Raw genomic sequence first — 55,520 nt, forward strand, 5'->3', positions numbered from 1 at the left:
AACATCATCGCCCACCCGCAAGGATTAACACGGGAACGCCAAAAATCGTCCAAAACACGCCGAAGACAATGAAATAAACACGACTGTAGTACTAGCCTTCACCGCGCCGCGGCTCGCCCCCTGGCGGTATCAGCTGCGCCGCCTCAGCGTCGGCCTGCGGCACATCCGCTGATCGAGGCCATGATCTGGCGAAAACTCTTAGGCGGATCGGCCGCGCCGCCCGCTATCCAGTGGTCAACCATCGGTCGATCCTAACGAGTCATCCTCACCGACATGCATGATTCCGACCCGGTGACCACGATCGGGATATCGTCGTTGCATGCGCGAACTCCAGTCACAGATCATCGCGGAACTCTCCGTGAAGCCCACCATCGACGCGACAGAGGAGATCGAGGCGCGCGTCGGCTTCCTTCGCGACTACCTCGTCACCACCGGAGCGGCAGGATTCCTGCTCGCGATCAGCGGCGGGCAGGACTCCTCCCTCGCGGGTCGATTGTGCCAACTCGCTGTCGACAAACTTGCGAGCGAGGGCGTCGCCGCCCAGTTCATCGCCGTGCGCATGCCCTACCTGGTGCAGCAGGACGAAGCGGATGCCCAACTCGCGCTCAGCTTCATCCGGCCACAGCGCGTGGTCACTTTCAATATCGCACGCGGGGTCGACGGCGTGCAGGCCGAGTATGCGGATGCCGTCGGCGACGACATGATCGACTTCACCAAGGGCAACGTGAAGGCTCGCACGCGCATGGTCGGGCAGTACGCCATTGCCGGACAACGCCGACTGCTCGTTGTGGGAACGGACCACGCCGCCGAGGCGGTCACCGGATTCTTCACCAAGTACGGCGACGGCGGCGTCGACATCGTGCCGCTGACCGGGCTCTCCAAGCGGCAGGGTCGCGCGCTTCTCGAGGCACTCGACGCTCCGGAGCGCCTCTACCTAAAGGCGCCGACCGCCGACCTGCTCGACGACACCCCCGGCCAGACCGACGAAGCGAACCTCGGTCTCAGCTACTCCGACATCGACGACTTCCTTGAAGGCAAGGATGTCGCCACCGAGGTCGCTGAGGCCATCGAGGCGCGCTACCTCAGTACGGAACACAAACGTCGCGTGCCGGCATCGCCCTTCGACACCTGGTGGCGCGGCTAGGGATGGATGCGTGCGCCGAACTCGCCACCGTGGTCGAACGACTCGGCGGCGAGACGTCACATCCGCGGACTGGGCGCGTCAGTATGTCTGCGACTGACCGCTCCGGCTACGCGGGGCCAGCCAGCCCGATCAGGTGCCCCTCGGGATCGGTGAAGTGACCAACCACCAGGTGACCGGCAGGGTTCCTCTCAGGTCCCATCACTCGGGTGCCGCCGAGACTCTCTGCTTTCTGCAGGGCGGCCTCCACGTCGGGCACGCCCACGTAGAAGATCGCGTAACCTGCGTAGCCCTTGCCGCCGCCGATGCCACCGGGGATCCCGCCCTCACCGGCAGCACCGATGAAGCCGTAGTTGCCTGCCTCGGAGACCGCGGGTGCAACTGGCGAGTCCGTGTCGAACTCCCACCCGAAGAGTTCACCGAAATAACTGCGGAGTTTCGCGGGGTCCTGTCCCGTGATCTCGAAATGTACGACTGGCTGCGGCATTGTCGGCTCCCCTCGGATCGCCTGGCCACCGCCGAATGCAATGGGCGGCAAACCCAATGTAAACACCGTACACATTAACCGACCTGGCCGCGACCCTCTCGGTCAGATCAGATCTCAGGCGCCTCGGCGAAGACGCTGGTCGTAGGCGGAGTGGCAATGACAGCCAGAAGCTTCGTCGGCTTTCCGTCGCCTGCGCGCCAGGCCGTGTAGGCGTCGTGATGCGCTGCGGACTCCCAAGTCTCCAACACGATAAGGTGCGCCGCATCCGCCTGGTCGATGAGCACCTCGATGCTGATGGCACCGGCGAATTCGCGAGTCTCGATGAGCGTGTCGTGAACGCCCTGGTACGACTCCTCCAGCGACTCGGATTTGAGTTGGGCATCGAGCAGAACCTTGATCATAGGGAATTCCTTTCGTGGATGTCCTCTTCAATCTAACGCGCCGGTTTCGTCAGGCCTGATCGGTAGGTGTCGCCTCCGCCGTCGGCAGCAAGTCGGCATGGTCCCGTGCGTACCTCCGAGCATGCCGGATCTGCCTGAAGGAGAGGGGGAAAAAAATCACGAGCACGGCCACGAAAAGAACAAGCGTCGATGCACTCAACACGATGAGAAATGCCGAACTATCGCCTGAAACCAAGCTGCGTACCCCTTGTATGCCGATGGCGATGTAGATCAGCAAGAGATAGCCCATTTGGAATGGCATGGTGATTGAGATCAGCACCGAGTATTTCGCCGCCGCGACCTGCTCATCGTCATCCAGTTCCAGCTGCTTGCCCCTGATCACCACCTTGGCGATCTTCCTCAGCCGGCCGAGATCGCTGCTCACGGTTGCGCGAAGCTGTCGGTTCATCGGCAGGCTGACAAGAACGCAGGCGATAGCGGCAGCAGTGAAGGCAAACTGAACGGCAAAGGACAGGCCGATACGTGGATCCCCTATAAGTCCAGCAAGCAGGGTGAAAACGACCATCCCGACCACGAGAATAGCCGCGAAGGTGATCACCACAATTCGGATCCTTCGCAGGATGTCTTTCCGACTGATCGGGGCCCACAGTTGCTCGACAGCGGGGTGCGTCTCCTCCCGTCGCAGGAGCCATCGGCCGACCAGTAATGCGACTGCGGTGAGGACCACGCCACCGCCGACAAAGACGATCGGCAGCCAGACATCCGCTTCCACGAGGATTGCGTAGACCACGATGGCCACGGCCGCGAGCACCTCGAGGCCGATCACGATCCCGAGCCACCAGGCGAAGTACTTGCGACTCTCCGGGGACTTCCTCACGTTCCAGTAAGCCGTAATCGATCCGAGGATCAGTGGGCCGTAGACGAAGACGGTGAGCGACGCGACGGCCAACAGGAATAGCGCCGAATCCGGTGAACCCTCACCGACCAACAGAAAGGCTCCACCGATCACGAGTCCGTCGGCGAGGAGCACTGCCAGAACAAGGGCAAGGACTTTCATGGTCGCGCTCCTTTCGGGTCGGGTCGCGACAACTACGAAGTCGTCACAGTCAACCGCCGAAATGCAGTTCTGAGTAGGCCTTGACTTTCATGAATAGCGAGGAGTCGTCGGCATCCGTGGGTTAGACCGTCGTGATACCGAAAGCCTTGGCCAGCTTGTCGATCTTCTCCGCGCGACCGAGCCGCGGCAGGTCGCTGCCGTCACGAACCTCGCGGTTGCGAGCCTCGAAGTCACGGAGGAAGTCCCTCGCCCAGGTCACGTCGGACTGGGTGGGGCTGATCACCTCGTTGATCACCGGGAGCTGGTCCACGTCGAGGCAGAGCTTCCCGGTAAGGCCGAGCGCGACCGACATCGCCGACTGCTCGCGCAGCACGGGATGATTGCTGCCGACAGTCGGCCCGTCGATTGGGCCTGGGAGGTTGCCGATGCGACTGGCGATCACCAGCCGGGAGCGCGGATACGCCATCGCCAGATCATCCGCGCTGGCACCGGTGTCGCGGCGGTAGTCACCGCTCCCGAAGGCCAGCCGGAAGGCTCCGCGGGCGCGGGCGATCGACGGACTCTCCTCGATGCCGAGCGCGGACTCGACGAGTGCGAGCACCGGGGTGCCACCGCCCAGACGGTCGAAGGTCTCCGTCACCTGGTCGGCAGACTCGGTCTTCGCGAGCATCACACCGAGCAGTCCAGGCACTCCCTTGAGAGCATCGACGTCGTTCGCCCAGAACTCCGTCGAGCGGTCGTTGATCCGTACCCAGGCGGTGCCGCTCTGCAACCATCCGGTGACATCGGCCAGTGCCGTCGGCTTGAGCTTCGGGTCGACGGCGTCCTCGATGTCGAGCACGATCTGGTCGGCGCGCGAGTTCCAGGCCGAATCGAAGGTGTCGCGCTTCGTCGCGGATACCAGCAGCCACGAACGCGAGATCTCCGCGGCGATCGAGAGGCCTCCGACACGGCGGGACGGATGCTGCTGCTCGGGTAACTCGTTCACGATCGCGACATCCTTCACTGGTTCATTGTCAGAACCCAGTGAAGCACGCACGCGGCTGGCTGGTGGAATTCGCGAGTCCGGATGCAGCACCTTCGGGCGGGATGGTTTCATCCCGCCCGAAGGTGCACCTAGAGCTGCCCCTAGGTTGCACTGCCGGGGTTGCCGCTGGCCACGATCGCGCCGTTGATGCCCTGGGGGAAGAATCCGCCCTTGTCGATCTGCACCGGAGTCAGGTAGACGACATTGAGCACACGCTCAGCCGTCCGTCCGAAGGCGAGGCTGTTCGCATCGGTCGGCACGAGGTTGGCCGAGCCGTTGAGGGTCAGGCCCTGGTCGTCATCCGTCGGCCCGTCGAGACTGTCTCTGGCATCCGAGATCTTCGTCGCCGGCGTCTGGAGCCCCTTCGCGTACAGGGTGGTCCTGATGATGCCCGCGTGATACGCCTCGACCGCGAGGATGCCCGCGGCCGCGCCCAGATAGGTCTTGTTGTAGATCAACGGAGCGGCGCCCTTGTAGGCGGTGACCCCCACATCCTCGAAGATGAAGGCCCCGAGCAGGAAGTTCTCCTCGTTGGCGAACGGATCGAAGGTCTGGCCGGCGGTGATGAGCCCCGCGGCCATCGCTGCGGCGGTGAAGCTGCTCTGAAGATCGATCTGCGGGCGTGAGACCTTGGCCCCGCCCAGGGCTGTGCGAAGGAAGGCCACGTGCGCCTTCTCATCGGCGGCTATCTCTTTGGCGATCTGCTTCAATGACGCCGTCTTGAAAGGCACCGCGTGGCCGCCGACGACACCTCCCTGAGGGTCGATGCCGTCGATCATGGTGCTGGGAAGGCCGACGCCGGTAACTGCGCGAAGGTAGAACTCGGCCTCGAGGTACTCCAGGTTGAGGGCGAAGTTCAGGATGGCAGAGTCGGAGATCGCCTCGTCCGACGGCGAGATAGCGGCCTTCGCCGTGCCCGCGAACGCCGGGGCACCGGCGGCCACGGCGGCGAAACCCACGCCCAGACCGGACGCACCGGCGGCCATCAGGAACCGTCTCCGGTCCACCGGGTTTTCTGCACTTCGGGTGATGGCTTTACTGATGAAGCGTTTGTCAAACATCATCGTTCCTTTGGGTAGATGTTGCGTCTCGGCGCATCCAGTTGATGACAGTGCCCAGCTCACCGTCATCCGCGCCCGTGGGCCAGTGACCCCCGTTAAGGGGACACCGTAGTCGCGCTAGCTGGGCATCTCCAGGCACTCAGGTAATTGGGAGTGAGAATTCACTACCGGTTCTACCGGCGTTAATGACAGCGGTCGATGTGGTTCGCAGGTCGCGCCGTCGCTCCATTTCCCATCCACCTCCCGGGCATATTCCTTCTCAATGACCGGCGCTTTCGGGTGAGCATCCTCTCCTCCACAGGCTCGTTCGGTAGAGGTCTATCCACAGGAAATGCTGGTCAAAGCCGCTTTACGGACCTCGAATGTCGGTGGTCAATGAGAGTCTGTTCCTATGAACTTCCCGACCGCGACGCTTCCCAATCGGCCTCAGGTGCGTATTCCTGATGTCGTCGGTGATGGGTCGTCGCCCGGGTCGCTGTCGGATTCGCAGTTGCGGGAGGCCCTCGAGCGCGCCTTCGAGCGACGGCATCAGGTGGATGCGGAGTTGGCGACGCTGGCAGGTGAAGTCGTTCACCGATCCCGGCCCTCACTCGGCGCAGAGGGGTTGGCAGTTCGCAGCGGCAACGGCACGGCGGCAGTGTTCGTCGCAGATGTGGGATTGATCACGCGCGCTGAAGCGCGGCGACTCTGTGACGTGGGTTCAGCGGCGACGGAGCGTGTCAGCCTCACGGGTGAACGGCTGCCCGCCGAGTTCCCGGCCGTCGCCGAGGCGATGGGTGTGTTGCCTGTCGATTCGGCAAATTTCATCGTGGCCGCACTGGAACAAGCGGCACCGCGGGCCGATGTGCGTCAGCTGCGAGTGGCGGAGCAGCGCCTGGTTGAATTCGCCCTCTGTAATCCCGCAGACGAGGTGCGGAAGGTCGCGCTCCGATGGCAGGACGCTTTAGACGAAGACGGTGTGGAACCGCGGGAGGATGAGCTCGTCGAACGCCGCACCCTGCTACGCACCACTCTGGCCAACGGGATGCGACGCTACCGCCTCGAGCTCGACCCCCTGAGTGCCGCGTATGTGGACGCCGCAATCGACGCCCGGGTCGGTGCGGTATTGCGTGCGCCACGATTCGTATCGACCGACGGACGCGACGACGGCACCGACCTGCCCGACCCGCGCGCACTCCCGCAGATCGCCGCCGACGCGATCGTTCAACTGGCGCGCCACTCCAACAGTTGCCCTCACGACGCTGTGCCCACCCCGGCCGCGACGATCGTGGTGCGGATGACGCTGCAGTCGTTGCTTTCCGGGCTGGGAGAAGCGCACATCGACGGAATCGATCAAGCCATCTCCGCAACGACCGCCCGGCGACTGGCGGCGGATGCGAACATCATCCCGATGGTTCTCGGAGGTTATGGTGAAGTGCTCGATATGGGGCGATCCCGGCGGCTGTTCACCCACGCACAGCGACTCGCCTTCGCCGAACGCGACGGCGGATGCGCCTGGGCCAACTGCCACCGCCCACCCAGTCACACCGAGGCGCACCACATTCGATGGTGGCACCATGGCGGCGAAACCAACCTCGATAACGGCGTACTGCTCTGCTCGATGCATCACCATCGCGTCCATCGCGACGGATGGCGCGTGCAGGTCGACGACAATGTGCCGTGGTTCATTCCGCCGCCGCACCTCGACAGGCAGCAGACGCCCCGACGCGGAGGACGACCACCCGACCTTGAGCGGCTTGCCGGCTGATGGGGAAGCAGGAGAACATTCATGAACAGGCGCCCGAAGTGAAGTTCCCCGCCGCCGAGGTCGAGGTGACCGAGAGCGTGCTTCGACGATTATTGGCGACGCAGCATCCGGACCTTGCGCGAGCTCCATGTGCCGTCGCCCGCCGATGTGCCACCGAACCCGGTTCGAGGCGTGCCGCTCGATTCGAGGTACCAGGCGGTCGAAGAGCGGATCGACGGTGAGCTGGTGCCGTATGCGGAGGAGGTACGAGAACTATGGCGAGCCGCGATCGCGACCGCCCCATGGACTGGCCCGGCGCTCTGGCTGCGCGGGGACCTGCATCCAGCCAACATTCTGGTGCGTGACGGGCGGCTCGCCGGCGTGATCGACTTCGGCGACATGACCGGCGGCGATCCGGCTACCGACCTCGCCACCGCCTGGCTCACCTTCGACGCCGAAGGTCGCGCCGCCTTCATCGCCGCGCTCGACTACGACGATGACACCTGGGCACGGGCTCGAGGCTGGGCCGTCTCGCTCAGCACCGCGATGATCGTCGGCTCAGCCCCTGCGTCCCTCATGCACCGGGTCGGGGTCGGCGGCATCGAGCAGGCGCTGCTCGATCGATGACCGTGCCTAGGCAGCACGAAGCCGATAGCCAGCGAGAACAATGCTCAGCTATCGTCGAGTATCCGCCACGAACTAGGGAACGCCATGAGGTCCATGAATCCGATACCGGGCAATCCGTGGCCGCACGATATGGTCCTCTCCATCGACACGCCCCACATGCTCACCCAGCTGCTGTTCATCCGCAGCGTCTGGCAGCTAGAGATCGCCGACGTACCCGCGCTCGACAGCGAGCCGGATCCGGGCAAGTCGGCACGTCCCGCCGACTTCGATCCCGCGAAGGTCACCGACCTGTGGATGCGGGAGTGGCAACGAGGGTGGGCGCAGTACGAAAGCCTCACCACCGGCATCAGCACCCCGGATGCCGCGACCCAGCACCTCCTCGACACCTCAACCGATGCGGAACTGTGGGCCGCGTTCTCGCCGATACCTCCCGACGTCTGGGGTGAAGGGATCGACTGGGATGCCAATGGCCGGTGGGACGGCAGCCTTCCGCCGGACCATACCGTACCCCTCGCCCAGACGCCGGAACGTGTGTGCCTGCCGGAGTTGATCCACGCCTGGAAGAGCGGCGTCACGGCGATCATCGAGCTGCCGTATGCGGGATACTTTGCCGACCGCATCACCCGTCGTCACCCGGTCGTCTCCGCCGTGACACGCCGCACCCCCGCGCTGTACCGTCGGGCGCTCGAAGCAGCCAGTCAGCAGACCGATCGATGAGTGCTGCCGAAGTGAGTGCTGCCGACGAACTGCTGAGCGGGCCACGCGGTCGACGACTGTGCCTGCGCGTCGCGACATCCGTCAATGGGCAGGTGTGGACCGCCATGCGTTACGCCGCGAAGCAACCAGCAGACGATAACTTGCTGAGCGCCCTGGTGAGAGTGCTGAGGGACATCGACCCGACATCGATTGCGACGACCGACGAAAAGGCGCTGCTCCTGCCGCTCGCCGAATCCGTCGACGCCGCGAGGTACTGGCAGGAACCGGACGAAGAAGACCGCCTCCTAACGAACCCGACGATCGTCGAGGCCCTGCGAACGATCGCCCAAGCGTTGGCGAGCGCACCGAGCGCCACCTGGTGGTCAAGTCCCGTCGCGCTGACGCAACAGCGACACGTCACTTGGCTCGACGAGGGCTATGACGTTTCGCTGTCGCTGGTCGACGCGGCGGGCAAATTGGAGAGGTGGAAGGCGACGACGCAACTCAATGAACGAAAGGCCCGCCTGAGAGCGCTTTCGGTACCCATAAGCGGAGATTGGACATCGAGCCCCACGTGGCTGCTGCCGACCACGACCCGCGAGGCCTACCCGGCCACGGCGCAGTGGGGCTGATGCTGGTGGAAGACCGTTTCAATTGGGCGAGCGCGCGTGTCATAGCCCTCACAGCGGAACCCGGCTGCCGCATCTACGAGATCACCGGACCGGAAGCGTGGTCGGAACTGGTCAGGCGATATCCGCTGAACGTAACCCGCTTTTGATCGCCGGCGCGGCCACGGAATGGCAGCGCGACGAACCCCACTGGTCCATGCGCTGGCCTACCGTAGATACGCACTGACAATCAGGTCGCCGCGGATCTCGCCCAGCCGATCCAGCAGGCGGTCAATCAACGCGATCGAGACGCCGGATGCCACGAGGTCGTAAGGCCCGAGGGGTTGCAGCTTGCCGCAGCGGATGCGCACCACCTCCCAGCCGGCCGCGCGCAGCATCCGGTCTTTGCGCAGGTCGGTCTGCTCACGTTGGCCGACATGCTCCAGTCCGTCACGACCGGTGGTGTCGTACTCGATCGCGACGCGGAGCTCGGGCATTACGATGTCGGGCCAGACCTCGATGTGGGTGAAGAAGGGGCGGGCAACCTTCACCGCATTGCATCCGAAGTCCAGGGCGAGGCGATCGGTGAGCCGTTGGCGCAGGCTTCCTTCGGCCGCGGATGCTGGAGCCGGCGCCCACGGACTGAGGAAGGCGTCGCCGACCTGGAACCTGTCGGCCGCAGCCCCACCGTGAGAGCAGACGCGGCAACGACGACCACCCAGCATCTGCTCGATTCGGGCCTCGTAGCCACCATGACCCGCCGGGCAGACCCAGGAGTAGCGCCGGGTGACCCCGGTTTCGACGGACAGGGCCGTGTGCTGCCGCGGCGCAACGATCGCGAGCAACTCCCCGCGGGTGACCGGCGCACCGTCCAGCCGCCGGCAGAGGTAGCAGCGGTCGTCGTCGGGATCGAACTCGATGCGGTCGACGTCACGCGAGTGGCCGCAGAGGTAGGACTCGACGGCGGCTTCAGATTCAGTGCCGGCTTCGGCCCCAACTTCAGAAGACCGGGCACGAACCACCGGAGCACGACGACGCACCGCGAGCACCGCGCACTCCGGACACCAGGTCGAACGACGGCGCGAACCGCCGGGGCGCTGGCGCTGCTCCCCCGGCGTGGCCACGAATTGATGCCCCGCGTCGCACTGCCAGAGCAGGTAGACCTCGGCAGCCGGCGGTACCTGGGTCAGCGTGATCCCGGCGTTGAGGTCGGGATGGTATTGGCGCACCAGTACCGGATAGCGCTCCCAGTCAGCCCGGAACCGCCCGATCGGATAGGGCACCGGGTCGCCCTTCGACCACTGGCGCCGCGCCCACCACAGTTCGACGTTCTCCGGCACGCGCGTCCCTCCCTGCGAGGAATCACTCCTCCCTCAGAGGAAGCACATTCCTCCTTCACAGAAAGCTACGGGCGGCTACCGACGCCCGCTCAACCGGCCGGCTGAACCGCCGATGCGGTCGGCAGCACGACTCCCTTGCCCGCGCACGCCTTCACGCCGGCGTCGGCAATGAAGAGCGCGCCCTTCTGCCCGGGAGGGTAGACGCGAAAGCCGTCAGCATCCCGTGGCTGACAGTCCGCCATTGAGTAGTCGAGAGCCTGTGCGATCAACAGCGGAACGGATGCCGCACCTCCCGCCGCGAGGGTTACCGTGTCATGCGGATACTGGCCGCTGCGATCCTGCTTGGCCGGGACCCCGATCTGCGTGCCATTGCCGCCGCCCACGAACGAGACACCCGGCCACCCCTGCAGGATGCAGGACTTCGCACTGGTGTTCGTCAGCACGAGACGCACGCCGATGCTGCCGGCAGCACCGCCCGACCCTTCGCCGAGCGTGCCGGTGAGTTCCGAGGTGGAGCAACTGCCAGTGCCAGAGCTGCTGTCCTGGGGAGAGTCTGCCGTGGGCGATGACGACGGCGTTGTCGACGGAGACGGAGACGGAGATACCGTGACGGTGGACGTCTTCGTGCCGGCGGGATCCGGCTCGCCCGACGAGAAGCCCGCGAGGGCGATGGTGAGGGCCGCAGCCGCTGTAAGCTCGACGATCGATCGTGAGGAGACCATCGATCCAAGGTTGCACACGACGCGGGGATCACACCGCATGCCTTCAGCGGCATGTATTACTCTAAGGCGACCGAGACCGATTTCCCTGAGTTCAGCGAGTCGCGTGCGGCGAGGGAAACGGCAAGCGCGGCGATGGCGGAATGGGTCGGAGAGACCTCGGGCTCCGCTCCGCGGCGCACACATTCCAGAAAATATTCCGCCTGGCGCGCGTAGGGGTTGCTTGCACCCACAGAGCGAGTCTCGACCCCGTCCGGGGTGATGAGTCGGTAGCTGTCACCAGCGGCCTGGGAAGCGTCTAGCGCCCCCGCGTAACGGTGGTCGGCGATTCCGCGGCTGCCGAGAAGTTCGAGCGAGGATGAGAAGGAGAAACCCGGCGCCATGCCCATGAATCCGAGCACCTGGCCCGACGCGCCGCCCTCGTAGTCGACGGCAACCTCCACCGGTCCATCTGCCCGTGCGCGCCTGGCAGAGACGGAGACTGGTCGCCCGAGAAACAGGTTCAGCTGGTCGAAGTCGTGGATGCTGAAGTCGACGAGCACTCCACCCGACTTCGACTCGTCATGCCACCAGGTCGAGGGTCGCGGCGCCGGACTGATGCGCTCGGCGCGCACGACGAGAAGTTCGCCGAGTACGCCGGAATCCGACACCGACCGAAGGGCGCGATAACCGTCGAAGAACCGCACGACGTGGGCCACCATCAGCACCCCCGCACTCTGCGCTGCGACGTCACGGATGGCCAGCGCATCGGCGACGGTGAGCGCGATCGGCTTCTCCAGCAGCACGTTCTTGCCTGCCAGAAGGGATCGTATGGCGATGTCGGCATGTGTCGGAGTCGGGGTGCAGACCGAGACGACGTCGACATCCGGATCCCGCAGCACAACGTCGAGGTCGGTCACCGACTGCGCACGCGGCGCGCCTTCGAGGGGGTCGCCACCATGCGGCGAGCAGATGTACTTGACGGCGTCGCCGAAACCGATCTCGCTCCAGGCCCTGGCGTGGGCACGCGCCATCCCGCCTCGCCCGATGATAGCTATGGTCACCATGGTCACCCCTCGTCGTTCATGCTGAACTGGTATCTCGCCGGGATCGGTTCGTCGGGGACGATCTCGCTCCAGAGTGCCGCCATAGCATTCTCTCCTTCCCGAAGGTCCGCCACCTCGAGCCCTTCGCGGAGGATCGTCGCGGCCCGGTCGGTCTGTCCGGCTGCAGCGGAGGCCTGCGCTTCGAGAAGCCTGATGCGTCCGCTCCGCTCCGTCGCCCGAGCGTTCTCGATCAGCCTCAGCGCACCCTCAGCATCGCCGACACTGATCGCGGTCGTGGCCGCTTCGACGAGCAGGAAGGCGTTGCCGGGTTCGAGCTCGCAGGCTAGTGGGAAGTTGTCGCGCTCATCCACCCCGAGCAGGGCGAGACCTCGGTACGCGATAGCGTTCGGCACGTGCCCGATGGACTGCGAATAGAGTGCGCGCGCCCCATCGAGATCACCGCCCGCGTGCGCCATCACCGCACGATGCATGAGGGTATGTACCCCATCTGGCTCCGCCGCGAGCAGTGCGGCCCAGTCTGCACCGCGCACGAAGGTGATAGCCCCAGCGAATCCGCGATGCTCCAGAAGGTCCAGCCACGGGCGCTGCCCGGCGGTCATCGACGTGGGCGCGAAGGGCGTGCCGGTCTCGTCGATCCAGGGCAGACCGTGACGCCGACGACGGACCGCCTCCAGGGCTCCCCAGCCTGTGCCGGCCAGAACGGAACGCTGTGGGGCCAGGTCTGCGAATGCCTGGGCTGATTCCAGAACGTCTTCGGGAATGAGAGCAGCGACACGCTCCGATGCGTGCCCCACCACCGCGTCCCAGTCATTGCCATGAGCGATCTCGACATTCATCCGCGAATTGCCGTAGGCCTCGACCCACGACCACTCCGCTCCAGCCGGTAGTTCGAGGTGCTGGAACTGCGTCTGCGCGAGGCCGGCCTGGATCTCGGCGTACTGCGCGCCATTCGGCGTCAACCAGCGCTGCCAGCTGTCGCCTCCGGTGCCCTGCCCCCAGACGAAGAGTTTGCGACCGCGAAGGCGGGGCGTCGACACCATCGCTAGTCCGTCGCCGTCCCGGTCGGCGTTGACGATCCAGCGACGGCTCCGCGGCGGGATGTCGAAGAAGAAGTCCCGCGCACGCAAACTAGCAGCAGGCCAGGTGCAGTCAACTCCGCCATCGTCGGTAGGCGAGACCCGCGAGATTCCGCCGTCGTAGTTGCTGCCGAAGGCCCAGCCGGCGGGAACGACCACCCGGCTGTCCGCCGTCTGGGGCACCGCAGCGTTGGTCCACCAGTACATCGGCACGGAGAAGTCGTTCGGGTTTCGCAGTCGCACAGCCACGAGCAGTACATCCGAGTCGTCGGGCAGCCAGGCGTCGATCTGGAAGACGACCTCGCGTAGCCGGTCGAACTCCCACATCCGTAGTGCCTCGCTGCCGTCCGGTCGCTGCACGAGTGCGGAGTGCAGCGGCGCGCAGGTCGTCGGCGAATGCCCACGGGTGCCGATGTTCCATTCGATGCCGCCGGCGAACCAGGCATTGCGCAGCGCGAGATTCGCGAACTGGATCGTGTCAGGCGAATGCAGCAGCTGCTTGCCATGCTTCTTGTCGAAGAGTTCCCACAGCCGTCCGCCGAGCTCGGGCAGGAAGACGGCGCGCACCCTGTCGTTTTCGAGAACGACGGTGGTCAGCTCGCGATCGGAGCAATTTCGTTCGTAAGCGCTCTGCTCGGTGTAGGGGTACAGGTTCGCGGGATTGCCGAACTGCGAACCGTCGATGATCTCTTGCGGGATGTCGCCGCTCGAGATCCGATAGGGATTCTCGAGGGGCACACCCACCATCGGCAACGGGTTCTCTGCACCGAGGTCGGGCATGCTGAACGATCGCGACCCGACCCGAATCGTCATAGCGGAACCGCCGACTGCAGCCGCGCGACGTCGTCGCGAAGACGCGAGAAGAGTTGAGCGTCGACATCGACACCCGCGTGTTCGAGACCGAGCACTGCGGCACCGACCACGCCGTCCGTGACCGGGATCAACTCGGCTCCACCCGCCGCCATCTCGAGCGGCTCGGCGAAAATCGCGGGCGCGACCCGCATGCCCGCTGCCAGCACACTGCCCCCCAGTACCACCGGGCCGTCGACATCGGGAGCCCGGGTGGCCGCGAGCAGATCGGCGAGGGCGGTGGCAGACGCCGTCAGGATGCCGCGGGCGACCGGATCCTCCAGCGCGTCGAAGGCGAGCGGCGCGAACCGGGCGAGGTCGACCGGCCGCAGCGCGTAGGTCGCGTCCATGAGGCTGACCAGCGAATTCGGACGGCCGCGGACAGAGCCAGAGGTGGTCTCGATGTTCACGGAAGCCAGCAGGGGAAGAGTCAACGCAGTGTCGGGTCCGAGGCCGTCCAGCGCGGCAACGACGGCCCGCACCACCTGATGACCGATCCAGTATCCGGAGCCGCCGTCGCCGAGCAGCCAGCCGGTTCCTCCGCGCGCGAAGTCGAGTCGCCCCTCGGTGACACGTCCGGCTACCGCGCCGGTGCCCGCGATAATCGCGTAGCCCTCGTGCCCGAAAGTGCCGGAGAAGTAGGTGCCGAGCAGGTCGGGCTCGATCACCGGCTCGCCCTCGAATCCGAGCGCACCGAACCGCTCGGCGAGGCGTTCGAGAAGCAGCGGTGAGACTGCGCCGGCGAGTGCGATGAGAGCCGTCGATCCCTGTCCTGTGGCCGAACCGTCGGAGGTCACTGCCCGCTCTGCGGCCTTCGCGAGCTCGGCGACCGCACCCTCGACTCCCGCGGCGGTGGGGTTGCCGCTGCCAGCGCGACCGTAGCCCAGGCATCGCCCCGACAGGTCGAGGACGACGGCCCGGGTGGAGGTACCCCCAGCATCAATCGCGAGAATCTTGCGCATCGTTATCATTCCGAAATGGTCTTGCCTGTCGGACACTGTACTGTAAGAATAATTTTCGCAGCACTCCAAAGAAGGAGAAACAGATTCTTACCATGGCGTCAACCCGAGTCGCGATGTCAGATGGGCATGCTTCCGCGGTAGCGAACCGCATCCAATCTCGACTTCCCGAGATGTCGGACGTCATGGCGAAGATCGCTGAGTACCTTCTGGAGCATCCGCAGGCCCCCCTCAAGCTCTCCATCGGTCAGCTCGCCGAGCAGGCCGGAACGTCCGCGGCGACCGTCACCCGGTTCTGCCGCATGATCGGTTTCGCCGGCTACGCGCCCTTTCGCGTCAGCATCGCGACCGATTTCGGGCGCAGCACCGCCCGCGACTCGTGGAAGACGGATATCGGGCGCGCATTCGGCCCCGACGACTCGCCTGCCGACGTGCTCAGTACCCTGATCAACGCCCACTCGCGCACCCTGCGCGAGACCGCGGCCGCCATCGACCTGCCGGCCATGAAACTCATTTCCCAGCGGATCGCGCAGAGCACACACGTAGACATCTACGGTGTCGGCGGCAGCGCGATGCTCGCCGACGAGATGCAGGCTCGGCTGTACCGCATCGGCATCAACACCCACATGTGGGCCGAGGTGCACACCGGACTCACCAGCGCAGCCATCCAGAACACGAGCTGCGTCGCCATCGGTATCTCCAACACCGGGCGTACAGAAGAGACCATCCAGATGCTGACCGAAGCCGGCCGGGCAGGTGCCCTGACAGTGGCGATCAGTAACGATCCGACCTCGCCGTTGGCCGAGGCCGCCGACTTGCGGATCATCACCTCCGTCTACGAACAGTTTTTGCAGCCCGACGACCTCTCGGCGAAACACGGGCAGCTGCTCGTGCTCGACCTGCTCTACCTGTTGATCGCGCAGGAGAATTTCGACCGCTCGACCGACAGCCTCGCCGCATCCGCACTCGCCGTCTCGACGCATCGCAGGCCTCGACGGGCGACGGTCGGCAGCAAACAGAGCCGTGAACCCCAACCGGCAACCGAAAGCATCTAAACCATCCGAAAACAATTGGGAGAAGCAGTGTCAGACACCCTCACACAGTCCGATTTGGTCCGAGATTTCACCGGCGAGGTGAGATCGCGCCTCGACCAGCTCGCCGCGAGCGCCGAGGCCGGCGACTTCGACGCGGCCATCGACATCCTGGTGACCGCGATCGAACGCGGCGGCGTGATCCAGGCTTTCGGCACCGGGCATTCAGAGGCTTTCGCGATGGAGATCGCCGGCCGCGCGGGCGGCCTCATCCCCACCAACAAGATCGCGCTACGCGACGTCGTACTTCGCGGCGACCTTGACGTCGATTCGCTCAGCGGGGCCTCGCTCGAGCGGAACCCGGATATCGCCGAGCAGCTCTACGACATCTCCAACGTCGGTCCTCACGACGCTTTCGTGATCGCCTCGAACTCCGGCGTCAACGGCTCGATCGTGGGGCTCGCCCTGCTGGCCAAAGCCAAGGGGCATCCGGTGATCGCCGTCACCAGCTTCGAGCACACCATGGGCGTCGAGCCGAAGCATTCGAGCGGAAAGCGCCTGAAAGAGGTCGCGGATGTCGCGCTCGACAACCGTGCTCCGTTCGGTGACGCGACCCTCGAACTCTCGGGCGGTGTGACGGTCGGCGCCGTCTCCTCGATCACTGCGGCGTACATCGCCCAGGTACTCACCATCGGCACCGCCCAGCGCATCGCGGCGACCGGAACGACTCCTCCCCTGTACATTTCGGCGAATATCCCGGGAGGCGACGAGCACAACAGGGTGCTCGAGGATTTGTACCTCAACAGAATTCGGCGCGACGCCTGACCGCCGATTGATTGCAATACGCACGAAATACGAAAGAAATACGAAACCAGATTGAGTAGCTAAGCCGGTCACATTCAACAATGGAAGGCAGTACAGAATGACTATCAAAGAACACCCGCTTCAGCGGCGAGACTTCCTCCGTGGCGCGCTCCTCACGGCGGTGCTGATTCCCGCCGGCGGAATGCTTGCGTCCTGCGTGGGCGGAGGCGGCTCGTCCACCTCCCCCGGCGGAACGGTCACCAAGACGAACCCCTTCGGCATGGCGGACAAGTCCACCGTCGACGCCGTCATCTTCAAGGGCGGATACGGCATCGACTATGCCGACTTCGCCGCGAAGGTGGAGGAGAAGCTGCAGAAGGGCTCGACCGTCAAGGTCACCGCGCAGACCAACATCGCCCAGACCCTCCAGCCGCGATTCGTCGGAGGCAACCCGCCCGATGTCATCGATAACAGCGGCGCAGGCCTGATCGGCATCAACACCATCCGTGGCCAGCTCGAAGACCTCACCTCGGTGGTCGAGGCCAAGAACTACGAGGGCACCGTCATCAAAGACACCCTCTACGCGGGTGTGATCGAGCCGGGTACCTTCGACGGCAAATTCGTGCAGCTCAACTACGTGCTGACCGTCTACGCGCTCTGGTATTCAGCCTCGCTGTTCGAGGCGAACGGCTGGACAGTGCCGAAGACCTGGGACGAGATGCTGGTTCTCGGCGCGAAGGCCAAGGCCCAGGGCAAGTACCTGTTCGGCTGGGGCAAGGAAGCCGCCACCTACTACCAGACCATGGCGATCGCCTCCGCGATCAAGGAGGGTGGCGACGAGGTTCGCCTGGCTCTTGAGAACCTCAAAGACGGATGCTGGTCACTGCCCGCGGTGCAGGCAGTCTTCACCGGCATGAAGAAGGTCATCGACGCCGGATACATGCAGCCCGGTGGCGCCGGCACGCAGTTCACCGCGGCGCAGTCGCAGTGGAGCAACGATGAGAAGTTCATCCTCTACCCCTCGGGTGGCTGGATCGAGAACGAGATGAAGAAGGCGACAAAGGACGGCTTCAAGATGACCGGCGCTCCGGAGCCGACAGTCACGAGCAGCTCGAAGCTTCCCTACACCGCACTGCACTCGACGGCCGGCGAGGGATACATCGTGCCGTCGCAGGGCAAGAACGTGGCGGGTGGCAAGGAGTTCCTGCGCGCGATGCTCTCGCACGACGCGGCGGTCAACTTCGCGAAGACCACCTTCTCGTCCACCATCGTCAAGGGAACCATTCCGAGCGACGGCTTCGGCTCGACGGCACTCGTGTCGCAGGTGAAGCTGCTGGAGGGCGCCGGATCGGATGTCTTCTCGTGGAACTTCGTCGACCTCTACGGACTGAACCCCGACCAGCTGGTGGTCTGGAACACGTTCCTGCAGGGTGCCTCGGATGTCGCAACGCTCACCAAGGGTCTGCAGGACATCACCGACAAGACCCGCAACGACAGTTCAGTGAAGAAGGTCACGGTCAAATGACCGCTATCGTTCCACCAACCACCACACCGGGCGGCGGTAAATCCACCGCCGCCCGGCGGTGGACCCGTCGCGACCTGACCTTCGACAAGGTCAGTTTCATGGCCGTATTCCTCGTCGTTCCGGTGGTGGGGTATGTGATCTTCGTGGTGTGGCCTTTCCTCCAGGCCTTCTACTACTCGCTGACGGACTGGTCGGGTTTCACACCCGGCATGAACTTCATCGGCGTGGCCAACTACGTCAGATTGTTCACGGACAACATCTTCATGAAAGCGGTCGGCAACAACCTACTGCTGCTGATTGTGCTACCGATCATCACCCTCGTGCTGAGCCTGGCGCTCGCCACGCTGGTGACTGTCGGCGGGCCGAGCAACGGGCCGATCAGAGGCCTGCGCAACTCCAGCGTCTATCGCGTGATCTCGTTCTTCCCCTACGTGATTCCGGCCATCGTGATCGGCATCATCTGGAACCAGGTCTACGACCCGAGCCACGGCATCCTGAACGGACTGCTGACGGGAGCCGGACTCGAGCAATTCCAGTCATTCGCCTGGCTCGGCGAGCAGCGAACTGCGATGATCGCCACCATCTTCGTGATCGCCTGGGGGCTCGTCGGGTTCTACATGGTGCTCTTCGTTGCAGCCATCAAAGGCATCCCGGCCGAGATCTTCGAAGCGGCCAGGATTGACGGAGCCGGGCGGTTCCGCACCGCGGTGACCATCACCGTGCCGATGATCCGCGACAACATCCAGACCGCCTACATCTACATGGGCATTCTGGCGCTCGACGCCTTCGTCTACATGGCCGCGCTGAACCCCGGTGGTGGCCCCAATAACTCGACCCTCGTAATGGCGCAACAGCTCTTCACGACGGCGTTCACCAAGGGCCAGTTCGGACTCGCCTGTGCAATGGGTGTGGTGCTTGCCGTCATCACGCTGCTGTTCTCGGGACTCGTTTTTCTCGTGAACAGGCTGACCGGTGGAGATAATGACGTGGCCGAATGACGAACATCAAAGCGCAGACGCTTCCCCGCACGGTGGCTCCGCTGCTCCGTCGCAAGGCGAAGTCCACCACGGGCGACAAGGTAGTCGGCACCATCTCGCACACGGTGCTGACCATCTGGTCGCTGATCATCGTGCTGCCGTTGCTCTGGTCGATTATGTCGTCGTTCAAGACGAGCAAGGAAATCCTCGGGTCGCCGTTCACCCTCCCGTCGCACGTGAACTTCGACAACTATGTCGCCGCGTTCACCACCGCCGGCATCGGTAGCTTCCTCCTGAATACGGTTGTTGTCGTCTTCGGCGCTCTGGTCGTCACCATGCTGTTCGGCTCGATGTGTGCCTATGTGCTCGCGCGGTTCCAGTTCCCTGGCAGCCGCGGCATCTACTATCTGATGCTGGCCGGTCTTACCTTCCCGATCTTCCTGGCGATAGTTCCGCTGTTCTTCGTGCTGAAGAGCATCGGGCTGCTCAATACGCTGCCGGGGCTCATCCTCACCTATGCGGCGTTTGCGCTACCGTTCACCGTTTTCTTCATGTTCTCCTTCTTCAAGGCGCTGCCGAACTCGATCGCCGAAGCGGCGGCACTGGATGGTGCGGGCGAATGGCGCACCTTCTTTCAGGTGATGCTGCCGATGGCGCGGCCGGGGCTGGCGACGGTTGCCATTCTCAACTTCGTCGGGTTATGGAACCAGTTCCTCTTACCCGTGGCGTTGAACTCGGACGTCAAGAACTATGTGCTGACCCAGGGCATGGCGGCCTTTGCCTCCCAGGCCGGATACTCCGTCGACTTCGGCCAACTGTTCGCCGGCGTCGTCATGACGGTCATCCCGGTGCTCATCGTCTACCTGATCTTCCAGCGCCAGCTGCAGGGTTCGGTGTCGCAGGGCACGAACAAGTAGGCGGCTTCCGCCGTCGGGAGCATCATGGCCGACCAGCTCGAGATCCTGCGGTTCGAAACACCTGATGCCTTCCGCGACTGGTTGTGTGACAAACAGGATGCGACGCCGGGCCTCTGGGTGACGATTGCCAAGAAGGGCTCGGCGCAGGTCAACCTGACCTACGCCGAGGCTCTGGATGTCGCCCTCGAGTTCGGCTGGATCGACGGCCAGGCCCGGCGACTCGACGACGACGCCTATCTCCAGCGCTTCACGCCCAGGCGTGCGCAGAGTCCGTGGTCGCTGCGCAACTGCCGCGCAGCCGAGGTGATGATCTCTGAGGGACGGATGAAACCGCGGGGCCTCGCCGAGGTGGAGCGGGCGAAAGCCGATGGCCGCTGGGATCGGGCCTACGAAGGTTCGAGTAGGGCGGAACCGCATCCGGACTTCCTCGCAGCGCTGGAGAAGAACCCTGCCGCCAGCGAGTTCTACCAGACGCTGAACAGCCAGAATCGTTTCGCCATCTACTACCGACTCCAGGCGGTGAAGCGGGAAGAGACCAGGGCGCGCAAGATCGACAGCTTCGTAGAGAAACTGGCGCGCGGAGAGAAGTTCTACGACTGACGGTGTCGAGGGAACAACCCGGCGTTCAGCGATCGGGCGAGCACGGCGCTAACCTCCCGACGACAGAGTCGGAGTGCAGACTGTCGTTCATCAACAATGGCTGGCGACCGGATTTCTGGTCGTATCGACCGTGGTCGTCATCCTCGGCTTCGTGTTGCTCACGGCCCCGCGACTGCTGTTCCCTCGACGACCGATGGCGGCCTGACACCGACTGTTCACTTGCACTCGCCTTATCCGATGCCTTAGCTGGATGTCATGGCCACTTCACCCGACGGATACGCCGCCGACTTCCTGCCGATCGACGTCGCACTGCCGTCGCCCGCCACCGCACAGGTCGTGCGCGAGCTGACGTACACGCACTTCACCGTGCTGCTCGACCCTGAGCGTCGCTTCGCCGTCTCGACGGGGGTGAACATCGACGGGTCAATGCCCCGCGAGATCGATCGCACCGATGACTGGCATCTCGACCCACGTGTGCCAGCGACGGAACAGGCGGCCGAAGACGTCTATCGATCGAACGACCTCGACCGCGGGCACCTCGTGCGGCGGCGCGACCCGGTCTGGGGGGACAAGGCGATCGCGGCGAAGGCCAACGAAGAGACCTTCGTCTACACGAACGCGGCGCCACAGGTCGGGGACTTCAACCAGGGAAAGGAACTCTGGTCAGGCCTCGAAGACTTCGTGCTCGCCTACGCCCGCGCCTACAGGCAGCGCATCAGCGTCTTCACCGCACCGGTACTCACCCTGGACGATCCGCCGTATCGCGGCATCCTGATCCCTCGCCAGTTTTGGAAGATCGCGGCCTGGACCACGGATGACGGCAGCGTTCTCGCCGCCAGCGGTTACCTTCTCGACCAGACGCCCCAGCTTAACGACATCGACCTCGCCGAGGCCCGCGCCCGTGCTGCGGGGGCCGGAGACCCGCCGCCGCTCGGCCCCTACCGCACCTACCAGGTGCCTGTCTCGGATGTCGCAGAACTCACCGGCCTCAAACTCGGCCAGCTGGTCGCCGCCGACAGGTTCGCGACCGCCGCCGTTCCCCACGGCACCACGGATGGCGACCACCCCGGTTGGATCCGTCTCAAGGGGCGCGAAGACATCGTGCTATAGCTCTTTGCTGGACAGGTTAATGGCGAAAGTCGCCAAATGGCCCTTGCCAGCTGCGCGTAGGGGCCATTTGGCGACTTTCTCGACTTTGCGATAGCGCGACTTTGCGATAGCGCGGCTTTGCGACGACGCGACGCTAGAGCTTCACGGCCGGTTCTTCGGCGGTGACGGGCTCAGCAGACTCTTCAGCCTCAACGAACCCATCCGTCTTCTTCGGCTTGGCGACGCGCGGGCCACGACCCTCGACATAGACGGACGGCTCCAGGCCCGGGTGGCGGCGGCCCTGCACGACGATGAGGAGGATGCCGAGGATGATCGCCACGAACGACGCCCAGACGTTGGCGGGGATTCCGAGGAAACCATCGCTGGTCGGGTCGATGCGGATCGCCTCGAGCCAGCTGCGGCCCAGGCCATACCAGATGAGGTAGACGCCGAAGACGCGACCCCACTGGAGCCTGAATCGGCGGGCGATCAGCAGCACCAGCGCGACGCCGATCAGGTTCCAGATGATCTCGTAGAGGAAGAGCGGGTGGAACAGTGTGCCATCGGGAAGCCCGGCGGGGAACTTGGCGTTGGTCGACTCGATCTGTAGTCCCCAGGGCAGCGTGGTCGGCAGGCCGAAGAGCTCGTGGTTGAACCAGTTACCGAGACGGCCGAGCGCCTGCGCCACGAGCATGGCCGGAGCGAGGGCATCCGCGAAACTCCAGAAACGGATGCCGGCGAAGCGACATCCGATGAACGCGCCGAGCGCACCACCCAGCAGCGACCCGTAGAGGGCGTTGCCGCCGTCCCAGATGGCGAAGATGTTCCAGAAGTTCGAGCCGGGGTAGAAGTAGTCGCCGACGTGCGTGAACACGTGATAGAAACGCGCCCCGATGATGCCGATCGGCACGGCCCACAGGATGATGTCGATCACGATGCCGGACTCTGCCCCGCGATTGCTCAGCCGACGCTGCGTGATGATCACAGCAGCGACAATGCCGACCAGGATGCAGATCGCGTAGGTGTGGATGACCAGCGGACCAATGTTGAACTGCTGCAGAATCGGGTCAGGGCTGGGGATGCTCGCATTCACAATGCTCGTGTTCAGAATGCCTGCGTTCAGAATGCCCGTGGGAAAGCTCACCGAATCGTCCTTACGTTTGTCTAGCCGTACCGTACTCAGGCTGGCTGGGAGTTACCGTCCGGCGCTGCTATTGGTGCGATGCCGAGCGCACTCTTGATGCGGTCCTCTGCATCGTCGTTCGCCTGGGTTGCCGCCACGTTCGCCTCGGTCACCGCTCGCAAAACCTCTTCGCGCTGGATCTTGACGCCCTTCGGCGCGTCGATGCCGATGCGGATGCCGTCGCCGCGCACATCGAGGATGGTGACGACGATATCGTCACCGATGACGATTCGCTCCCCCGCCTTGCGTGTCAGCACCAGCATCAGATCAGCCTATCGAACCACTTTCCACCCAGCCGACCTGAATGCCCAGTTCGTGCACTGTTTTCGGAGTTGTCGTCGAATCGCTGCCGATGACGGCGATCGCGTCGACGTGCACGGCGGCCTGCACTGCTGTCACCCAGCGCGCGGTGTCTTCCGGCTTTCGGCCGGCATCCACAGCAACCCAGACCTGGTCGGCCTGCAGGAAATGCAGGGCGAAGACCGAGTCGTCGTCGAGACCTGCGCGTGGGATTCCGAGCGCCACGAAAACGCTGTGATCCTCGCGCACCCCCGCCGCGCGCGCGGCGAGCGCGCCACGACGGTTGGTGAGGCGGAAGAGACCATCGTCAGTGACAGCGCCGACGACGCTGAGCGAGCGGGTTCCGGCGGCCGCGGACATGTCGCGGGCGACCTCCAGCGGATCGTTGCCGAGGCCGATCACCACCACCAGGTCGCCGGCTCCGGCCAACGGCGCCTGGCGGAACACCGTCGGCCCGTCGAGCACCGGCACGATCTGCGCGGTGTTGTAGGTGAGGTCGGCCATGATCGCGTCGAAATCGACGGAGTTGGTTGAGAGCTTCGGGATCGCGTCCACCAGGTGCGCGCGAGCCTCCTCGTCCTCGGTGTCGGCCAGCAGTTGCGCGATGCCGGCGCGGGCGGGGAGGTCGAAGCTGTGGGCGTCGCGAGCCGTGCCATCCGGAACGTCCACCTCCACCTCGTAGCGGCGCTGGGCGAAGAAGCCCTGGATGCCACCGCTCGTCACGGCCTTCACCGCCACGACTTTGGCGTGCGGGCCGTGCTCGGCGAGGATTCTGGCGTTCAGTTCGTCAAGGGACGGACCCTCAAGCTGAAATCGATTCGGCGACACGCACCACTCCCACCGTCTCGATGTTCACGTTGGCCGAGGTGACCTCCTGGTAGGAGAGCACGGGGAGTCCGCCGGCCTGGCCAGACAGGGACGGCGCAGAGACGAGGCGACGGATGGCCGGCCTCAACCCCGGCGCACACACCAGCACCGCGGACTGCCCGGTGGCCTCCACGCGCGAAACCGCATCGCGCACCGAGGTCAGCACAGCCTCGAGGGTCTGCTGGTCCATGAGGATCTGCGTGCCATGCTCCGACGGTCGCAGCCCTTCGAGCATGGACTGCTCGAGCATCGGGTCGATCATGATCACGCGCAGCATCTGCTCATCGACGTACTGCGAGGTGAGGGCAGGGCCGAGCGCCAGGCGGGCAGATTCGATGAGGACCTCCGGGTCTTGGGATGCCTTAGCGCGCAGCGACAGCGCCTCGTAGATGCGCGGAAGGTCGTTGATCGGAATCTGCTCGATGAGCAGGCCCTGCAGTACGCGCTGCACCTCGGCGAGAGTGAGCAGGTTCGGCACGAGTTCATCGACGGCGGAAGGGTTGACCTCTTTGACGCCCTCGGTGAGCACGCGCACGTCCTCACGGGTCAGCAGTCGGGCTGCATTGCTCGTGATGATCGACGAAAGGTGAGTGACGACAACCGAGACACGATCGATCACCGTGGCGCCGGTCATCTCGGCGCTGTGGCGCATCTCGCTCGGAACCCATTTGCCGGAGAGCCCGAAGACCGGCTCGATGGTCACGGCACCCGGTAGCGAGTCGAGCGCGTCGCCGAGCGCGAGAACCTTGCCTGCTGGGGCCACACCGCGACCGGCCTCGACACCGGCGATGCGGATGACATAGGTGGACGGCGGGAGCTCGACGCTGTCCCTCGTGCGAACCGGCGGAACCACGATGCCGAGCTCCATCGCGATCTTGCGGCGGAGCGCACGCACCCTCGCGAGTAGATCGTCGGAAGCGTCGGAGACGATGTCCACCAGGTCTGGCGCGAGCATGATCTCGAGAGCGTGCACGCGCATCTGCTCCATGAGGTTCTCGGTGGTGAGAGTCTTCGAGTCGTCGGGGCCGGCGATTGCGGCATCCGCTGCACGTTTGCTGGCCGCGACATCCCTCGCCTTGATGCGCTGGGCGACCACGATGAGGCCGAGGCCGACAGCGATGAACGGAATGATCGGCATGCCGGGGATGAACGCCATCAGGATCGCCGCGCAGCCCGCGATGATCAGCGCGTAGCGGGACTGGGTGAGCTGGGCGGATGCCGTCGTGCCCATGTCGGCCTCGGCGTTCGACCTGGTCACGATCATGCCGGTGGAGACCGCCATCAGCAGTGCAGGGATCTGGCTGACCAGGCCGTCGCCGATGGTGAGCAGCGTGTACTTGCTCACTGCGTCACCGATGGAGAGACCGTTCTGGATCATGCCGATGGCGATACCACCGACCACGTTGATCAGGATGATGACGATGCCGGCGATCGCGTCGCCCTTGACGAACTTGGATGCACCGTCCATCGCGCCGTAGAAGTCCGCCTCGGCTGAGACCTCCGCGCGTCGCTCGCGAGCCTGGGTATCGGTGATGAGTCCGGCGTTGAGGTCGGCGTCGATCGCCATCTGCTTGCCGGGCATGGCGTCGAGGGTGAAGCGGGCACCGACCTCGGCCACGCGCTCGGCACCCTTGGTGACGACGACGAACTGGATGACCACGAGGATCAGGAAGATGACGGCGCCGATGATGATCGACCCGCCGACAGCCACGTGCCCGAAGGCGGCGATCACGTCACCGGCGTACCCCTGGCCGAGCACCAGACGGGTCGAGGCGACGTTGAGACCGAGGCGAAAGAGCGTCGCGACGAGCAGCAGCGACGGAAAGACGGAGAAGTCGAGCGGCTTCTTGACGAACATGGTGGTGAGCAGCACCACCAGCGCGAGCAGGATGTTGATGATGATCAGCACGTCGAGCACGAAGGCCGGCACCGGCACCACGAGCAGCAGCACGATGCCAACCACACCCACCGGAACGGCGAGCTTCGAGAAATTACGGTTCTTCATCTCAGATACCTCCGTGGGCGGGAACGAGTGACGTCATGGTGTGGGTGCCCTGTGCAGAGCCCCTCTTCTTCAGTGCGAGGACGAAAGCGAGTACGCGGGCGACCGCGTTGTAGTGCTCGGTCGGGATCTCCTGGCCGATGTCGCATCCCGCGTGCAGCGCACGCGTGAGCGGGATGTCTTTGACGATCGGCACGTGATCGGTCTCCGCCTGTTCGCGGATGCGGGCGGCGATGATTCCCGCGCCCTTAGCGACCACACGCGGCGCGGACTTGCCAGGCTCGTACTTGAGCGCGATGGCGAAGTGGGTGGGGTTCACGAGCACGACGTCGGCGTCGACGATCGCCGCCATCATGCGGTTGCGGCTCATCGCGAGCTGGCGCGACCGGCGCTGCGATCTGATCAGCGGGTCGCCCTCTGAGCTCTTGTTCTCGTCCTTGACCTCTTTTTTGGTCATTCGGGTCTTCTTGCGGTTGCGGCGCATGATCACGAACATGTCGATGGCGGCCAGAACAAGGCCGGCAGCGACCGCGGACTGCAGTAGTGCTCCCGCACCATCGGTCGCCGCCGTGATGAGTTCTGAGGCGGGGAGGCCGCCAGCCGCCATGAGCACCGGCATCAGGCCCTGGATCACGATGAGCAGCACGCCAGCCACGACGGCAGTCTTGAGCAGCGCTTTCACGCCCTGCCAGAGCGCCTCCATGCCGAAGGTACGCTTCACGCCCGCGAGCAGGTTGAACTGCTCGAACTTGCCGGTGAATTTCTTGAAGTGGATGCCGCCCTGCAGCGCCGCGCCACCGAGCACCGCGATCACGGTGACGATGAGCATCGGCAGGATGATGCCGCCGATCGACATCAGTCCCTCGCCGAGGGCCTGCACAGCGAGAGCCGGATCAGGGTTCTTGGCGAGATCGTTGATGCGGAACATCTGGCCTGACACTGCGTCCGAACCGGCAGAGACGGTGATCGGGATCATGACTGCGGCGGCCCCAACGCCGAGCCAGGCCGTGACGTCCTGCGAGCGGGAGAGCTGGCCCTCGGAGCGCACCTCCTTCATGCGTTTCTCGGTGGCCTGTTCGGTCTTTTCTCCGGAGTCTTCAGCCATTACTTCACCCCCACCAGAAAGCCGACAGCGTTGCCGGTGACCGACTCCACAATGCGCGGCATGGCCACGAAGAGCAGGGAGCCGAGGATGAGCGTGATCAGGATCTTGATCGGGAAGCCGAGGGCGAAAGCGTTGAGAGCCGGCGCGACGCGGGTGATGAGCCCGAGGCCGGCATCCGCCAGAAAGAGCACCACGATCAGCGGGCCGGCGATCTGCAGCGACGCCAGCATCATCTGTCCGACGCCATCGGTGAGCGCCTTGGCGGGAACGGCGAGGTCCATCCCGCCGGCGAGAGGGAGGGCAGTGAAGGTGCGGGCGAGTCCGCCGATGATGAGCTGGTAGCCGCCGCTGGCGAAAAGCAGGGCGATCGCTGTCATGTGGAAGAGCCTGGCGAACTGCGCTCCGTTGATCATCGACTGCGGGTCGAAGGCCTGGGCGAGCTGGAACCCGCCGAACAGGTCGATCAGGTTGCCGGCGGACTGGATGGCGGAGAACACCAGCATCACCAGGAAGCCGAGCAGTGCGCCGACCACCAGTTCGGAGACGAGCGAGACGAAGAAACCCCCGGTGTCGGGCGAGACATACCCCTTGGTCACCTGAGGGGACACAGCGAGCGCGAGGCCGAACCCGAGCATCGCCTTGATGCGCAGCGGGAAGGAGTTGTGCGAGAACGGCGGCGCGATCACCAGGAAGGCGATCATGCGCACGGAGGCGAGCATCATGGCCTCAAGCCATTCGAAGTTGAGGGTGATCCCCACGTCAGCCGCCGTTCAATAGCGACGGGATCTTCTCGAACATGGCCTGGGTGAAGGAGACCATTTCGGAGATCATCCAGTGACCGGAGACCAGCAGCGCGAGGGCCACCGCGATGGCCTTCGGCACGAATGACAGCGTCACCTCCTGGATCTGCGTGATCGACTGCAGCAGGGAGATGGCGAAGCCGACGACAAGCGCGGTGATGAGAACCGGCGCAGCGAGCTTGGCGGCGATCAGCAGACCCTGCAGGCCGATGTCGAGAACGGCGTTGGGATCCATCAGCCCCCCTTGTAACTGGTTATCAGCGTGGTGATGATCAGCCCCCAGCCGTCGACGAGCACGAACAGCAGGATCTTGAACGGCAGCGAAATCATCACCGGGGGGAGCATCATCATGCCCATGGACATCAGGGCGGAGGAGACGACGAGGTCGATCACCAGGAACGGTATGAAGATCACGAAGCCGATGATGAACGCCGCGCGGAGTTCCGAGATCATGAACGCCGGGATCAGCGTCAGTAGCGAGACCGACTCTGGATCCTTCGGGTTGGCCTGCCCTGCAGCCCGAGTCATCAGGGCCAGATCCTCTTCGCGCACGTGGGCGAGCATGAAGTGCCTGAGCGGTTCGGAGCCTGCGGCGAGGGCATCCGTGAAATTCATATTCCCGTTGAGGTATGGCTGCACGGCGTGGGTGTTGATGTCACCGAGTACCGGCGCCATGATGAACAGCGACAGGAAGAGCGCGAGGCCGGCGATCACCTGGTTCGGCGGGATCGACTGCAGTCCGAGGGCGTTGCGGGCCATAGCCAGCACGACGAAGATCTTGGTGAACGAGGTCATCATCAGCAGCAGTGCCGGTGCGACCGAGAGCAGTGTGATACCGACCAGGGTGACGATGGATGATGAGGGCGCGCCATCCGGACCGTTGATGTTCACCGACAGCCCGCCGGTACCGTCCGGCGAGATCGGGTCGGTGGGAGGGGTCGGATCGACCGGCGCGGCATGACCGGCGGTCGCCGACATCAGGGCGAGCGCGATGGCGGTCACCAGTACCAGCAGCGCGATGACGGTGATGCGGGCGACTCTCCCCGACGTCCAGGTGCGCATCGCGAGCTTCATCGGCCGTTCCGCAGTGCCGCAGCCGCCCGCTTCCAGGTGGCGGCGGAGAGGATGGAGCCGTCGAAGGCACCGCTGCGCGGCTGCCCGGTCTTCGGGTCGAAACTGGTGAAGGAGGCGGGAGCTTTCGTGGAGGCCATGACCGCGCCGAACGCGGTCGCCGAATCCGGCTTCGCGATGGACGGTTTCGCGGCCACAGGTTTCGCGGCGACAAGCTTTGCGGCGATCGGTACCTCGACCACTTCTTCGACCGGCAGCTCGCTCGTGTTGAGCACGGTCACCGAGTGCTCGGTCACACCGAGCAGGAAGCGCTGGCCGTCGACGTCCACGACGACGACCGAGGCCTTCTGCGCGATTCCCTGACGCGAGACGACCTTGACGAGTTTCGTCGCGCGGGTCGATTTCGCGCCTTTGGTGATGCGTCGCTGCAGTACCCAGAGCAGCCCGACCACGGCGGCCAGGGAGAGGATTACGCGCAGCGCGACGAAGACAGAGTCCACTTAGCCGATACCCTCGGCCACATCGAGGATCTTGGTGATCCGCACCGCGTAGTCCTGGTCGATGACGACGATCTCGCCGTGGGCGATGAGGCGGCCGTTGAGCAGCACGTCGGCTGGCGCACCGGCCGAGCGGTCGAGTTCGATGACCGCACCGGGTTCGAGTCCGAGAACGTCGCGCACCGACATCCGGGTACGGCCGATCTCGACGGTCAGCGCCATTTCTACGTTGTTGATGCGACCGAGTTTGCCGAGCATCGATTCCTCCGTGATGGGGCTTGCGCCGGTGACGACGCCGTTCTGGCGAACGCGGATGGCGAACCAGCCGGCGGGAATGCCCGCGGCCGACAGAGTGAACACCTCGGTGTCGTCGTCGTCGAATAGTGCGGTGGCGTCGTCGTTTCTCACGTCTCCGAGCACCCCGGTGCCGAGCTCGAGCGCGGCGGCTTCGAGAGCCGGACGCAGCACGTCGACGAGGGAGACGAGTGCAGAGTCGGTGCCGGATGCCGCGGCGAGCGCATCCGAATCGACGAGTACGACGGCCAGGTCGGCCGACACCTCCCCGACGAAGGAGGCGACGACCGCGGTGCTGGCGACGACGGTGCTGCCGTCGAAAGGGCCGGCGGTGAGCTCGGCCGTGCTCGGCAGCAGGGCGGCCATGGCATGGGCTGCGGCGGTACGCGGATCAAGAACGGTGCTCTTCTTCACGATTTCTCCTCGGTGGTGACGATGACGCAGGCGAGACGGGAGCCGTTGGAACCAACGGCGGCGCGGGCCAGAGGCTGGCCGTCGACCGTCACGTCGAGCGGACGATTCTGGGGGTGCGGAATGTGCAGCACGTCTCCGACGGCGAGACCGAGTATCTTGCTGGGCTTCACGTAGGCAGGGGCGAGCTGCAGCGAGACTTCGACCGGCACCCAGCCGATCTGGGCGGTCACGAGCTGCTTGGCGTTGGTGATCGTGCTGGTGGGGTTGGATTCGCCCAGCTGCGGCAGAATCACCTCGGCCGGCAGGGCGAGTGTCGCGGTGGTGGTGCTGTCGCCGACGCGGATGCCGAACGACGACACGATCATTAGGTCGGATGTGGCTGCGGCCTGGGCGAACTGCGAGTTGTACTGGATCGCATCCACGCTGATCGTCTTCACCAGCAGCGCGCCGAGCGAGTAGCGGAGATCTTCGAGCGCGTCATCGAACAGGCGGCGAACGAGGGCCTGCTCGATCTGGGTGAACTTGCGCTCCGGCGTGACCTGGGCGTGATTGCTGCCCAGCATGTAGGAGACCCAGGTCAGTGCCGCGGAGGTGGGGAACTGGATGACGGCCTTGGACGATATCCCTTCGAGGCTGCAGAGCACCATCGCCGTGGTCGCCGGCAGGCTCGCCGCGTACTCGTCATAGGTCATCATGACGACCTGATCGCAGGTCACCTGGGAGACGACACGCACCTTCGCGGTGAGCTGTGTTCCCCACTGCCTGGCGAAAGTCTCGAAGGCCAACTCGAGCACCCGGGAGTGCTCACGGGCCAGCGTCGTTGGACGGCGGAAGTCATAGGGCTCTGCCGGGGCGCCCTGCCTTGCGGGCACGCCGATAGTAATTTGTTCCTGGACCGTCACGCAGCAAACTATCGGCTGAGGGCGCTCGCAGGTAAGAGAAATGGTGCGATCTTGTTGGCGGTGGTCGTCTTATCCGTGATCTCGCCCTTGATCACATCGGGGATGAGAGCTCGCACCGACTCCGGCGCGTTGGAGAGCACGACGATGTCGACCCGGCGATTCTGGGCGAGAGCCTCCTGGGATGTGCCGTCGGCGAGTGGCCTGGATGATCCGTAGCCGACAGCCCCGATGCGCTCGGGTGCGATCCCACCGACCTCGACCATCCGACGCAGCACCTGCACCGCGCGACCGGACGACAGCTCCCAGTTGGTCGGATAGGGGCTCTGCGGCTGGCGAAGGTCGGCGTGCCCCTCGACTGAGATCCCGTAGGTGGTGCCCGCGAGAATGGGCGCCACGGTGTCGAGCACACTCGTGGCCACACCGACGAGAGCCGTACTGTTCGGCGTGAAGAAGGTCTGGCTGTCGACGAGTCGGATGGTGAGTCCTCTCTCGTCGAGCTGGAACTGCACGGTACCAGCGAGCCCGTGGGCCGACAGCGCCGTGCTGATCTTCTCCTGCAGCGCCCTGAGGTTCTCCACCTCTGTGACCGCGGCCTGGCCATCGGCGAAACTCTGCGACTTGGCATCCGCTTTATCCGGTGGGACCACGGTGCCCTGCGCGGTATCGACCTTGCCGATATTGGTGACGCCGAAACCGGTCGCGAGTGAGTTGCGCAGTTCCTCGAACTTGTTCTGGTCGACGGTGGACATCGCGAAAAGCACGATGAACATGCACATGAGCACGGTGACCATGTCCATATAGGAGGCCATCCAGCGTTCGTCCGGACCGTGCTCCTCCTCTTCCTCGTGGCGGCGGCGACCGCGGCGGGCACTCATCAGGCCGCTTTCGGCAGCTTCGGAAGAGCGTTGTCCGGAACCATCGCGCGCAGGCGTTCCCCGAGCAGTCGGGGCTGGCTTCCCGCCTGCACAGCGAGCACGCCTTCCATGATCAGCGTCATCCGCTGGTTCTCCAGGTCGGCGAGGCGGCGAAGGCGCGAACCGATCGGCAGCCAGAGGAAGTTGGCAGAGAGCAGACCCCAGAGAGTGGCGACGAAGGCGGAGGCGATGAGCGGTCCGAGCTTGTCGGGGGTGGAGAGGTTCTCGAGCACGTGGGTGAGTGAGACGACGGTGCCGATGATGCCCACCGTCGGGGCGAAGCCGCCGAGAGTGGAGAAGAATTTGCCGGCGATACGGTCGGAGCCGGTGCGCGTGGCGATCTCATCCTCGAGCAGCACCCGGAGTTCTTCGCCATCGGTGCCGTCGGCGATGTTCTGCAGGGCATTCTTGAGGAACGGGTCGTCGACGGCCTCCGCCTCCTGCTCGAGAGAGAGCAGGCCTTCGCGCCGTGCCTTCTCGGCGAGCGCCACGACCTGGTCGATGGTCTCGTGCGGTTTGGCGATCTTGCCGGTGAAGGCCCGCGGCAGCGCCTTCACCGCCAGGAACATGTCCTTGAGCGTGCCGCTGGCGATGCCGACGGCGATCGTCGCTCCGAAGACCAGCACCATCGGTGCCGGCAGGAGAATGGCCGAGACGTTGGAGCCTTCGAGCGTGAGCATCGCCAGGAGCGCCCCGAAGGCGACGACGATTCCGATTATGGTTGCGGGATCCATCAGATCTTCCTCGGGCGAAGCGGCACGGCATGGTCGTCGAGGTCTTCGACGAGGCCGAGCGAGCGCGGTCCTGGCAGGTGGCCGTTCGCCGACAGTTCGTGGGTGAGTGCGATGACCGTCGCCCGGTAACGGGAGATGCGGTCGATCACCTCTGCCATCGACTCGGTGACGATGTACTTGGCACCGTCAACCATCACAAGAGTGGTGTCGGGGTTCGAATGTATGCGCTCAATCAAATCGGGATTGATCGCAAACTGGCTGTCGTTCAGCCGCGTGACAACGATCATGAGCGCATCCCTGCTTGTGTGTAGTGGGCCCTTCCTGGGCCCTTACCCACCACTATCGGTCGACGGCGCGCTTGCGTTAGATGCGGAGCGGCATCCGCAGTCCTGTTGGCCATCCGGATGCCGCAGACGCGAAAGAGCCTGCCGAGACCCCGGATGGGATCTCGGCAGGCTCGATCAGCGAGGGTTAGCTCAATCGGCGCGAACTGCTAGCGCTTGAGGTTAGTGAGCTCCTGCAGCACCTCATCGGAGGTGGTGATGATGCGGGCGTTCGCCTGGAAGCCGCGCTGCGCGACGATCAGGTTGGTGAACTCCTGCGAGAGGTCGACGTTCGACATCTCGAGCGCGCCGGCGACGAGCGAGCCGACACTTCCGCTGCCGGGAGCACCGACTTCGGCGTTACCGGAGTTGAGCGTGGCCTTGTAGGACGAGGAGCCTGCCTTCTCGAGGCCGCCGGGGTTGACGAAGGTCGCCAGCACGATGCGCCCGATGGCCTGGGATGCGCCATTGCTGAACTGGCCGATGAGCGTGCCGTCGCTCGACAGGGTATAGGTCTCGAGCGATCCCGCGGCTCGGCCGTTGGCAGTCGCGGCGACGGTGGTGAGCTTGGCGAATCCTGTTACCTTCGTCATGTCTACGGCGATGCCGCCGATGGCGAGAGTTCCGCCCGTGGTGAGCGCGCCGTTGGTGAAGGCCAGTGAGGTGTTGGCGGTCGCGCCGTTCGCATCGACGCCCGCGACATCCCATCCGGTCGCGGTGCGCGTGTAGGTGAGTGTGACAGCGCGTGCCGTACCCGAACCGTCGAAAGCCTGCACGTCGCGCACGAGTGCTGTGCCAACCGCGGCGTCGTCGGGAAGGTTGCCGGCCACCGTCGACGAGGTGGTGGCGACGGCGGGTACGACGGCCCCACGCGGCAGCACGATGTTGCCGGTTGCTCCGCCGTCGTTGACGACACCGTTGATTGCACCCCAACCCTGCACCAGCGAACCATCTGGTGCGACCAGCTGGCCCGCGTCGTCGAAGTCGAAGGAGCCGGCGCGCGTGTAGAGCGTCTGGTTGCCCGACTTGGTGACGAAGAATCCGTCACCGGAGATCATCAGGTCGGTCGGTCGGCCGGTCGCCTGGGTCGAACCCTGGGCGAAGTTGGTCGAGATGCCGGCCACGAGCACGCCGAGACCGACCTGGGCCGGGTTGGTACCGCCAACGCCGGCCTGTGCACCGCTTGCGCCCTTCGTCAGTTGCGAGAGCGTGTCCTGAAACTGGACGGCGGATGCCTTGAACGCCGTGGTGTTGACGTTGGCGATGTTGTTACCGGTGACGTCGAGCATGGTCTGGTGCGAGCGGAGTCCGGAGATTCCGGAGTACAGGGAACGAAGCATTGTCTACTGCCTTTCGGTTGGTGTGCGTGAAGTTCAGGGGTTGGTGGTGGTGATGCCGGAGATGAGGTCGAGCGCCACGTCGACGCCCCCGACGGTGACCTTGGGTACTGGGCCGGCGAAGGAGACGCTCGTCGCGGTGCCGGAGACGGGCTTGCCGTCCTTGTCGAGATAGCTGACCTGTTTGCCGACGATGCCGGCGGCCGCGATCCGCATCTGGAGTGAGAAGTCTTCCGTGCTCGTGGTCGAGAGCTCGGTCATCTTCTCCATCATCGCCAGCTGGGTGGTCTGCGAGATCATCTGGTTGGTATCCATCGGCGACGAGGGGTCCTGGTTGCGCAACTGCGTGACGAGCAGCTGCATGAAGACAGCGGAGTCCATGGTCTGTTTCGGAACCCGCGCGGTCTGTGTGGTGTAGAGGCTGGCATTGGTTGCCGTGTCTACGGGTGCGACTGTCATCGGTGGTACTCCTTCTCTCAGACCAGCACGTCGAGGGTTGTCGAGTGCGCGTCCCGCATCCGGCCGGATGCGGGCGTGACCTCGGTCTCGGCGGCGGTGGTGACGGATGTTTCTTGCAGTTCGGCGACGCGGCGCTCGCGGCCGGAGCCGTCGAAGCTGCTGTCGGTCGGCTGGTTCTGCGACGACAGGTCGAGGTTGGCACTCAGCCCCTGCCCGGCGAGATCCTTACGCAGGTCGGGAAGGATCGAGCGAATGGCGTCCCGCCCGATGTCACTCGGGGCGAAGAGTTCCACCCGCATTCCCTCGGCGCCGACGTGGGCGCGCACCGTGACCGGCCCGAGGTTGTCCGGCGTGACGCTCACGGTGACGACGTGTTCTCCCGGTCCGGCGGCGGCGAGGCTGAAGATCGGTTTCGACAGCTGCGCGGCGAAATGCTGTGGCACCATCGGTGCGGTCGGCGCAACCGTGACCAGAGCTGCGGATGCCGCGGCCGGCGTCACCGAGACGATCACGGGTGTCGGCGAGGGCGCGTCCTGTGCGGCGACCGCCGTCATCACGACAGGTGCGACCTCTGGCTTGGCGGATTTCACGGCGACGGCCGGAAGCGTCTCCAGCGGAACCGGTGTCGTCGTGGCTGCAGGGGTCGGCGCGCCCGCGGTAATCACAGTCGGCAGGGCAGGAACCGCGGCGACCGGAGTTGCGGGTGCGCCCGGTGCAGCGGTTGCGGCTGTGGGCTTGGCTTCAGCCTTCGTGCCGGATCGCGGTGCCTGCACGGGTGGCGCGACAAGTTCGGCGGAAGCGGAAGCGGAAGCGGAAGCGGAGACGGTTGTCGTCGCAGTTGCGGCCACGGCACCGGTGACGGCGGCTGCTACAGCCGGTGTCGCCGTTCCTTCCGCGGGGGTCGTAGTGGTTGCCGCCGCTGGTGCCGGCATAGGCAGCGCGGTCGGAGTGACGGTCGCCGCGACTGCCACGAGGGGTGCGGAATCGTCCGAAGCATCGCCATCGCTCGCCGGGGCGGTCTCGGGCTTGGCTGCATCCGTAGGCTTCCCGGGGAGCTGTGCAACCAGCTGCGAGAGCCCGTCGGTGGCAGGCTGTTCGGCAGCCTGGCCTTTGACCGCGGTTGCCGACGGTGCGGGTCCTGGTGCAGGTGCGAGTGCGGCCGCCGGCGCGGGTGAGAACAGGGCAACCTGTGCGTCCAGCATCGCCGCGCCGAAGCCGGCCGCTGCTTGCTGGCCGGTCGCCGAACCGGTCGGTGGCTTCGCTGGAGCGGTGCCGGTGAAGAGTCCGATGAGGGTCACTGGGTTCCGCCTTCCGCCGTGCGGTGCCATCCGGTCGACGCGATCTCGTCCAGCATCGCCTGCTCCGCCCTGAGTTCGCCGCCGACGACCGTCTCGATGTGGCGGTCTTCGAGCTTCTCCAGGCCGATCGAGCGCGCCCGTGCCGCAGTGAACTCGGCCGAGGCCTGGTCCCGTAGTTCGCGGTGCTCGCAGTCGAGTGCTTCGAGCTCGGCGAGCATGCTGCGGGAGGATGCCCGCGCCGCTGCCACCGCATAGAGCACGCTGGTGTCGGTCACGTCGTTCGTGACGCTGCCGAGAGCGGTTCGCGCCTGACGCTGGCGAGCACTGCTCTCGTTCAGTCGAGCATTGGCCGCCGAAAGGTCGCTTGCCGCCTGGTCTTTCTGGATCTGACGCAGGCGCAGTAGGCCGGCGAGAGGGAACATGCGTGGCATTAGACACCTCCGAGAGTGGCAGTGAGTCTGCTGAGTCGATCCCAGGCTTCTGGGACGGTGGTCTGCTCATCCATCCGCTGTTGCAGGAAGGCGTTGATCTCCGTCTCATGTTTCACAGCAGCATCGACCAGGGGGTTGGCGCCGATCTGGTAGGCCCCGACATCGAGAAGATCCTGTGCCCCCTTGCGTGCGGCGAGGGTGCGGCGCAGGACGCTGGCTACCTGCATCCGCTCCGGCGCATTCACGCGCGACGCGACGCGCGAGATCGAACCGAGCACGTCGATCGAGGGGAAGTGACCGGCGACGGCGAGTTTGCGATCGAGCACGACGTGGCCGTCGAGGAAGGAGCGGGCCGCATCCGCGATCGGTTCGTTGTGATCGTCACCGTCGACCAGCACCGTATATATGCCGGTAACGGAACCTGTTTCGCCTGTTCCCGCACGCTCGAGCAGCTGGGCGAGCAGGGAGAAAGTCGACGGCGGGTAGCCGCGGGTGGCCGGCGGTTCGCCGACGGAGAGCCCGATCTCGCGCTGCGCCATCGCCACGCGGGTGAGCGAGTCCATCATGAGCATGACGTCGGAACCCTGGTCGCGGAACGACTCGGCGATGCGGGTGGCGACAAAAGCGGCGCGCAGGCGCATCATGGCTGGCTCGTCCGAGGTGGAGACGACCACGATCGAGCGAGCGAGACCCGCTTCGCCGAGGTCGTCCTCGAGGAACTCGCGCACCTCACGGCCGCGCTCACCGACGAGGGCGATCACGGAGACACTGGCATCCGTTCCCCTGGCGATCATCGAGAGAAGGGAGGATTTACCGACGCCGGAGCCGGCGAAAAGTCCGAGACGCTGGCCCTTGCCGACGGTCGTGAGGGTGTCGAGCACCCGCACACCGGTCTGCAGCGGTGTGGCGATGCGGGCCCTGTGCATCGCGGAAGGGCTGTCGTTGTCCAGCGTCACCATCGCGTCCGGTCGCAGCGGACCCTTGCCGTCGATCGGTCGACCGAGGCCGTCGATCACCCGGCCGAAGAGTCCGGCGCCGGTCGGCACGAGCATCGGCATGCCTTTGGTGCGTGCTGGTGCGCCGGCGTTGATGCCCGTCATGCGGGCGAGCGGCATGCAGCGGATGCCGGACCGCGTCGTAGCGATTACCTCGGCATCCACGGGGCTGCGGTCCCCGATCGTCACGAGGTCGCCGATCGCGCAGTCCAGCCCGTTGATCTCCAGGCCGAGACCGACGATGGAGGAGACCACGCCGACGCGCTCCGGACGTGCAGCGGCGAGCGCGGTCGTCATCCGGGGGCGCAGGGCGATGCTCATGACGCCTCCCCGAGGATCGCGGCCTTCGCCCTGGCGACAGCGGTGCTGATGCGGGCGTCGAGGTAGCCGACGGGAAACTCGGTGATCGCGTCGCCGCGGGCCAGATTCGGGTCGGCGGTGAAGGTCACACCGGTCTTCGCGAGTGTTTCCTCGTCGAAGACGGCGAGGTCGAGCGGGTTCATGCGCACCAAGTGAACGAGAGCGGTGTCGACCGAGGAGAGCGCGCGGTTCATGGCAGCGGTCGCCGAGGTGTCGCCGATGCTCAGCTCCGTGCCGAGCAGTGCCTCGGCGAGGTCGAGCGCAGACTCGGCCAGCGTGTCCTGCGCGTCGGCCACTACCGGGACTGTGCCTTCGGTCAGGGATCGCGCGGCCACCGTGAGCAGTTCGATCGCGCGGTCGAGTCGCGCCTGCGCGTGACGCAGCGTGGCCTCGTGTTCCTCGTCGAGACGGGCGACCCGCTCGGCGAGTTCCTGGCTCGCGGCGCGAAGACCCGCCGCATATCCTGCCGCGTGGCCGCTGGCCCGCGCCTGCACGTCGAGGGTCTCCTGATGGTCGCTGCGCAGCGACGGGAAGCTGATGGTGGAGAACCGGGTGTCAAGCGACATATTCGTCCTCGTCTCCACGCTGTACCGTGATAATGCCCTGCGCTTCGAGGTCGCGGATGGCACGCACGACTTCGGCGCGCGCCTCCTCGACCTGGGTCATCCGCACCGGCCCGAGGGACTGGATCTCGTCTTCCAGGATCTCGCGATTGCGCTCGGAGATGTTGGCCCTGATGACCTCGATCACCGGCTCCGGCGAGCCCTTCATGGCGACCGCGAGCACGCCGGCGTCGATGCCGCGCAGCACCTGCTGCACGTCCTTGCGCTCGAACTTGACCAGGTCGGCGAAGGTGAGCATCCGAGAGCGCACCTCTTCGGCGAGTTCCGGATCGAGTTGGTCGAGACTGTCGAGCAGTGCGCGTTCCATGGAGATGTCGGAGCGGTTGATGATCTCGACCAGCGGCTGGACGCCGCCAACCGCGGCCTCCGTATCCCGGGAGGTGACGACGGCACTTGCACGCACCTTGAGCGTCTCGGCGACGACCCGCACCGCCTCAGGGGCGGCGGTCCCCATGGTTCCGATGGCCTGGGCGACATCGGTGCGCAGTGCACTGTCGAGGCCGGCGAGTACCGGTGAAGCATGCTCCGCCCGCAGGTGGGCGAGCACGAGGGCGATAGTCTGCGGCAGCTCGCCGTCCAGCAGGCTGACCAGCTGGCCTGGCTCTGCCGTGTCGAGGAACTCGAAGGCCTTGCCTGCCATGGACGATGCGACGCGGTTCATCACGCCGGCGGCACGTTCGCTGCCAAAGGATGCCTCGAGCAGCGAGGAGGCGATGTCGCGACCGCCGCGAGAGTTGCGGCCACCCTTGACGGTGAGATCGTGGAACTCCATGATCGTCGCCTCGGAGACCGCGCTGTCGACCCGGCGCAGGCGGATGATCTCCGCGGCGATCTCCTCGGCTTCGGCCTCGTTGAACTGCTTCATGACCTCGGCGGCGCGCACCGGATCCATGTTCATGAGAACGACGGCGACCTTCTGGGTGCCGGAAAGCGCGGCGACCGTGGCGCTCATACCGACTGCCGATCATCCATCAGTCCGCGAAGGAATTCGGCGGTGCGCTGCGGGTCGGCCGCGGCGAGGGCGTCGATCTCCGCGCGCTTGCGGTCGACATCGCCCGGTTCCATCGGCGGAAGCTGCGTGTAGGTCAGAGGCGTTGCGCTCGGCGGCGGGGTGAGCGCGATCGGGATGGTCTGGTCGTTCATCATCGCGCGGAGTTCGGCGAGTTCACCGATCTCCTGCGCCTCGTCGAGCTCCTGCCTGCGGCGGCGAGCGCGACGCAGCAGGAAGGCGGCGGCGATGAGCACCGGGATGGCGATGCCGAGCACGATGATGGCGGTGCGCACGATGTTGGCCATCCGGTCGGCTGCGGCTGCGGCGTCCGCTGCGGCGATCGCCTTGGCGGCATCCGCTGCACCGGCCTGGTTGAAGGCCACGGACGCCACGGTCACCGCGTCGCCTCGAGTGGTATCGATGCCGGCGGCACTCGAGACGAGCGACTTGATATTGGCCATGTTGAGGCCGCCCGCGACCGCCGCGTTCACCGCGACTGACACTGTCTGCCGCTTGATCGACCCGGCCGGAATCGTTGTCGACTCCGTGACCTTGTTGATGGCGTTGTTCTTGGTCGTCTCGGCCGCGGCTGAGCCGCCATTCGGCGTCGTGCCGCTCGGCACGGCGATGTTGTCGGGGCCGAGCACGCCTGTTGACGAGTTGCCGGCGCCGCCAGATGTCTGGGTCTTCAACGACTCGTTGAGCGCCGGGGAGCCGTCCGGGGTGGTGAAGGTCTCCGCGGTGCGTTGGCCGGAGTCGTGGCTGACGTCGGCAGCGACAACGACTGTCGCGTTGCCCGGTCCCACGACCTTGTCGAGCATGGCCTGTACAGAGTTGCGCACCCGGGTCTCGTAGTCGGAGGACTGCTTGTCCGCGCCGCCGGTAACCCCTGTGCCGACAGCGGAGAGCACGATGCCTGTCGAGTCGATGACCGCGACGTCGTCGGCCTTCATGCCGTCGATCGATGCGGAGGTCAGATGCACGATCGCCTGCACTTGGCCGTCATTGAGGGTGACGCCGTTCTGCGTCTGGATGAAAACGGATGCCGTCGGGTCGGCCTTCGTAGCGACAAAGACTGTATCCTTCGGAATGGCCAGCCGCACGGAGGCGGTCTTCACGCCCTTCATCGCCTGGATGGTGTTAGCCAGTTCGCCCTCGAGCGCACGCTTGTAGGTGACCGACTGCTGGAACTCCGAGGCGGTGACACCCATCTTGTCGAGCAGCGCGTAGCCGCCGGTGTTTGAGGATGGGAGGCCGGCCGCAGCGGCCTTGAGGCGCTCGTCGTAGACGCTCTCCTCCGGCACCAGGATGGTGCCTCCGCCGTCGGTGAGCTGGTACTGCACACCGTCGGTGCGCAACTGGTCGACGATGCTGTTCGCATCCGCTCCGGCGAGGCCGGAAAAAAGCGGGGTGTAAGAGGGCTTGCTCACCCACATGACGAGGGCGGCGACACCGAGTACGAGCACGGCCACACCGATGATGGCCACCGTCCGCTGCGCGATGGTGAATTCGCGGATGCTGCTCGCCAGCCTCCGCAGAACGCTTGTTACCTGGGTGGGCATCAGGCCTGCATCCTCATGATGTCGTTGAACGCTTCGACGCCCTTATTGCGCACGGCGGCCACGAGTTCCATCGTCACCTGGGCACGCGTCGACGCGATGGTCGCCGCGTGGATGTCTTGGAGGTCCCCGGTGACAGCCTTGATGGCCAGGTCGTTGGATGTCGACTGCAGCTGCTGCAGATTGTCGACAGCGCCGCTGAACTCCGCAGCGAAACCCGAGTCGTTGGTCGCGCTTGTACCACCGGCCGGTTTGAGGTACCCCGTGCCGGTGACCCCTTGCACAGAACCCATCGACGACACAGAACTGATCGAGGAGATGTCCATCAGGAACGTCCAATCTGAATTGCGGCCTGGTAGCTCTCTTTGGCCCGGTCGACGACCGCGGCATTCGCCTGGTAGCCGCGCTGCGCCATGATGAGCTGGCCCATCTGCGAGGCGAGGTCGATGTCGGGCAGTCGCACGTATCCGTTGGCGTCGGCCATCGGGTCATCCGGCTTGTAGGTCAGTCGTCCTTCGGCCGATCCGTACGCCGCGCCCTGCACGTAGACGCCTGTGTTGCCTTGGCCCTCCTGGGCGACGACGTAGCGGGCCTGGAAGGCTGCACCACTCGTCGGTTTCACGGTGTTGATGTTGGCGAGGTTGTCGGAGACCGCGTCGAGCCATTTGCGGTGCATGGTGAGTCCGGTCGCGGCGATACCGATCGCGTCGAAAGTCATCAGGTCGTCCTTATCGCGGCGCGTACGGCAGAGAACTCGTTGCCTACGGCCTGGCTGGCGAACTGGTACCGCAGCACCGTGTCGACGTTGGAAAGGGTCTCGGTGTCGAGGTTGACGTTGTTGCCGTTGAGTTCGGTCGGCTCGAGCGAACGGGCGACCTCGGCGGTCACGCGCCCGTCACCGTTCTGCACAGACTTGGCGAGAGCATCCTCGAAGAGCACGCGCTTGGCGTGGTAGTTGGGAGTATTGACGTTCGCGATGTTATTGGCAATGGTTCGTTGACGCATCGCCAGTCCATCCAGTGCGCTGCTGAGCGCCGCAGAGGTGACCGAATCGAGCACAGCTATCCGTTCGTCATCAAGTGAACTGATGGCCGATCCGTGGCCTGTCGATGAGCGATCCGTGCTCACTGTTAGCTATCGGTCGAGGGGTTAGGCACGTTAGCGTCCGCCCCGAACGGGGGGCTATGACCCTCAAACTCCCTTGCGACGATGAGGACCGTGGCTCGATGACGTCCGAGCTTGTCCACGATAATCATCGTCGCGTGGACCACGTCCCCACGGCTGGTAACCCTCCAAAGTCGCGATGTCGAGGGGATCAGCCCCTGCCATCATTGCTTCATGGCCACGACTCCTATGCTCGACCACGCTGTGCCGAACCTTCCGTCACGAAACTTTGACGCTACGGAAGCCTTCTACTGCGGTTTCGGTTTCGAGCGCGCGTTTCGCGACGCGGGTTGGATGATCCTGACCCGAGATGGCTTGCAGTTGGAATTCTTCCCATTCCCTGGCCTCGACCCACTGTCGAGCAATTTCATGTGCTGTCTGCGGGTAGCCGACGTCGACGATCTGCACGACGCCATCCGTCGATCCGGGGTACCCGACGTCATTACCGCGATGCCTCGTCTGCACCCTGTTCGAATGCAGAAGTGGGGGCTTAGGGCTGGGTATCTCGTGGATCCCGATGGCACCCAACTCACCCTCATTGAGCACCGAGTCTGAAGGTAGCGCTGACGCACCCGCTGCCCACGCGTCGCCGTTTACGATGCCCTTCAAGTAACGACCGCCAAAGTCGGAGGAGGCCGATTTCACGTTTCGTTTTCTCGTGGATTGCGCAGGCTGTCCTACCAGCCACGAGATTGGAGCGAGAGGAATTAAGTGGCTCAGTAACGGCCGGCGTTTTTAGGCTACTCCGAGTCCAACCTTGATCCGGGCGCCAAGGTCGGTGTCGACAGCCTGCCAGTACTCGACGACTCTGCGCCGCACGTCCGCCGAGACACCGTCGCTCGCGTGTCCGATGATGTTGGCTATCAGATGGTCGCGGGCCACATCATCCATCACGTCTCGGTAGAGGGTTCCGGGTTGGGTCACGTCGTCGTCTTCGGCGTGCGCCTCGTAGGCGTATCTCCCCAGCTCACCAGAGTCAATCCACCAGGTAAGGTCGGCACCCGCGATCGGGTCGGCCTGCGGCCCACCATAGGAGTTCGGTGCGTAGACCGGCTGGTCTCCAGAATGGCGGTATGCCATCGAGCCGTCCTTGCTGTAACTGTGTACTGGCACTTTCGAGGCGTTGATCGGCAATTGTTGATAGTTCGTGCCGATCCGGTGCAGATGGGTGTCGTGGTAGGAGAACACCCGGCCGAGGAGCATTTTGTCTGGACTCAACCCGATACCGGGCACCATGTTCGCCGGGGAGAAGCTTGACTGCTCCACCTCGGCGAAATAGTTTCCCGGGTTGCGGTCAAGAACCATCCGACCGACGGTCACCGGCGGGTAGTCCTCATGAGGCCAAATCTTTGTCAAATCGAACGGATTGAACCGGTAGCCAGCGGCATCGGCGAACGGCATCACCTGCATCTCCAGCCGCCACGACGGCAGATTGCCCGACTGGATCGCGTCCCGCAAATCGCGACGATGGTAGTCGGGATCCTTCGCCGCCATTGCCTTCGCCTCGTCATCGGCGAAGTTGTCAGCACCCTGCTCCGTTTTGAAATGCCACTTGACCCAGAACCGTTCCCCAGCAGCGTTGATGGTCGAATAGGTGTGGCTGGAGTAACCGTTCATGGTGCGTAGTGAGCGCGGAGTGCCGCGGTCGGACATCAGGATCATCACCTGATGGGTGCTTTCTGGAGACAAAGTCCAGTAGTCCCATTGCATATCGTTTGAGCGTAATCCCGAGTCCGGCAACCGTTTCTGGGACCGGATGAAGTCCTGAAATTTCGACGGGTCACGCATAAAAAAGACGGGGGTGTTGTTGCCGACCATATCGAAGTTGCCGTCTGCGGTATAAAACTTCAACGCAAAACCCCGCGGGTCGCGCACCGTGTCGGGGTAACCCTGTTCGCCAGCGACGGTAGAGAACCGGGCGAACATCTCAGTACGCCGCCCAATCTCGCCGAGGAAGTTCGCCTTGGTGAACCATGTAACGTCAGCTGTCACCTCGAAGTAGCCGTGAGCCCCGCTTCCTTTGGCATGAACAACACGTTCGGGCACCCGCTCACGGTTGAACTGCTGCATCTTTTGCACGACATAGGAGTCATGCAAAACCACTGGGCCTCCCGGGCCGACGGTGAGCGAAAATTCATCACTGGGAGCCGGGATACCAGCATCTGTTGTAGTCACCGACGGATTCACGTTCTCGGACACGATAAGACCTCCATGATCAGCGGAGGACCACACCCCCTCCTCGGGACTCTAGGCAGTTGTTCCCGATGCGCAAGGGGTGCGAGTCTGAGAGTATTCACATCGGCGACACATCCACGTGTTCGCGACAATCCCCGGGTTAATCGGATTACTCCCAAACACTGGACGAATTGAGTCAAAACGACCCCGCCAACATTCCGCGATGACGGACCGTGGTGGAGTTTTCTCAACACCGTGCGGGTCAGTTGTTTTAGTTCAGGCGGCAGCCAGTTCAGGCAGTATCGTTGAAGCGCCCCAGGTTTGATGCCCCATCCTTTTGAGTTGTAAGGGTGAGCACATGCCCAAGAAGACTTACCCCGAGGTTCAGGCCCGCGCAGTGCGGTTGGCGGCTGATCACTTCAGCGAGTACCCGTCCTTGACCGCGGCGTCAGTTGCGCTCGCGAGCAGGTTGGTGTGGGCCGTGAGACTGTCCGCCGGTGGGTCGTGCAAGCCCAGGTCGATGGTGTCCAGCCTGGTGGTGTCACGACTGAGGAGCTGGCGGAGATTAGACGGCTGAAGGCGGAGAACCGTCGACTTCGTGGGGACGTCGATATTCTCCGCGCGGCGATGACTTTCTTCGCGGAGGGACTCGACCCTCAACAGAGAGCCGTACCCGCAAAGGAGCGGCAGAAAACCTGTGCGCTTCAGTCTCGAACGTCGTATCGCCAGAAGGTGTGGTGATTGGGTCACGGTCGGCCACGTGAATGGCAGGAAAGCTGCATTTGGACTCAGGACCGATTGCCCGAACTTAGGTTCGTGAAGGGGCAGTCCTTTTGTGCATCGCGAGTCTGACGAAGGATCAACACCCGTAGTGAAGTTGACCGCGGGCGACACCTTTTACAAATCGATCGAGACAGAAATTTCAATATTTGAGGCGCTAGCCAAGATTTCACCCTCTTGTATTATCTCCTGCTCGATGCGCGACATAAGCTGGAAAACAGCATCGGACCTTGGCCGAGCACACCCTATTCAGGGTTGTCATTGCGTGCCTCGTCCAGGTAGGAATAGGCCGTGACACGCGAGATGCCTAGGCGTGCGGCGATGGATTCGACGCCCCTTCTCATCTGCAGCACTCCCTGTCGGTCCAAACGGGTGAGCACCGCGATTCGGTCAGTGCGACTCATCTGGCTCACGGGCTTACCGATCTCGCGAATTGCCTCGGAAACCATCGCATCCATGACGGCCACCAGGTCGCGCCCGAAGAACTCGTTCGGCCGGTCGTGAGAGCTGGCGGCAGGCTGCGGCAGTAGCCCGTCAAGAACCGCACGAGCCTGTTGTATTGCGCTGACGTCGAAATTCACGCACAGCGCAGCGATTATCCGGCCCGCTGAATTTCGAAAATAGACGGATGAACATCGCAATTCACGTCCGTCGCCGACAAATCCTCGGTATCCGAAAGCGTTGTGGTCCGCTCCCTGGTCGTGGATCACACCGATGCCGAGGCTGCTTGAGGGCCCGCCGACCTCGCGCCCAGTGACGTGTCCATTCTCGATAGCCGCAATCGTGTGGCTGAGGTCGGGATCCGGGGCGGAAAGGTCGTGAAGTACAACCTCACAGCCGGGGCCTGCAGCCGCAGCCACCGCGTGGATAACTGGGCGGAAGGCATTGAGAATATCGGCCACCGACTCGTAGGTGCCCATATGAGCGAGTTCGCCGGTAGACGGCGTCGAAAGTGCGGGCATGATGTCTCCGTCAGTCACGGCATTAACAGTATTACGAGACATAACCAACTTCCTCGGAGTTAACTAATTATAAAGTACGTAGATAAACAGTTCAATATTCTGTTAGCTTCTCAAGTAGTCGCGCGCCAACAGAATGCAGGCTGGCACCGCGCCACATTTTTGCAACCAGGGCAAGGAGGCTCTCAATGGTGGTCACACCGCGGAAAAATCGCACGTTGTGGGGATTCGATATCTCGGGCAAGCAACGCCGGATGGTCGCTGCCGGAGCCATCGGCACACTGATGGAGTATTACGACTACTACCTCTACGGACTCGCGGCGGCAGTTGTCTTTCCGACGGTCTTCTTCCCGAACGACAACCCAGCAGTCGCCACACTCGAGTCATTTGCCAGCTTCGCATTCGGCTTCCTGCTGCGTCCGATTGGCGGACTGTTCTGGGGCTACATCGGCGATCGTTTCGGACGCAAACCAGCCCTGATGGCAACGGTCATCGGCATGGGCATCTGCACGGCCGCCATCGGCCTGACGCCCTCATTCGCGGCTATTGGGATTGTCGCCCCGCTGCTGCTGCTGCTGTTCCGCTTGCTTCAGGGACTCTTCGTTGGCGGTGAAATGGGTGCGGCCGCGACTCTCGTGATCGAACATGCGCCGGTGGGGCGACGTGGGCTGTTCGGGGCGCTCCTGATCACCGGTGCCGGCATTGCGAACGTCGCATCAGCGGGTTTCATGGCGATTCTCGGTGCGGGATCCGCTGCATTTTTCCTGGCCTGGGGATGGCGCATTCCGTTTGTCTTTGCTCTCGTACTCGCCGTTATTGCCGTGGTTCTTCGCTCGAAGTTGGAGGAGCCGCAGGAGTTCGCTGCTCACACGCAGGCCATCGAAGTCGGGAAAATTAAGCGCACAAACCCGCTGAGAGAGGCTCTACGCCACCCGAAGAACGCGATACTCGGAATTCTCATCGGCCTCCCGCAAAGTATTGCCGGCTACATCGTTTTGACCTTCGGTCTTGCCTTCCTGGTGTCCAAAGGAACTCACGCCCAGGTCGGCTTTATAGGAACCATGATTGTCGGAGTTCTTCAGATCTTCGCCGCGCCGTTCTGGGGCTGGGTGTCCGATAAGGTTGGTCGCCGCAGGTTCTACATCAGTGCGGCCATCGCCTTCGCGCTGCTGCTGTACCCCGCATTCGCGCTGTTCAGCACAGATATCGCGATCCTGATCTGGCTCGGTATGATCGTCGGCTTCGTCATTCCCGGTGTGGCTATGCAGGCAACCCTTCAGACCATGCTCACCGAGATGTTCGACGTTGAAGCTCGCATCACTGGTGTGAACATCGGTTACCAGTTCTCGAACATGCTCGGTGGTTTCGCCCCGTTGATCGCCACGGCGCTCTCGCTGGCCTTCGGCTCGATCTGGCCGATCATCATCTTCGCCGCGGTTGTGGTGCTCGTCGGCGTTATCGGCACGGCGTATGCAACACTTCGGCCCGATATAGACAACCCGGGTCGACTGCACGCCCCGGCCTAACGCGTGGGTGACCCGCGGCATTCAGTCCCAAAATAAGGAGCGACATTTATGGTGAAAATAGCCATTCGTACGACCAATGCGCCGCAGCCGGCGGGCCCTTACAGCCAAGGTGTCGAGGCGAACGGATTCTTCTATACGGCCGGATTCGGGCCGCAAGACCCAGCTACCGGAGCTGTGGCCGATTCCGTGGCGGAGCAGACCAGGCAGGTGTTGCGCAACATCGAGGCCGTGCTCGCAGAGCGGGAGTTGACACTAGACGACTGCGTCAAGAGCACGGTGCACCTCGCCGATCTGGCAGACTTTGCCGCATTCAACGAGGTCTACGCGGAATTCTTCTCGGAGTCCTATCCCGTGCGCACAACGGTCGGCTCGCAGCTGGCAAATATCCTCGTGGAGATCGACGTCGTCGCGGTCGTATCTCGGAACACGTAACGGGGCACCAACTAGCCCATCTCGCGGCCGATCTGCAGGGCGGTCCGCTGCAGGAGCGGGAGGCGAGGCTTGATCTGGTCCAAGTTCTGTTTCATACGAATTGCCGTCAGCGAAAGAGCTCCGACAATTCCGGCCGAGGTTCGGATGGGCACAGCAATACAGTTGACAAAATCTTCGAATTCGCCGTCATCCACAGCCCAGCCCTGCTCGGCCGCGGTATCCAATTCCGCGTTCAGGGCACTTCGGCTGGTGATGGTCGTGTCGGTATATCTCTTCCAGGAGGTTCCGGCAAGAATGGCATCGCGCCTGCCCGTGTCGAGCTCGGCGAGAATCGATTTCCCGACGGCGCTGCAGTATGGGCGCACAGAGGATCCGATACGGGAATACATGCGCACTCCACTGGCGTCTTCAACCTTGTCTACATAGATAATGGCGTCGTCAACGAGACCGGCCACGTGCACCGTGTTGCCGACAAGTTGATGCAACCGTCGTACATGGTCGTGGCAGGCCTGGCGCAAGTCGAGGCTATCAAGTGACGCCTGCGCCAGCCCGACCAGGCGAAAGGCAAGTGCATAGGTACCGTCTATGCGCCGCCGGGCGTAGCCGACTTCTTCTAGCGTCTGCAGCTCTCGAAACATGGTTGAGCGGTGTAGCCCGAATTCGCTCGCCAGCTGGGCCACCGTCTTGGGCTGAGTGGCTATCGAATCGATGATACTCGCCGCCCTCTTGACAGTTTGCGACATGCCTTCGCTACCCTTCCGTAATCTGGCGTCGAAGTCCGCGGCCCGGCGCGCCACCCGCGAGTGCACCGTGAGCGAGCACCGGCTCACCTGCTACCAACGCGTCTTCGATGCCGATGGCCTCGCCGAGTGGGTCCGCGTAGGTGGCAGTATCGGCAACGGTGTCTGGGCTCACGACTATGAGGTCGGCGATCCAGCCCGGCAAAACTTTACCCCGTTGCCCTAGCCCGAAGCGTTCCGCTGGTGTCGTCGAGAGGTGGTGTACCGCATCGGACCATGACCATGCCTGCCTGTCGCGCACGAACTCGCGGAGATACCGGGCGAAGGTGCCCCGAGCGCGCGGGTGTGGATGTGCGCCGATGAAGATGCCGTCCGAGCCCCCCATGTGGCCGGGGTGCGCGAAAATACGGGCGAGCTCGGTGGCGGTACGTTCGTGCGCCACCGCCATGACGGCATTGACCTGGAGGCGGGAAGCGCCCAGCACATCCAGTGTGAGATCGAGTGCGTCGGTACCGGCCCTTGCCGCGGCCTCTTCGAGGGTGAGGCCGTGCGTCCAGCCGAACTCCGGCGCTGCCACATGCGCGAGCGTGATCATCGAGGACCATCCCGGGCCGAGGCTTGCGCTGCGTTCAACAATGGGCAACCACTCGCGACGCAATCGCGCTCGCTCCACAGGATCGGCGATGATCGCAATGACGGTGTCGACCGGAAGTACCGAGAGCTCCGGTGGGAGGAGTGGCATGCCCAGCAGGGTGCAGCCTCGACTGTACGGATATGCATCGAATGTGGCGTCGACTCCGGCGTGTGCAAGAGCGTGCAGCTGGTCGTGCACGATAGAGGCCTGCGCATGAAAATGTGAAATGTGGATGCGTGCGCCAGACCCCGCTGAGATGCGCGCGATCTCCTCGACACCCGCCGCTGAATTGCTCTCATATCCGCCGCGCATGTGCGTGACATAGATTCCGCCGGCTCGGGCGACCGGATCACACAACTCCGCTATCTCGTCCGTAGTGGAGAAGAGGCCGGGGACGTAGTCGAGCCCGGTCGAGAGGCCGACGGCGCCCTCGCGCAACCCTTCCTCGACGAGAGCGACCATGGTCGCGCGCTGCGCGGCTGTCGCCGGGTTCTTCGATCGGCCGCACACCTCCCATCGAATGGTTCCAGCGGGAACGAGATAGGCCAAGTTCACCCGCGACCGTCCGTCGATCGAGGCGAGGTACCGGGCAACCCCACCGCCCCGGTAGCCCTCGTGCTCGCCGTTGATAGCGGCGAAATATTCGCTCGCGTATGCCCCGTCGCCGGGAGCATATGAGACGCCGTCCTGCCCGGCAATAACAGTCGTCACACCCTGTTTCAACAGGGATCTTTGTACCGAATCGTCTTCCATAAGACCGTCGGCGTGCGAGTGGGTATCGATGAACCCGGGCAGAATGTACCGCCCCTCACAGTCGACGACCTCGTCGTCCAGTCGGGGGGTGAGGTCACCGATCGCTGTGACGATGGTGCCCTCGACGGCAACATCAGCGCGTCGAAGCCCTTCACCGTCAACGATCGATCCGCCTCGCATCAGTAAACGCACGTGTTGGCCCCTCTCGGTTCTGCTGGCTAGAAGAAGGTTCGAACCAGGTCGACCACGTGGTCGGAACCCTGGGAGGCGACGACCGGGAGGTAGTGCCATTTGTCAAAGGTCGTGCACGGGTGGGAAAGCCCCAGCGAAACGACTGAGCCGATTGCGGCATCCTGTTCTGTTAACTCTAGATAAGTGTGCTGGTCGTTCATGGCGGGAATGGATGAGCCGGCCAATGGCATCCACGCCTGGCCCAGGTCGGTCGCGAGCTCGTGGGGAATCGGCAGCCCTTCGTCGAACGGAAAGTCGCGCTTGCCTCCGTCGAGAAGAGCCAGCCCGGGCTCGGGATGCGACACGACGCGACCGATGCCACGCAGCGCGGATTGCAACCGGGCAGCGGTCCCGCCCGCTTCATCCAGCGGGGAGATCCGCCGGTAGAAACCGTCATCGTGCACGATGTACGCGCCGCTGCGCAACGTCCACAACGTGGTGGGGTCCTCGGCGATCGCGTCGGCGAATACCTCCGCAACCAGGTCGAAATACGCGCTTCCGCCCGCTGTCACATAGACGGGACCGTCGTCGTAGAGATCGTGAACGAGATGATGAAGTTTGAGCTGCGCGTTGAGGTATCCGCGCACGGCAGCCAGCGAAGCCTCCGACCGGTCGTGCCCGAGGCTGCCCTCGTATCCGGCGACCCCTGCGAGGCGCAGAACGTCGGACGAGGCGATTCGCCGGGCGATGTGAGTCGCCTCGGAAACCGTGCGAGCCCCGGTGCGGCCTCCGGCGGCACCCAGTTCGACGCAGACATCGACCGGGCGGGGAGTGCCTGCGTGGCGCAAAGTGCGTTCGATCGCCTCGATCGTCGCGAGTGAGTCAGCCCAGCAGACGAAGTGAAACTCCGGGTCGCCAAGCTGGGCGGCCAGATAGCGGAGAGAGCGATCGTCGACGACCGCATTGGCGAGCATGATCGAATTCAAGCCGAAGGTTCGTGCGGTGCGCACCTGGCCCATGGTCGCGAGGCTGATGCCGATGCTCCCGGAGTCGAGCTGCCTCTGCCAGAGAGCTGGGGCCATCGTAGTCTTGCCGTGCGGCATGAGCTTCAGACCTCTCGACGCGCACCACCCTGCCATCACCGTCAGATTGTTCTGGATCGCCTCGTCGTCGAGTGTGACGAGCGGCGTCCAGAACTCTGAGAGCCGCGGCTCGCTCGCGAGGAAATCGGCAACTGTCATACCGATCGCTCGCTCGGGCAGGCCTTTGTCGCGCGCAGACAAGCGATCATTCCGCAATTCGTCCAATCGGAGCATTCCCGTCATGCCCATCCCCTTCGAGTTCGCGTGCAGGGCAACAGCGTCGATCACCGCGCCAATCCACTTTACGTCGCGACGATGCATGCTGTGCAAATATGACAACGTTAGTTGCGTATTTCGCACATAGGCCGTCATAGTAGATCGATGACGGTCGAAGCAACACCACGCTTAATAACCATCGGAGAGACGATGATGATGTTCGCTCCGGCGAACGCAGAGTCGCTCGCCACGGCGGTAGACGTGCGACTGCACCCGGGTGGCGCGGAGTCCAACGTGGCGTGCCATGTGGCCCACGCTGGACTCTCATCGGCGTGGGTGGGCGTGGTCGGTGACGACGTGTTCGGTCACCGTATCAGCTCGGCTATCGAGGGTCACGGTGTCGATACCCGTTGGGTCACCTACGACACCACCGCGCCAACGGGCGTGTACTTCAAGGACCCGGGAAAGGAAGTGCTGTACTACCGCAGCACGTCTGCCGCATCGCGGATGAGCCCAGCTACTGTGGCGAGCATTCCACTTGAAGATGCCGATGTCGTGCATCTCTCAGGCATCACCCCGGGTCTCTCAGAGAGCTGTGCGGCACTGGTGGAGGCTGTATTCGATCGGGTCGCTGCGAGTAGCGCGATACTGAGCTTCGACGTGAACTTCCGTCCATCACTCTGGCCGGATCGCTCTGTCGCCGGCTCAGTGCTGCGTGAACTGGCCAACCGCGCAGGCTTCGTCTTTGTCGGTCTTGATGAAGCGGAGGCGCTGTGGGGCTGTCGCAGTGCGGATGACATCCGCTCACTGCTGCCGAAACCCGAGCGGCTCGTCGTGAAAGACGGTGATGTCGGTGCGACCGAATTCAGCGTGGACCTCACCGTCTTCGTGCCCGCCATCCCTACTGAAGTCCTGGAGGCCGTCGGTGCTGGCGACGCATTCGCCGCTGGCTACCTCTCTGGTCTATTAAGAGGTCATGTCGCGAAGGATCGATTACGCGCCGGCCACGAACGCGCCCGGCTGGTGCTGCGTTCGACAAGCGACTTCATAACCGAACTCACCGAATGACCGACTCACCGAATGAATGGACGACCTAAGCCATGGTGGAAAACGCACGGTTCAACGAGATTTTCAAGGAGGCGCCCCTTATGGCGATTCTTCGCGGCATGGGAGTGGAGCGCAGTCTGTCCATCGCGCACACTGCTTGGGATCTCGGCTTCCACGTCGTCGAACTGCCGATCCAGACCCCGGATGACATCGAGGCTTTGAGAGTGGTCGCGCTGGCCGGCAAGGAACGGGGAAAGATCGTCGGAGCGGGCACGGTCGTCGCTCTCGAACATGTTCGGCAGGCCGTGAACGCCGGGGCAGATTTCACCGTGAGTCCAGGACTGGATCTCGAGGTCGTCCGGGAATCTTCCGACGCGGGGATGCCGTCGATGCCGGGGGTTGCCACCGCGACCGAAGTGCAGATCGCGCTGAAAGAAGGCCTCACCTGGCTCAAGGTGTTCCCCGCATCGGTGCTCGGTACGACCTGGATCAGCGCTATGCACGGGCCTTTCCCGCAGGCGAAGTTCGTGACCACGGGTGGCATGACCGCTGCCAATGCGGGGCAGTTCCTGCGGGCGGGAGCGCGGGTCGTCGCCGTCGGCTCGGCACTCGAAGAGCCATCGCAGCTGCCCAGGCTTGCGGCGCTACTCGGCCCAGTCGGTCGCTTCGAGCGGGCCGAATCGTAATCATGGTTTCTGCCGACGACTTGCTGACGTTTGTGGACGCGAAGCTCCGGTACGAGATCGACGTGGTTGCAGCATTCCGTGCCCAGGCTGATGGCGCGGCAGTGCTCGTCGATACCCGTAAGAAGCGCTCCTGGGATCACGGACATGTTGCCGGCGCCCTGCATCTACCCGCAGACGGCCTCGACGTGCGCCTCAAGACGTTGCAGCGAGAGCGTCCGCTCATCGTCTATGGCTGGGGGCCTGGTTGCAACGGTGCCACCCACACCGCGCGCCGCCTCCTCGCCGAGGAATTCGACGTGCGCGAAATGATCGGCGGGTACGAGTATTGGGTGCGCAATGGGTTTGCGGTGGAACAGGGCGAAGCCGTCACTCGGCACGCATCTGACCCGCTTGTTACCGCAGACATTCGGATCGACACGAACTGAAACGAAAAGGGATGCCTCGGCGCGACGGCACACTGCGTAGCTGTCATTGGTTCCCTCTTCGCCCCGCATCTCCTTAGCTAAGGTGTCGCAGTTCTTCGCTGTGGTTTATGTATAAAACGGAGTCCGGCGGAGGCCCTCTCAGGCAGTTTGACCAGCGCCGGACGATCGTACGACTCGCCTATCGAGTCTCGGTAATTTTCATGGGGCCCCGGGGCGGTCAGGATCCACGCTTCGGCCGTGCGCACGGGATGGAGCGAGCAACTTCGCCGGCTCAGCGCCAACCGCTGTACCAATGGTCCTCAAGGCCCGGGGTATGAGGGTGAAATAGGCGGAGCTTTGACCAGCACTTTGTTGCGCGAGCGAAGTAGAACTCGCGACAGGACGAACTGAACCATTCTTGGGTTGAGGCCGCTGGGCTTTTCTCGGCTTTTTGCTGACAGGTCGGTTTTACCAGCGCAATAATGCCGGGCCTCGAATTTCTCGCGCGGTACGTAGCCGAGCAAACACCGGAGGCTTTCGTTCTTAGACCAGCTGACCAGTCGATGGAGATCTCCTTAACCTCGCACGACTTCGAGGGGTGCCCGCAAGTGAGACTTTCAGCGGCGCCGTTCAACCGCGAAAGCGGCCACCCAACTTGGACCTGGAGTCCTGTTCTGGGGGTAGTCGATGTTGTCTATGGTCGAGTAGCGTCGGGGTTGAGTGACGCTGGGTTGCTCGTGTAGATCGCAGAGGCCGAGACCTCGCAACGGCCAGGACTTGTTCTCATGACGCTGATCTCTTCTCCGCCACCTAAGCCGTATAAGACCACAGACGAACTGTTGGTCGGCGTCGCTCGGGGCGAGCGGGAGGCTTTTGCTGAGTTCTATGACCTCACGGCCCCGCGTGTGCTGGGTTTGATTCGGCGGGTAATGAGGGACCCGGCGCAATCCGAGGAGTCGCCCAAGAAGTGTTTCTGGAGTTGTGGCAGACGGCGACCCGGTTTGATCCCGGCAAGGGCGGTGCTGTGTCGTGGGCGTTGACGGTGGCGCACCGGCGTGCGATCGACCGGGTAGGAGCGTCGCAATCGAGCCGAGACCGGGACATGAGGGTCGGCATCCGCGACCGCGAAGAACTCCCGTGATGATGTCGCGGCCGCCGTGGAATACCAGCGGGTGCGGGCCGCCATGGAAGGCCTGACCATCGGACGCCGAGAGACCATCGGACACCGAGAGGTCATCGACCTGGCCTACATTCAGGGCTTGACGCTGGCCGAAATCGCGGAAAGGGTAGGGGCCCCCGTCGGGACGGGGAAGACCCGGTTGCGTGATGGTTTGATCGCCCTCCGCCAACACATGAACGTCGCCGCTTAGAAGGTTTCCGCGGCAATACGCCAAGCGATGGGTCAGCTATGCAAATGGGCAGCCAGAATTAGAGTGACGCCCCCGCGGAGCCTCTGGGCGAGTGCGAAACCAGCGAGTTGCTCTACATGCATTGCCACGACCGAGGGTGCCATCGACGCGGTGCGCGTG

61 protein-coding genes and 1 pseudogene are annotated in these 55,520 nt (G+C 64.1%); 21 read left to right on the forward strand and 41 right to left on the reverse strand.

Going from position 1 to position 55,520, the window contains the following annotated elements; translation table 11 throughout:
* Positions 1-319 precede the first annotated feature (319 nt).
* Positions 320-1,144: an NAD(+) synthase gene (gene nadE / locus ABIB56_RS13475; RefSeq protein WP_354569733.1), complete on the forward strand. Its 825-nt coding sequence runs from the start codon at positions 320-322 to the stop codon at positions 1,142-1,144.
* A gap of 106 nt (positions 1,145-1,250) precedes the next feature.
* Here nadE and ABIB56_RS13480 read toward each other — a convergent pair whose 3' ends face one another.
* The 5 genes from ABIB56_RS13480 to ABIB56_RS13500 form a co-directional block, all read right to left on the reverse strand.
* A complete protein-coding gene (locus ABIB56_RS13480; RefSeq protein ID WP_354569734.1) occupies positions 1,251-1,628 on the reverse strand; it encodes a VOC family protein in 378 nt (125 codons plus the stop codon).
* Positions 1,629-1,735: 107 nt separating this feature from the next.
* Entirely contained in the window at positions 1,736-2,029 is a 294-nt protein-coding gene (locus ABIB56_RS13485) for a putative quinol monooxygenase (protein WP_354569735.1), read from the reverse strand.
* A gap of 49 nt (positions 2,030-2,078) precedes the next feature.
* Positions 2,079-3,086, reverse strand: coding sequence for a hypothetical protein (locus ABIB56_RS13490; protein WP_354569736.1), 1,008 nt, complete (start codon positions 3,084-3,086; stop codon positions 2,079-2,081).
* Positions 3,087-3,207: 121 nt separating this feature from the next.
* Positions 3,208-4,074, reverse strand: coding sequence for an HpcH/HpaI aldolase/citrate lyase family protein (locus tag ABIB56_RS13495; protein WP_502917608.1), 867 nt, complete (start codon positions 4,072-4,074; stop codon positions 3,208-3,210).
* A gap of 140 nt (positions 4,075-4,214) precedes the next feature.
* Complete coding sequence (locus ABIB56_RS13500; RefSeq protein ID WP_354569737.1) at positions 4,215-5,174, reverse strand: ferritin-like domain-containing protein; 960 nt, start codon at positions 5,172-5,174, stop codon at positions 4,215-4,217.
* A 391-nt stretch (positions 5,175-5,565) separates the two neighbouring features.
* Here ABIB56_RS13500 and ABIB56_RS13505 point away from each other — a divergent pair, with 391 nt between their 5' ends.
* The 4 genes and pseudogenes from ABIB56_RS13505 to ABIB56_RS13520 all read left to right on the forward strand — a co-directional run bounded on the left by ABIB56_RS13505 (position 5,566) and on the right by ABIB56_RS13520 (position 8,855).
* Positions 5,566-6,921, forward strand: a complete 1,356-nt coding sequence (locus ABIB56_RS13505; RefSeq protein WP_354569738.1) for an HNH endonuclease signature motif containing protein — start codon at positions 5,566-5,568, stop codon at positions 6,919-6,921.
* A gap of 99 nt (positions 6,922-7,020) precedes the next feature.
* Positions 7,021-7,527: pseudogene (locus ABIB56_RS13510) on the forward strand (phosphotransferase); the annotation flags it as partial.
* Between the two features lie 84 nt (positions 7,528-7,611).
* Complete coding sequence (locus ABIB56_RS13515) at positions 7,612-8,244, forward strand: hypothetical protein (protein WP_354569739.1); 633 nt, start codon at positions 7,612-7,614, stop codon at positions 8,242-8,244.
* Complete coding sequence (locus ABIB56_RS13520; RefSeq protein ID WP_354569740.1) at positions 8,241-8,855, forward strand: hypothetical protein; 615 nt, start codon at positions 8,241-8,243, stop codon at positions 8,853-8,855. Before ABIB56_RS13515 ends, ABIB56_RS13520 begins: the two co-directional genes overlap by 4 nt.
* 203 nt (positions 8,856-9,058) lie before the next feature.
* Here ABIB56_RS13520 and ABIB56_RS13525 read toward each other — a convergent pair whose 3' ends face one another.
* The 5 genes from ABIB56_RS13525 to ABIB56_RS13545 form a co-directional block, all read right to left on the reverse strand.
* Positions 9,059-10,171: a zinc-ribbon domain-containing protein gene (locus tag ABIB56_RS13525; protein ID WP_354569741.1), complete on the reverse strand. Its 1,113-nt coding sequence runs from the start codon at positions 10,169-10,171 to the stop codon at positions 9,059-9,061.
* Between the two features lie 89 nt (positions 10,172-10,260).
* Positions 10,261-10,893, reverse strand: a complete 633-nt coding sequence (locus tag ABIB56_RS13530; RefSeq protein ID WP_354569742.1) for a DUF4232 domain-containing protein — start codon at positions 10,891-10,893, stop codon at positions 10,261-10,263.
* 56 nt (positions 10,894-10,949) lie between these two features.
* Positions 10,950-11,936 carry a Gfo/Idh/MocA family protein gene (locus ABIB56_RS13535; RefSeq protein WP_354569744.1) on the reverse strand — a complete coding sequence of 329 codons (987 nt, stop codon included), beginning with the start codon at positions 11,934-11,936 and terminating at the stop codon, positions 10,950-10,952.
* A 2-nt stretch (positions 11,937-11,938) separates the two neighbouring features.
* Positions 11,939-13,825 (reverse strand): DUF5107 domain-containing protein, encoded by a 1,887-nt coding sequence (locus ABIB56_RS13540; protein WP_354569745.1) that lies wholly within the window; start codon positions 13,823-13,825, stop codon positions 11,939-11,941.
* Entirely contained in the window at positions 13,822-14,823 is a 1,002-nt protein-coding gene (locus tag ABIB56_RS13545; RefSeq protein WP_354569746.1) for an N-acetylglucosamine kinase, read from the reverse strand. The genes ABIB56_RS13540 and ABIB56_RS13545 overlap by 4 nt, the downstream gene beginning before the upstream one ends.
* Before the next feature lie 113 nt (positions 14,824-14,936).
* Between ABIB56_RS13545 and ABIB56_RS13550 the strand changes: the two genes are divergently transcribed.
* The 8 genes from ABIB56_RS13550 (at position 14,937) to ABIB56_RS13585 (ending at position 21,784) form a co-directional block, all read left to right on the forward strand.
* Complete coding sequence (locus ABIB56_RS13550) at positions 14,937-15,875, forward strand: MurR/RpiR family transcriptional regulator (RefSeq protein ID WP_354569803.1); 939 nt, start codon at positions 14,937-14,939, stop codon at positions 15,873-15,875.
* 27 nt (positions 15,876-15,902) lie between these two features.
* Positions 15,903-16,676, forward strand: coding sequence for a sugar isomerase domain-containing protein (locus tag ABIB56_RS13555; protein WP_354569747.1), 774 nt, complete (start codon positions 15,903-15,905; stop codon positions 16,674-16,676).
* Positions 16,677-16,773: 97 nt separating this feature from the next.
* The gene (ngcE, locus tag ABIB56_RS13560; RefSeq protein WP_354569748.1) at positions 16,774-18,180 is read left to right on the forward strand and encodes an N-acetylglucosamine/diacetylchitobiose ABC transporter substrate-binding protein; all 1,407 of its coding nucleotides are present in this window, start codon (positions 16,774-16,776) and stop codon (positions 18,178-18,180) included.
* The gene (locus ABIB56_RS13565; protein ID WP_354569749.1) at positions 18,177-19,178 is read left to right on the forward strand and encodes a carbohydrate ABC transporter permease; all 1,002 of its coding nucleotides are present in this window, start codon (positions 18,177-18,179) and stop codon (positions 19,176-19,178) included. Before ngcE ends, ABIB56_RS13565 begins: the two co-directional genes overlap by 4 nt.
* On the forward strand, positions 19,175-20,074 hold the full coding sequence (locus tag ABIB56_RS13570) for a carbohydrate ABC transporter permease (protein WP_354569750.1): 900 nt from the start codon (positions 19,175-19,177) through the stop codon (positions 20,072-20,074). The genes ABIB56_RS13565 and ABIB56_RS13570 overlap by 4 nt, the downstream gene beginning before the upstream one ends.
* 24 nt (positions 20,075-20,098) lie before the next feature.
* Positions 20,099-20,674 carry a YdeI/OmpD-associated family protein gene (locus ABIB56_RS13575; protein ID WP_354569751.1) on the forward strand — a complete coding sequence of 192 codons (576 nt, stop codon included), beginning with the start codon at positions 20,099-20,101 and terminating at the stop codon, positions 20,672-20,674.
* A 73-nt stretch (positions 20,675-20,747) separates the two neighbouring features.
* Entirely contained in the window at positions 20,748-20,879 is a 132-nt protein-coding gene (locus ABIB56_RS13580; RefSeq protein WP_354569752.1) for a hypothetical protein, read from the forward strand.
* 50 nt (positions 20,880-20,929) lie between these two features.
* Entirely contained in the window at positions 20,930-21,784 is an 855-nt protein-coding gene (locus tag ABIB56_RS13585) for a DNA/RNA non-specific endonuclease (protein WP_354569753.1), read from the forward strand.
* Positions 21,785-21,917: 133 nt separating this feature from the next.
* On the opposite strand, the gene lgt is transcribed toward ABIB56_RS13585, so the two are convergent.
* The 25 genes from lgt to ABIB56_RS13710 form a co-directional block, all read right to left on the reverse strand.
* Entirely contained in the window at positions 21,918-22,907 is a 990-nt protein-coding gene (gene lgt, locus ABIB56_RS13590) for a prolipoprotein diacylglyceryl transferase (RefSeq protein WP_502917605.1), read from the reverse strand.
* Positions 22,908-22,942: 35 nt separating this feature from the next.
* The gene (gene csrA, locus ABIB56_RS13595) at positions 22,943-23,209 is read right to left on the reverse strand and encodes a carbon storage regulator CsrA (protein WP_354569754.1); all 267 of its coding nucleotides are present in this window, start codon (positions 23,207-23,209) and stop codon (positions 22,943-22,945) included.
* 4 nt (positions 23,210-23,213) lie between these two features.
* Positions 23,214-24,074, reverse strand: coding sequence for a hypothetical protein (locus ABIB56_RS13600; RefSeq protein WP_354569755.1), 861 nt, complete (start codon positions 24,072-24,074; stop codon positions 23,214-23,216).
* The gene (locus ABIB56_RS13605; RefSeq protein ID WP_354569756.1) at positions 24,049-26,118 is read right to left on the reverse strand and encodes a flagellar biosynthesis protein FlhA; all 2,070 of its coding nucleotides are present in this window, start codon (positions 26,116-26,118) and stop codon (positions 24,049-24,051) included. The genes ABIB56_RS13600 and ABIB56_RS13605 overlap by 26 nt, the downstream gene beginning before the upstream one ends.
* A 1-nt stretch (position 26,119) precedes the next feature.
* Positions 26,120-27,220, reverse strand: coding sequence for an EscU/YscU/HrcU family type III secretion system export apparatus switch protein (locus tag ABIB56_RS13610; RefSeq protein WP_354569757.1), 1,101 nt, complete (start codon positions 27,218-27,220; stop codon positions 26,120-26,122).
* Positions 27,220-27,978, reverse strand: a complete 759-nt coding sequence (locus ABIB56_RS13615) for a flagellar biosynthetic protein FliR (protein ID WP_354569758.1) — start codon at positions 27,976-27,978, stop codon at positions 27,220-27,222. The genes ABIB56_RS13610 and ABIB56_RS13615 overlap by 1 nt, the downstream gene beginning before the upstream one ends.
* Before the next feature lies 1 nt (position 27,979).
* Complete coding sequence (gene fliQ / locus ABIB56_RS13620; protein WP_354569759.1) at positions 27,980-28,255, reverse strand: flagellar biosynthesis protein FliQ; 276 nt, start codon at positions 28,253-28,255, stop codon at positions 27,980-27,982.
* Entirely contained in the window at positions 28,255-29,094 is an 840-nt protein-coding gene (gene fliP / locus ABIB56_RS13625; RefSeq protein ID WP_354569760.1) for a flagellar type III secretion system pore protein FliP, read from the reverse strand. The genes fliQ and fliP overlap by 1 nt, the downstream gene beginning before the upstream one ends.
* Positions 29,091-29,591, reverse strand: coding sequence for a FliO/MopB family protein (locus ABIB56_RS13630; RefSeq protein WP_354569761.1), 501 nt, complete (start codon positions 29,589-29,591; stop codon positions 29,091-29,093). The genes fliP and ABIB56_RS13630 overlap by 4 nt, the downstream gene beginning before the upstream one ends.
* Positions 29,592-30,296 carry a flagellar motor switch protein FliN gene (fliN, locus tag ABIB56_RS13635; protein ID WP_354569762.1) on the reverse strand — a complete coding sequence of 235 codons (705 nt, stop codon included), beginning with the start codon at positions 30,294-30,296 and terminating at the stop codon, positions 29,592-29,594.
* A complete protein-coding gene (locus ABIB56_RS13640) occupies positions 30,293-31,198 on the reverse strand; it encodes a flagellar motor switch protein FliM (RefSeq protein ID WP_354569763.1) in 906 nt (301 codons plus the stop codon). The genes fliN and ABIB56_RS13640 overlap by 4 nt, the downstream gene beginning before the upstream one ends.
* An 8-nt stretch (positions 31,199-31,206) precedes the next feature.
* A complete protein-coding gene (locus ABIB56_RS13645; RefSeq protein WP_354569764.1) occupies positions 31,207-32,073 on the reverse strand; it encodes an OmpA/MotB family protein in 867 nt (288 codons plus the stop codon).
* Complete coding sequence (locus ABIB56_RS13650; RefSeq protein ID WP_354569765.1) at positions 32,073-32,846, reverse strand: motility protein A; 774 nt, start codon at positions 32,844-32,846, stop codon at positions 32,073-32,075. Before ABIB56_RS13650 ends, ABIB56_RS13645 begins: the two co-directional genes overlap by 1 nt.
* Positions 32,846-33,133 carry a flagellar FlbD family protein gene (locus tag ABIB56_RS13655; protein ID WP_354569766.1) on the reverse strand — a complete coding sequence of 96 codons (288 nt, stop codon included), beginning with the start codon at positions 33,131-33,133 and terminating at the stop codon, positions 32,846-32,848. The genes ABIB56_RS13650 and ABIB56_RS13655 overlap by 1 nt, the downstream gene beginning before the upstream one ends.
* Before the next feature lie 206 nt (positions 33,134-33,339).
* Positions 33,340-34,509, reverse strand: coding sequence for a flagellar hook protein FlgE (locus ABIB56_RS13660; RefSeq protein WP_354569767.1), 1,170 nt, complete (start codon positions 34,507-34,509; stop codon positions 33,340-33,342).
* Between the two features lie 33 nt (positions 34,510-34,542).
* Positions 34,543-34,965 carry a flagellar hook assembly protein FlgD gene (locus ABIB56_RS13665; RefSeq protein WP_354569768.1) on the reverse strand — a complete coding sequence of 141 codons (423 nt, stop codon included), beginning with the start codon at positions 34,963-34,965 and terminating at the stop codon, positions 34,543-34,545.
* A 17-nt stretch (positions 34,966-34,982) separates the two neighbouring features.
* Positions 34,983-36,263 (reverse strand): flagellar hook-length control protein FliK, encoded by a 1,281-nt coding sequence (locus ABIB56_RS13670; protein WP_354569769.1) that lies wholly within the window; start codon positions 36,261-36,263, stop codon positions 34,983-34,985.
* The gene (locus tag ABIB56_RS13675; RefSeq protein WP_354569770.1) at positions 36,260-36,694 is read right to left on the reverse strand and encodes a flagellar export protein FliJ; all 435 of its coding nucleotides are present in this window, start codon (positions 36,692-36,694) and stop codon (positions 36,260-36,262) included. Before ABIB56_RS13675 ends, ABIB56_RS13670 begins: the two co-directional genes overlap by 4 nt.
* Positions 36,694-38,010 (reverse strand): FliI/YscN family ATPase, encoded by a 1,317-nt coding sequence (locus tag ABIB56_RS13680; RefSeq protein ID WP_354569771.1) that lies wholly within the window; start codon positions 38,008-38,010, stop codon positions 36,694-36,696. The genes ABIB56_RS13675 and ABIB56_RS13680 overlap by 1 nt, the downstream gene beginning before the upstream one ends.
* Positions 38,007-38,615: a FliH/SctL family protein gene (locus ABIB56_RS13685; RefSeq protein WP_354569772.1), complete on the reverse strand. Its 609-nt coding sequence runs from the start codon at positions 38,613-38,615 to the stop codon at positions 38,007-38,009. Before ABIB56_RS13685 ends, ABIB56_RS13680 begins: the two co-directional genes overlap by 4 nt.
* Complete coding sequence (gene fliG / locus ABIB56_RS13690) at positions 38,605-39,624, reverse strand: flagellar motor switch protein FliG (RefSeq protein ID WP_354569773.1); 1,020 nt, start codon at positions 39,622-39,624, stop codon at positions 38,605-38,607. The genes ABIB56_RS13685 and fliG overlap by 11 nt, the downstream gene beginning before the upstream one ends.
* On the reverse strand, positions 39,621-41,225 hold the full coding sequence (gene fliF, locus ABIB56_RS13695; RefSeq protein WP_354569774.1) for a flagellar basal-body MS-ring/collar protein FliF: 1,605 nt from the start codon (positions 41,223-41,225) through the stop codon (positions 39,621-39,623). Before fliF ends, fliG begins: the two co-directional genes overlap by 4 nt.
* Positions 41,225-41,548 carry a flagellar hook-basal body complex protein FliE gene (fliE, locus tag ABIB56_RS13700; RefSeq protein ID WP_354569775.1) on the reverse strand — a complete coding sequence of 108 codons (324 nt, stop codon included), beginning with the start codon at positions 41,546-41,548 and terminating at the stop codon, positions 41,225-41,227. Before fliE ends, fliF begins: the two co-directional genes overlap by 1 nt.
* Positions 41,548-41,940 carry a flagellar basal body rod protein FlgC gene (locus ABIB56_RS13705; RefSeq protein ID WP_354569776.1) on the reverse strand — a complete coding sequence of 131 codons (393 nt, stop codon included), beginning with the start codon at positions 41,938-41,940 and terminating at the stop codon, positions 41,548-41,550. Before ABIB56_RS13705 ends, fliE begins: the two co-directional genes overlap by 1 nt.
* The gene (locus ABIB56_RS13710) at positions 41,940-42,281 is read right to left on the reverse strand and encodes a flagellar basal body rod protein FlgB (protein WP_354569806.1); all 342 of its coding nucleotides are present in this window, start codon (positions 42,279-42,281) and stop codon (positions 41,940-41,942) included. Before ABIB56_RS13710 ends, ABIB56_RS13705 begins: the two co-directional genes overlap by 1 nt.
* A gap of 294 nt (positions 42,282-42,575) precedes the next feature.
* Here ABIB56_RS13710 and ABIB56_RS13715 point away from each other — a divergent pair, with 294 nt between their 5' ends.
* Positions 42,576-42,941, forward strand: a complete 366-nt coding sequence (locus tag ABIB56_RS13715) for a bleomycin resistance protein (RefSeq protein ID WP_354569807.1) — start codon at positions 42,576-42,578, stop codon at positions 42,939-42,941.
* A gap of 180 nt (positions 42,942-43,121) precedes the next feature.
* Here the strand turns inward: ABIB56_RS13715 and ABIB56_RS13720 are convergent, their stop codons facing one another.
* From ABIB56_RS13720 to ABIB56_RS13730, 3 genes are all read right to left on the reverse strand, one after another.
* Complete coding sequence (locus tag ABIB56_RS13720; RefSeq protein ID WP_354569777.1) at positions 43,122-44,585, reverse strand: catalase; 1,464 nt, start codon at positions 44,583-44,585, stop codon at positions 43,122-43,124.
* Positions 44,586-44,975: 390 nt separating this feature from the next.
* Positions 44,976-45,221: a hypothetical protein gene (locus tag ABIB56_RS13725; protein WP_354569778.1), complete on the reverse strand. Its 246-nt coding sequence runs from the start codon at positions 45,219-45,221 to the stop codon at positions 44,976-44,978.
* A gap of 365 nt (positions 45,222-45,586) precedes the next feature.
* Entirely contained in the window at positions 45,587-46,321 is a 735-nt protein-coding gene (locus ABIB56_RS13730) for a helix-turn-helix transcriptional regulator (protein ID WP_354569779.1), read from the reverse strand.
* Between the two features lie 167 nt (positions 46,322-46,488).
* On the opposite strand from ABIB56_RS13730, the gene ABIB56_RS13735 reads away from it, so the two are divergent.
* Both ABIB56_RS13735 and ABIB56_RS13740 read left to right on the forward strand, forming a co-directional pair.
* Positions 46,489-47,826 carry an MFS transporter gene (locus tag ABIB56_RS13735; RefSeq protein WP_354569780.1) on the forward strand — a complete coding sequence of 446 codons (1,338 nt, stop codon included), beginning with the start codon at positions 46,489-46,491 and terminating at the stop codon, positions 47,824-47,826.
* Between the two features lie 48 nt (positions 47,827-47,874).
* Positions 47,875-48,258 (forward strand): RidA family protein, encoded by a 384-nt coding sequence (locus tag ABIB56_RS13740; RefSeq protein ID WP_354569781.1) that lies wholly within the window; start codon positions 47,875-47,877, stop codon positions 48,256-48,258.
* Between the two features lie 11 nt (positions 48,259-48,269).
* On the opposite strand, the gene ABIB56_RS13745 is transcribed toward ABIB56_RS13740, so the two are convergent.
* From ABIB56_RS13745 to ABIB56_RS13755, 3 genes are read right to left on the reverse strand one after another with little or no spacing between them, the layout of a single operon-like run.
* Positions 48,270-49,001, reverse strand: coding sequence for an IclR family transcriptional regulator (locus tag ABIB56_RS13745; protein WP_354569782.1), 732 nt, complete (start codon positions 48,999-49,001; stop codon positions 48,270-48,272).
* A 7-nt stretch (positions 49,002-49,008) separates the two neighbouring features.
* Entirely contained in the window at positions 49,009-50,565 is a 1,557-nt protein-coding gene (locus ABIB56_RS13750) for an N-acyl-D-amino-acid deacylase family protein (protein WP_354569784.1), read from the reverse strand.
* 38 nt (positions 50,566-50,603) lie between these two features.
* The gene (locus ABIB56_RS13755; protein WP_354569785.1) at positions 50,604-51,926 is read right to left on the reverse strand and encodes a type III PLP-dependent enzyme domain-containing protein; all 1,323 of its coding nucleotides are present in this window, start codon (positions 51,924-51,926) and stop codon (positions 50,604-50,606) included.
* A 93-nt stretch (positions 51,927-52,019) separates the two neighbouring features.
* Between ABIB56_RS13755 and ABIB56_RS13760 the strand changes: the two genes are divergently transcribed.
* The 5 genes from ABIB56_RS13760 to ABIB56_RS13780 all read left to right on the forward strand — a co-directional run bounded on the left by ABIB56_RS13760 (position 52,020) and on the right by ABIB56_RS13780 (position 55,361).
* Positions 52,020-52,922, forward strand: coding sequence for a sugar kinase (locus ABIB56_RS13760; protein ID WP_354569786.1), 903 nt, complete (start codon positions 52,020-52,022; stop codon positions 52,920-52,922).
* A gap of 32 nt (positions 52,923-52,954) precedes the next feature.
* Complete coding sequence (locus ABIB56_RS13765; RefSeq protein WP_354569787.1) at positions 52,955-53,587, forward strand: bifunctional 4-hydroxy-2-oxoglutarate aldolase/2-dehydro-3-deoxy-phosphogluconate aldolase; 633 nt, start codon at positions 52,955-52,957, stop codon at positions 53,585-53,587.
* Positions 53,588-53,589: 2 nt separating this feature from the next.
* Positions 53,590-54,012: a rhodanese-like domain-containing protein gene (locus ABIB56_RS13770; RefSeq protein WP_354569788.1), complete on the forward strand. Its 423-nt coding sequence runs from the start codon at positions 53,590-53,592 to the stop codon at positions 54,010-54,012.
* A 946-nt stretch (positions 54,013-54,958) separates the two neighbouring features.
* A complete protein-coding gene (locus ABIB56_RS13775; protein WP_354569789.1) occupies positions 54,959-55,132 on the forward strand; it encodes a sigma factor in 174 nt (57 codons plus the stop codon).
* A 43-nt stretch (positions 55,133-55,175) separates the two neighbouring features.
* Positions 55,176-55,361, forward strand: coding sequence for a sigma factor-like helix-turn-helix DNA-binding protein (locus ABIB56_RS13780; protein ID WP_354569808.1), 186 nt, complete (start codon positions 55,176-55,178; stop codon positions 55,359-55,361).
* The last annotated feature ends 159 nt before the right edge of the window (positions 55,362-55,520 follow it).

It is taken from the genome of Glaciihabitans sp. UYNi722 (assembly GCF_040549465.1).
Taxonomy (GTDB): Bacteria; Actinomycetota; Actinomycetes; order Actinomycetales; family Microbacteriaceae; genus Lacisediminihabitans.

Excerpts from the sequence above, each read along its gene's own strand:
- ABIB56_RS13675 (WP_354569770.1), bottom strand. The coding sequence starts at position 36,694 with ATGCCACGCATGTTCCCTCTCGCCGGCCTACTGCGCCTGCGTCAGATC.
- ABIB56_RS13655 (WP_354569766.1), bottom strand. The coding sequence starts at position 33,133 with ATGATCGTTGTCACGCGGCTGAACGACAGCCAGTTTGCGATCAATCCC.
- ABIB56_RS13760 (WP_354569786.1), top strand. The coding sequence starts at position 52,020 with ATGACGGTCGAAGCAACACCACGCTTAATAACCATCGGAGAGACGATG.
- fliP (WP_354569760.1), bottom strand. The coding sequence starts at position 29,094 with ATGAAGCTCGCGATGCGCACCTGGACGTCGGGGAGAGTCGCCCGCATC.
- ABIB56_RS13645 (WP_354569764.1), bottom strand. The coding sequence starts at position 32,073 with ATGAGTGCCCGCCGCGGTCGCCGCCGCCACGAGGAAGAGGAGGAGCAC.
- ABIB56_RS13740 (WP_354569781.1), top strand. The coding sequence starts at position 47,875 with ATGGTGAAAATAGCCATTCGTACGACCAATGCGCCGCAGCCGGCGGGC.
- ABIB56_RS13565 (WP_354569749.1), top strand. The coding sequence starts at position 18,177 with ATGACCGCTATCGTTCCACCAACCACCACACCGGGCGGCGGTAAATCC.
- ABIB56_RS13605 (WP_354569756.1), bottom strand. The coding sequence starts at position 26,118 with ATGAAGAACCGTAATTTCTCGAAGCTCGCCGTTCCGGTGGGTGTGGTT.
- fliF (WP_354569774.1), bottom strand. The coding sequence starts at position 41,225 with ATGCCCACCCAGGTAACAAGCGTTCTGCGGAGGCTGGCGAGCAGCATC.
- ABIB56_RS13585 (WP_354569753.1), top strand. The coding sequence starts at position 20,930 with ATGGCCACTTCACCCGACGGATACGCCGCCGACTTCCTGCCGATCGAC.
- ABIB56_RS13685 (WP_354569772.1), bottom strand. The coding sequence starts at position 38,615 with ATGTCGCTTGACACCCGGTTCTCCACCATCAGCTTCCCGTCGCTGCGC.
- csrA (WP_354569754.1), bottom strand. The coding sequence starts at position 23,209 with ATGCTGGTGCTGACACGCAAGGCGGGGGAGCGAATCGTCATCGGTGAC.
- ABIB56_RS13550 (WP_354569803.1), top strand. The coding sequence starts at position 14,937 with ATGTCAGATGGGCATGCTTCCGCGGTAGCGAACCGCATCCAATCTCGA.
- ABIB56_RS13750 (WP_354569784.1), bottom strand. The coding sequence starts at position 50,565 with ATGCGAGGCGGATCGATCGTTGACGGTGAAGGGCTTCGACGCGCTGAT.
- ABIB56_RS13570 (WP_354569750.1), top strand. The coding sequence starts at position 19,175 with ATGACGAACATCAAAGCGCAGACGCTTCCCCGCACGGTGGCTCCGCTG.
- ABIB56_RS13765 (WP_354569787.1), top strand. The coding sequence starts at position 52,955 with ATGGTGGAAAACGCACGGTTCAACGAGATTTTCAAGGAGGCGCCCCTT.
- ABIB56_RS13715 (WP_354569807.1), top strand. The coding sequence starts at position 42,576 with ATGCTCGACCACGCTGTGCCGAACCTTCCGTCACGAAACTTTGACGCT.
- ABIB56_RS13530 (WP_354569742.1), bottom strand. The coding sequence starts at position 10,893 with ATGGTCTCCTCACGATCGATCGTCGAGCTTACAGCGGCTGCGGCCCTC.
- ABIB56_RS13660 (WP_354569767.1), bottom strand. The coding sequence starts at position 34,509 with ATGCTTCGTTCCCTGTACTCCGGAATCTCCGGACTCCGCTCGCACCAG.
- ABIB56_RS13535 (WP_354569744.1), bottom strand. The coding sequence starts at position 11,936 with ATGGTGACCATAGCTATCATCGGGCGAGGCGGGATGGCGCGTGCCCAC.
- ABIB56_RS13485 (WP_354569735.1), bottom strand. The coding sequence starts at position 2,029 with ATGATCAAGGTTCTGCTCGATGCCCAACTCAAATCCGAGTCGCTGGAG.
- ABIB56_RS13480 (WP_354569734.1), bottom strand. The coding sequence starts at position 1,628 with ATGCCGCAGCCAGTCGTACATTTCGAGATCACGGGACAGGACCCCGCG.
- fliQ (WP_354569759.1), bottom strand. The coding sequence starts at position 28,255 with ATGGATCCCAACGCCGTTCTCGACATCGGCCTGCAGGGTCTGCTGATC.
- fliE (WP_354569775.1), bottom strand. The coding sequence starts at position 41,548 with ATGGACATCTCCTCGATCAGTTCTGTGTCGTCGATGGGTTCTGTGCAA.
- ABIB56_RS13745 (WP_354569782.1), bottom strand. The coding sequence starts at position 49,001 with ATGTCGCAAACTGTCAAGAGGGCGGCGAGTATCATCGATTCGATAGCC.
- ABIB56_RS13705 (WP_354569776.1), bottom strand. The coding sequence starts at position 41,940 with ATGACTTTCGACGCGATCGGTATCGCCGCGACCGGACTCACCATGCAC.
- ABIB56_RS13490 (WP_354569736.1), bottom strand. The coding sequence starts at position 3,086 with ATGAAAGTCCTTGCCCTTGTTCTGGCAGTGCTCCTCGCCGACGGACTC.
- nadE (WP_354569733.1), top strand. The coding sequence starts at position 320 with ATGCGCGAACTCCAGTCACAGATCATCGCGGAACTCTCCGTGAAGCCC.
- ABIB56_RS13500 (WP_354569737.1), bottom strand. The coding sequence starts at position 5,174 with ATGTTTGACAAACGCTTCATCAGTAAAGCCATCACCCGAAGTGCAGAA.
- ABIB56_RS13735 (WP_354569780.1), top strand. The coding sequence starts at position 46,489 with ATGGTGGTCACACCGCGGAAAAATCGCACGTTGTGGGGATTCGATATC.
- ABIB56_RS13505 (WP_354569738.1), top strand. The coding sequence starts at position 5,566 with ATGAACTTCCCGACCGCGACGCTTCCCAATCGGCCTCAGGTGCGTATT.
- ABIB56_RS13665 (WP_354569768.1), bottom strand. The coding sequence starts at position 34,965 with ATGACAGTCGCACCCGTAGACACGGCAACCAATGCCAGCCTCTACACC.
- ABIB56_RS13520 (WP_354569740.1), top strand. The coding sequence starts at position 8,241 with ATGAGTGCTGCCGAAGTGAGTGCTGCCGACGAACTGCTGAGCGGGCCA.
- ABIB56_RS13650 (WP_354569765.1), bottom strand. The coding sequence starts at position 32,846 with ATGGATCCCGCAACCATAATCGGAATCGTCGTCGCCTTCGGGGCGCTC.
- ABIB56_RS13515 (WP_354569739.1), top strand. The coding sequence starts at position 7,612 with ATGAGGTCCATGAATCCGATACCGGGCAATCCGTGGCCGCACGATATG.
- ABIB56_RS13545 (WP_354569746.1), bottom strand. The coding sequence starts at position 14,823 with ATGCGCAAGATTCTCGCGATTGATGCTGGGGGTACCTCCACCCGGGCC.
- ABIB56_RS13770 (WP_354569788.1), top strand. The coding sequence starts at position 53,590 with ATGGTTTCTGCCGACGACTTGCTGACGTTTGTGGACGCGAAGCTCCGG.
- ABIB56_RS13610 (WP_354569757.1), bottom strand. The coding sequence starts at position 27,220 with ATGGCTGAAGACTCCGGAGAAAAGACCGAACAGGCCACCGAGAAACGC.
- fliG (WP_354569773.1), bottom strand. The coding sequence starts at position 39,624 with ATGAGCGCCACGGTCGCCGCGCTTTCCGGCACCCAGAAGGTCGCCGTC.
- ngcE (WP_354569748.1), top strand. The coding sequence starts at position 16,774 with ATGACTATCAAAGAACACCCGCTTCAGCGGCGAGACTTCCTCCGTGGC.
- ABIB56_RS13575 (WP_354569751.1), top strand. The coding sequence starts at position 20,099 with ATGGCCGACCAGCTCGAGATCCTGCGGTTCGAAACACCTGATGCCTTC.
- ABIB56_RS13540 (WP_354569745.1), bottom strand. The coding sequence starts at position 13,825 with ATGACGATTCGGGTCGGGTCGCGATCGTTCAGCATGCCCGACCTCGGT.
- ABIB56_RS13780 (WP_354569808.1), top strand. The coding sequence starts at position 55,176 with ATGGAAGGCCTGACCATCGGACGCCGAGAGACCATCGGACACCGAGAG.
- ABIB56_RS13680 (WP_354569771.1), bottom strand. The coding sequence starts at position 38,010 with ATGAGCATCGCCCTGCGCCCCCGGATGACGACCGCGCTCGCCGCTGCA.